Source organism: Paraburkholderia sp. SSBN10T (assembly GCF_056619545.1).
The window spans coordinates 112476-170146 of the sequence record NZ_JBWQQI010000013.1 but is presented as its reverse complement, the minus strand read 5'-3'; the positions used below and the strand labels follow the sequence as shown (position 1 = coordinate 170146).

Here is a 57671-nt window from a genome sequence, read left to right as displayed (position 1 = left end):
CCGAACAAGGGTCGTGTGCTGAACCAGATGGCCAACTTCTGGTTCGACAAGCTGAAGCACATCGTGCCGAATCACCTGACCGGCGTGGCGCCGGAATCGGTGGTGGCGGCGGACGAAGCCGAGCAGGTGAAGGGCCGCGCCGTGGTGGTGAAGCGCCTTGAGCCGATCCTCGTCGAGGCGGTGGTGCGCGGCTATCTGGCCGGCAGCGGCTGGAAAGACTACCAGGCCACGGGCGCCGTGTGCGGCGTCGAACTCCCGCTGGGTCTGCAAAATGCGCAGAAGCTGCCCGAGCCGATCTTCACGCCGGCAGCCAAGGCCGAAATGGGCCACCACGACGAGAACATCACCTACAACGAGATGGAGCGCCGCATCGGCACCGAACTGTCGGCCACGATTCGCGACATCTCGATCAAGCTGTACAAGGAAGCGGCGGATTACGCTGCGACGCGAGGCATCATCATTGCCGACACCAAGTTCGAATTCGGTCTCGACAATCACGGCAAGCTGTACCTGATGGACGAAGCGCTGACGGCCGATTCGTCGCGCTTCTGGCCGGCCAACGAGTACCAGGTGGGCACCAATCCGCCGTCGTTCGACAAGCAGTTCGTACGCGACTGGCTCGAAACCCAGCCGTGGAAGAAAGAGCCGCCGGCGCCGAAGCTGCCGGACGAAGTCGTGACCAAAACGGCTGCGAAGTATCAGGAAGCGCTCGAGCGCCTGACCGGGCAGACGCTCGCTTAACGCCGCGCGAGCAAAGGAAGTCTACAGATGAGCCAAGTCCAGACTGCCGAGGCGGTACAGACAGCACACAAGCATGCTGCGCCGCTCGTCGGCGTGCTGATGGGGTCCAGTTCCGACTGGGAAGTCATGAAGCACGCCGTTGCGATCCTGCAGGAATTCGGCGTACCGTATGAAGCGAAGGTCGTCTCCGCGCACCGGATGCCCGACGAGATGTTCGCGTATGCCGAAGGCGCGCGCGAGCGCGGCCTGCGCGCGATCATCGCGGGCGCCGGCGGCGCCGCGCATCTGCCCGGCATGCTGGCCGCCAAGACCACGGTGCCGGTGCTGGGCGTGCCGGTGGCGAGCAAGTATCTGAAGGGTGTCGATTCGCTGCATTCGATCGTGCAGATGCCCAAGGGCGTGCCGGTCGCGACGTTTGCCATCGGCGAAGCGGGCGCGGCCAATGCGGCGCTGTTCGCGGTATCCATCCTGAGCGTGACTTCGACCGAATACGCGAACCAGCTCGCTGCGTTCCGCGTGCGGCAGAACGAAGCGGCGCACGCGATGGTGTTGCCCGCGCTGTAAGCGCGTCTTCGATCGATGACGCGATGACGGCTTGAATGAGCCTGCATTAGCCTGATCAGGCCCGATGCCCGTTGCCTGACTGACCCCCGGTGCGGCGCGCAGCGATGCGCGCCGGCCGTGACCGACCACTGAGATGAACCCAGACAACACACCGGTTTCACCGATTATGCCAGGCGCATGGCTTGGCATGGTAGGTGGCGGCCAGCTCGGCCGCATGTTCTGCTTTGCCGCCCAGGCGATGGGCTATCGCGTCGCCGTACTCGATCCGGACGAAACCAGTCCGGCCGGCGCCGTAGCCGACCGTCACCTGCGCGCCGCGTATGACGACGAAGCGTCGCTGACCGAACTCTCACGCCTGTGCGCGGCGGTGTCGACCGAATTCGAGAACGTGCCTGCCGCGAGCCTCGATTTTCTCGCCCGCACCACCTTCGTGAGCCCGGCCGGCCGCTGTGTGGCCGTGGCGCAGGACCGCGTCGCCGAGAAGCGGTTTATCGCCGAATCGGGCGTTCCGGTCGCGCCGCATGTGGTGATCGAATCGTCGGATGCGCTCGCCGCCATCGACGACGCCACCCTCGATGCCGTGCTCCCCGGCATTCTGAAAACTGCTCGCCTCGGCTATGACGGCAAGGGCCAGGTCAGCGTGCGCAACGCCGGCGAAGTGCGTGAGGCGCATGCTTCGCTTGGCGGCGTGCCGTGCGTGCTGGAAAAGCGCTTGCCGCTGAAGTTCGAAGTGTCGGCGCTGATTGCGCGCGGCGCGAACGGCAGCTCGGCGGTCTATCCGCTGGCCCAGAACACTCATCGCGACGGCGTGCTGTCGCATACCATCGTGCCGGCGCCGGATGCCAGCCCGGCGTTGGTCGCCCAGGCGCAGCGGGCCGCGCTGCAGATTGCTGAGAAGCTCGGTTATATCGGCGTGCTGTGCGTCGAGTTCTTCATTCTGGAAGACGGTTCGATGGTCGCCAACGAGATGGCGCCGCGGCCGCACAATTCCGGCCACTATACCGTCGATGCCTGCGCGACCAGCCAGTTCGAACAGCAGGTTCGGGCGATGACCGCCATGCCGCTCGGCGACACGCGCCAGCACTCGCCGGCGGTGATGCTGAACATCCTCGGCGACGTCTGGTTCCCGGACGGCGGTAAGCGCGCTGCGGTCACGCCGCCCTGGCACGAGGTAGCGGCAATGCCGGCCGCGCGGCTGCATCTGTACGGCAAGGAAGAAGCGCGGCCCGGCCGTAAGATGGGGCACGTGAACTTCACCGCCGCGACACTCGACGAAGCCCGCACTGCTGCGCGCGACTGCGCCCGTCTGCTGCATATCCTGAAGGGCTGACGCGCTCGCCATCATGCCGGATCAAGCCAAACCTGCTGACAATGGCGCGCCGGGCTCGCCGGGCGCCGCGCCGGTGAGCGCCGCGCAAATCGAGCACGCCGCCGCGCTGCTCGACGCGGGCGAGCTGGTCGCGTTTCCGACCGAAACCGTCTACGGCCTCGGCGGCGACGCCCAGAGCCCGAGCGCGGTGGCGCGCATCTATGCGGCCAAAGGGCGGCCGGCCAATCATCCGGTGATCGTGCACCTCGCGCCGCACGGCGATCCGGGGTATTGGGTCGAGCATCTGCCGCCAGAAGCGCTGCGGCTCATCGATGCGTTCTGGCCTGGTCCGCTCACGCTGATTCTCAAGCGCGCCGCGCATATCCACGCTGCGGTCAGCGGCGGGCAGGACTCGGTCGGTTTGCGCTGCCCATCGCATCCCGTGGCGCAGGCTTTGCTCGACGCATTCAGCGCGCTGCGTGGTGGTCATGGCGGGGTGGCGGCTCCGTCGGCCAACCGTTTCGGTCATGTCAGCCCGACCACGGCGCAACACGTGCGTGACGAATTTGGCGACGCGATTCATGTGCTCGACGGCGGTTCGTCGGATGTTGGCATCGAGTCGACCATCCTCGATCTGTCGCGCGGTTTTCCGGCGCTGCTGCGCCCTGGACGCGTGACGCCGCAGGATATCGCCGAAGTGCTGGGCGAGGCGCCGCGTCTGCCCGATGGCTCGGATGCGACGGCGCCGCGGGCCTCGGGCACGCTCAAGGCGCACTACGCGCCGCGCACGCCGCTCGCGCTGCTGCCGTTCGAAGCGCTGGAGCCTTTGCTGGCGGCGCGCGAGCCGAACGAGCGCGTGGCGCTGGTGGCACGGGTGTCGCGCGCCGGCCGCTGGGCCGATGCCGACGGCGTGCACTTCATGGCCGCACCTGAAGATCCCCATGTGTACGCGCGTGAACTCTATAGTTTGCTGCGCGCACTCGACCGGGCCAACGTGACGCGCATCCTGATCGAGAAGCTGCCGGATACGATCGAATGGATCGCGGTGAACGACCGGCTCGGCCGCGCGGCTGCGGCGTTCGAGGCGCAGGGGTAGCTTTCGGCTCGGGTCGTGCCGATGCCAACAATTGGTATAGAGATGCCAATTGTTGGCATGAATTCGCTCAGCATGAGTGCCTGACAGGATGCCAATAACTGGCATAATCATGCCAATAATTGGCATTTCTAAGGCATGGGGCGCTCATGGGTATCGCCGATTTCATGTTCACGCCGCGCGAACAGCGGGTGCTATCGCTCGTTCTGTCGGCGCCCGAGCGCAGTTTTAACCTCGCGGAACTGATGACCCGATCAGGCGCGGGCAGTGGCGCCGGGCAACACACGGTGCGCCGGCTATGGGAAGCGGGCGTGCTGCGTGAGTCGCGGGTGGGCAACCAGCGCTTATTCCAGGCTAATACCGAATTTCCGCTTTACCCTGAGTTGCGCAGCATCTGCGTGAAGTCGTTCGGTCTGGCAGCTACTCTGCGAGAGGCGTTGGCTCCACTTATCGACGAAATCGACGAGGCATTCGTCTTCGGTTCAGTGGCGCGAGGCACAGATACGGCCGGTAGTGACATCGATCTTATGGTCGTCGGTCGAGTGAGCCTGATTCGCTTGCTGGACCACCTGGCTCCGCTTGACGCGCAGCTTGGGCGTGCGGTTCATGTCAACCTTCACCATCCGGCCGAATGGACGGTGCTCTGCAGGGACGATACTGTTGTGCGGGCCATAGTCGAATCGCCCACCATAAGGATCGTTCCCGATGACACCTCCCGATCTCCCGGATGAGTATCAGAATCTTGTCAAAATCGGCGCGTTCTATATCTAACCGTCCCCCCGCAACCCCTCTCCAGCCCGCATCCAGCAAAGAAAAATCCCGGCTGAACCCAGCCGGGATTTGCATAAACCACCACCAAGCTCACGGCAGATCCCCAGGATCCGCCGCCTCACCCAATCACTTGCCCAAGCCCGTCGCCGCGATCTGCTGCTCGACGAACTGCGCGAACAGTGCGTGCGAGTGCGTGCTCGGATGGACCGTGTCGGCGAAGATATAGGTCTGGTCGGCGCCCGCCACCGTATAGGTCTGCGGCGAGCAGAACAGTGACGAGCCGAACTGGGCGCCGTACGCGGCCGCGGTCAGGCCGTTGGTTGCGGCCGGATTGGCGGTGGCGTACGCAGTCGCGTTGGCGACCATCGACGTCAGGTTACACGCCGTACCGGTATTCGACACCGTGAAGCCGAGCGACTGGTAGTTCGGCAGCAAGACGGTGTCGAGCCAGCTGAACGCATCGGCGACGATCACCGTGTGGGCCGCGATCTGCGTCGCGAGCAACTGCTCGACGATCCCGTTATAGGCGGCGCTGATGCCGGTCAGCAACGCGGCCGAGCCGGCCGTTTGAGCGTTCGCGGCGACGCCGAGGGGCGTCTGGCCGATGTCGGGTACGGTCATCAGCACCACGTGCGTCGCGCCCTTGCTGATGATGGTCTGGATTTGCGCCGCGAGTGCGGCGGCGGCCTGCGCGACCTGGGTGCTATTCGTTTGCAGGTAGCTGGCGATGAACTCCACCTGGCCCGCCTGCGTGTTCGGCAGTGTGCCGGCCTGGACGAGCAGCGGGTATTGCGTCTGCAGTGCGGTTGCAAGCGCCGTCAGATTGGCGGTGGTCGAGAACTGGAAGATGTCGTTCGCGCCGCCGTTCACCAGCACGAGCTGGTTCGAGTTGAAGCTCCCGTGTGCGCTAAGGTAGTTTGCCACCTGGGTCACCACCGGCACCGTGGTGGCCGCCGCGCTGTTCGGCGCCCAACCTTCGCCTTCGGCGTTGACGACGTCCGAGCCGCCCTGCGCATAACCGTAGCCGCCGTTGGCCACCAGCGGCTGGCCGAAGCCGCCGAGGTACGCCGCGGTCAACGTGCCGCCGTAGTATTCGGCGATCTTTTGCGTCCACACTTCGCCCGGGTTGGTCGTGAAGCGCCCGCCGCCGAAGTCCGCCGAGATGACCGGCGAATAGGTGCCCACATCCGAGAGGCTGTCGCCGAACGACACGACCTGCAGGTTCACCCCGCCCGCCGGTGTGCTGCTGCTCGAACTGCCGTTACTGCTGCCGCCACCGCCGCAGGCTGCCAGCATGGCGAAGGCTGCACTGGCGAGCGCGACTTGCGTCAAGCGCACCAGACCTCGATTTTTGGTTCCCTGTTGTTTCATGTTGATTTCATCTCCTCGTATGTGTGGCCTCTTTGCCATGTGATGCAGGCGGGCGCCCGCCGCGTCGGCGGCGTGACGACAGCTTACATAATCTTTCCCGGTCTGCGCGGTGTTTGAAACGCGGCCGGGTGGTTTGCCGATGCCTCGGCAGGTTCGTCGGTGCTTCGGTCCGCGCGCGGGTCCGGACCGGGCCCGCCAGCCTTGGCGGCCAGCGCGGCGTGATACGCCGCGGCCCATGCCGGCGGCGCGAACAGCGCGCGCAGCTTGTTGCGCCATCCCTGCACGCGCAGGAAATCGGCGCCCATCGACGCCCATTCGTGAAACGTCGCCCTGAGCGGGTTATAGGTGTGGAGCGGCTCGACGATGCCGTAGAGCGGCGCATCGTGTGCCTCCTCGTCCACGTAGCTGCCGAACAGGCGATCCCAGATCACCAGCACGCCGGCGTAGTTACGGTCGATATAGCGGTCGTTGCGTGCGTGATGAACGCGATGGATCGACGGCGTGTTCAGCACGTATTCGAGCCAGCCGAGCTTGCCGATGGCTTGGGTGTGGACGAAAAACTGGAAGCCGAGATTGATCAGCACGATCGCGACGATCTGCTTCGGCGGAAAGCCGAGTACGGCGAGCGGAATCCAGAATACCCACATGCCGGCGACCGGATACATCAGGCTCTGGCGGAAGGCGGTTGAAAAATTCATCCGCTCCGACGAGTGATGCACCACGTGCGCGGCCCACAACCAGCGCACGCGATGGCTGCAGCGGTGAAACACGTAGTAGAGCAGGTCCTGCGCGACGAACAGTACGACGAACGATATCCATCCGGCCTGCCAGGTGTAGACCCGGAAGTGCTCGAAGCAATACGCATAAACGGGGATGATGGCGAGCCACGCGAGCTTGTCGGCGGCCTGCTGCATCAGCGCGAGTGCGGCGTTGCAAAGCGTGTCGCGCCAACTGTAGAGGCTTGCTTGCGGGCGCGTGCGCTGCAGGTGCCACGCCTCCCAGCCAATACATGCGAGGAAGACGGGTGCCATGGCGAGCAGCAGCAATTCGGCATCGAATTGCATGGACGTCTTCCTCCCTGGTCCCTGACCGCTGCGCATGCCGCAGCGGGCGTTGTCGTTATCGTTTGATTGTGCGACGCCGCCATCGGTGGCGCGCGGCTCATGCGCGCCTCTTTGAATTTGCGGTGCGCTTCAAACACTGCCCGCAAGCGTACACGCTCTACGGCTTGCCGCGCATGGCTTCACTAGAAGGAATCCTCAATGCTGGCTGCGCTTGTGCGGGTTTTTCCTGGGCTTGGCGCGCGGTTCGGCGACGACTTCCTGCATCGGTTGCGACGGTCCCTGGTAGACCCATTCGAGCAGCGCATCGTGCGCGGCGCGCGCCGCCTCCGAGTGCGGATCGTTAATGATGCTGACGACGATGTAACTGACGCCGTCGGCGGAGGCCACGTAGCCGGCGATCGCACGCACGTCGCGCAGCGTGCCGGTCTTGATGTGCGCATTGCCGCCGACCGGCTGCGAGGTCAGCCGGTTGCGCATCGTGCCGTCGACGCCCGCCACCGGCAGCGAATCGACGAACACCTGGGCGACCGGACTCGCGTTGGCCGCCTGCAACAGGTCGGCCAGCGAGAGCGCCGTGATGTGCTCGTCGCGCGACAGGCCCGAGCCGTTGTCGAGCGACAGGTACTCCATGTTCAGGCCGCTTCTCTGCAGGAACGCTTCGATCGCGTCGGCGGATTTCTCCGGCGTCGCCGGCGGCTTGCGCACGACCGCGCCGATCGTCAGGAACAGGTTGCGCGCCATCGTGTTGTTGCTGAACTTGTTGATGTCGCGAACGATATCGGACAGCACCGGCCCCTGGTGGGTGGCGATCAGGCGCGCATCGACCGGTACCGGGCCTTCGCGCGTGGCGCCCGTGAAGGTGCCGCCGTTCTGTTCCCACAAGGCGAGGAATCCGCCCGCGAAGAACGCCGAGTGATCGAGCACCGCGACGTTGAGCGTGCGCGGCCCGCAGCGCTCCGGATAGTCGCCGGTGAACGAGGCGGTCACCGTGCCGTTCGGCTGCGGCGTCACCGCCGGCGTGGGCAGCTCGCCGCGGCACGGGCCGCCGGTTGCGCGCACCTGGTTGTCGATCTGCAGTTGCGCGAGCGCGGGCACCACGTCGACGGCGACGCTGCCGTCAGGCGCGGGCGTCAGCGTGAACGACAGCGACTTGAAAGCGTACAGCAGCGGATCGGGGCCGACGTTGTAGGGGGCGGTGGCGTCGTCGTCGAACGGCGGCAGGTCGCGCGTCGACGGATCGAAATAGCGCTTGTCGAGCACCAGTGCGCCGTCGATGCCGTTGATGCCGGCCTTGCGGATCTTCTGCACGAGGTCGATCAGTTCTTCCGGCACCAGCTTCGGGTCGCCGGTGCCCTGGATGTACAGATTGCCGTGCAGGATGCCGTTGGCGTCGAGATTGCCGTCCGCATAGGCGCTGGTGCGCCAGCGATAGTCGGGACCGAGGATCGACAGTCCCGAGTAGGTGGTGACGAGTTTCATCGTCGAGGCCGGCATCATCGGCTTGCCGGCGTTGAGCGCGACGATCGGCGTGTGATCGCCGACTTTTTCCACCACCACGCTGATGTCGGACAAGGGCACATGCGCGCGCGCGAGCCCGGCCATGACCGACGGCGGCAGCACCGTGCTGACGTTGACCGAAGGGTGCTTGGCCTTGATGCGGGCTTGCGCCGGCGCGGCGCAGGCGAGGGCGGCGCACGCCAGCAGCAAAGCCGCGGCGCTCATCGGAGCACGCCGCACTGTGCGTCTCGCGGCGGCGTCCGGCGTGGTGCGGCGGCGTATCGGGGCAGCGGGTGTAGGCGGTGCGAAAGGTGTTAAAGATGCAGACGGTGCAGCGGCGGCAACTGGGACGGACGAAGCGGCGCACGGCGCGAGGCGGCGGACCAGGGAAGACAGAAGGGCGTGCGTCATGAACGGGCGAAAAAACCAAAGAGTCACGGCTGAAGCACGGCGCGCGGCGCGCTGCGCTCATGTAGGGCATGCAAGGGGCGCGACGGCCGCGCGCAGCGAACCTTCCTCGTCCGGCGCGACCCCTTGTGCGAGGCGCCATGTGGCCCCTTGGTCCGGGCCACATGGCGCGCTGCGCAAAAGCGCTCATTGTAGAGACATGCCGCGGCGGTGCGGTGAAATTGCAGCGCACCTGCAGCAATCGGCCGGCACCCGGACGCACGCGTGCGAGCCGGGCGCTAGAATGCGGCATCATGAATGTTTCGGAATCGTAGAGTTATGCGCATATTGCTAGTCGAAGACGACCGCATGATTGCCGAGGGCGTGCGCAAGGCGCTGCGTGGCGAAGGCTTTGCGGTCGACTGGGTGGAAGACGGCGAAGCGGCGCTCAGCGCGGCCGGCGGCGAACCTTACGATCTGGTGCTGCTCGACCTGGGCTTGCCCAAGCGCGACGGCCTCGACGTGCTGCGCACGCTGCGCGCACGCGGCCATACGCTGCCGGTGCTGATCGTCACGGCGCGCGACGCGGTCGCCGAGCGCGTCAAGGGGCTCGACGCCGGCGCCGACGATTACCTCGTCAAACCTTTCGATCTCGACGAACTCGGCGCCCGCATGCGCGCGTTGATTCGCCGCCAGTCCGGCCGCAGCGACTCGACCATCCGCCACGGCACGCTGACGCTCGACCCCGCCTCGCACCAGGTGACGCTGGCCGGCGCGCCGGTCGCGTTGTCCGCGCGTGAATTCGCGCTGCTCGAGGCGCTGATCGCACGGCCGGGCGCCGTGCTCTCGAAGAGCCAGCTCGAAGAAAAAATGTACGGCTGGGGCGAGGAAATCGGCAGCAACACCGTCGAGGTGTATATCCACGCGCTGCGCAAGAAGCTCGGCGCCGACCTGATCCGCAATGTGCGGGGCCTCGGCTACATGATCGCCAAGGACGCCTGAGCCGATGCGTTCCATTCGCCGTCAATTGCTGTTCTGGCTGCTCGCCATCGTGTTGCTGGGCGTCGGCATCGCCGGCTGGCTCATCTACCGGCAGGCGCTCGCCGAAGCCAACGAACTGTTCGATTACCAGTTGCAGGAGATCGCCGAAGCCTTGCCGTCCGAGCCGTTTTCGCAGGTGCTCGGCTCACGCGACACCGGCGACGAAGGCATCGTGCTGCAGATCTGGAATCGCAACGGCGTGCTGATGTACTACTCGCATCCGCGTGCGCCGCTCGCGCCGCGCGCCGAGCTGGGTTTTTCGACCGAGCGCACCGACCGCGGCGACTGGCGCGTGTACGGCGCGATCGTCGGCGACAACGTCGTGCAGCTCGCGCAGCCGGTTTCGGTGCGCAACCGGCTCGCCGCCAACGTGGCGCTACGCACCTTGTGGCCGTTGCTCGTGTTGCTGCCGCTGCTCGGGCTGGCAGTCTGGATGGTGGTCGGGCGCGGACTCAGACCGTTGCGCCGGGTGACCGGCGCGCTCGAAACACGCCATCCGGAGGCACTCGATCCGCTGCCCGACAGTCGCCTGCCGCTCGAAGTGCAGCCGCTGGTGCGCGCGCTCAACGGCCTGCTGCAGCGGCTCGCGAGTGCGCTCGATACGCAGAAGGCGTTCGTCGCCGACGCGGCGCACGAACTGCGCACGCCGCTTGCCGCGGTGCAGATCCAGACGCAACTGGTCGCCCGCGCGACCGACGACGCGACGCGCCGCGAAGCGCTGGCCGATCTGCAGGCCGGCGTGACGCGCGCCACGCGTCTTGCCGAGCAATTGCTGGCGCTGGCGCGCTCCGAACCGGACGGCCACACGCAGACCAAGTCAATCGATCTGCATGCGCTCCTTGACGACTGTGTGATGGCTTACGCGCCGCTCGCGCAGCAGCGCGGGGTCGATCTCGGTGTCGAGGCGAGCGAGGCCGCCACCGTGATCGGCAATGCCGATGCGCTGCGTGTGATGTTCAACAATCTGGTGGACAACGCAACCAAATACACGCCGCCCGGCGGCAGGGTAGACGTGAGCCTGCTGGTCGAAGCAGGGCATCCGGTGGTGCGCATCGCCGACAGCGGGCCGGGCATTCCGTCGGGCGAGCGTGAGCGCGTGTTCGACCGCTTCTACCGCGTTGGGGCGGGCGTCGACCGCGCCCGCACGGACGTCTCGGGCAGCGGGCTGGGACTCGCCATCGTGCGCCGCATCGCACTTCAGCACGGCGCGAGCGTGGCGCTTGGCGATGCGCCGGCGGGCGGTCTGGAAGTCAGCGTGCGGTTCTGAGCGCCCCCAGATCTGCCGCTTACTCGTTAGGCTCCCCGAGGGGTCACGAAAACTTGGGGCGGCCCGGCGTTTCCCTGAGAGCCGCTCGCTGCGCGCCGGCCCCCGGAGGCAGGGGAAAGCATGCAGTTTTGCCGGAGTTCCCTTGTTTAAGACTCTTTTAAGAGACAGGCCGTACGCTTCATCCCATCCTTAAAGCCTTTCTCCCTGTCTGGAGTACACGATGAATGCGAAAACCCTGTCCCGCAGCGCCGTTGCCGTCGCGGTTGCCGTCGCGTTGTCCGCCGGCTATGTGGCGGGCCATCGCGATGTGCCGGCGCCGCAGGTGATCACGCCGGCGCAGGCCGCGATGATGCCCGCTGAGGCCGCCGCCAAAACCGGCATTCCCGATTTCTCGGGCCTCGTCGAAACCTATGGCCCAGCGGTGGTCAACATCAGCGCCAAGCACGTGGTCAAGCAGGCCGCGCTGCGCGGTGGCGGCGACAACGGCGGCAACGCCCAGCAACTGCCGATCGATCCGAGCGATCCGTTCTATCAGTTCTACCGCCACTTCTTCGGCAACATGCCGGGCATGCAGGGCGGCGACGGCGGCGATCAGTCCGACCAGCCGAGCGCAAGCCTCGGTTCGGGCTTCATCGTCAGCAACGACGGCTACATCCTGACGAACGCGCACGTGGTGGACGGCGCCAACGTGGTCACCGTCAAGCTCACCGACAAGCGCGAATTCCGCGCCAAGGTGGTCGGCGCGGACAAGCAGTCGGACGTCGCGGTGCTGAAGATCGACGCGACCAACCTGCCGACCGTCAAGATCGGCGATCCGAACCAGAGCAAGGTCGGCCAGTGGGTCGTGGCGATCGGCTCTCCGTACGGTTTCGACAACACCGTGACCTCGGGCATCATCAGCGCGAAGTCACGCTCGCTGCCTAACGAGAACTACACGCCGTTCATCCAGACCGACGTGCCGGTCAACCCCGGCAACTCGGGCGGCCCGCTGTTCAATCTGCAGGGCGAGGTGATCGGCATCAACTCGATGATCTACTCGCAGACCGGCGGTTTCCAGGGCCTGTCGTTCGCGATTCCGATCAACGAAGCGATCAAGGTCAAGGACGACCTGGTCAAGACCGGCCACGTGAGCCGCGGGCGCCTCGGCGTCGCGGTGCAGGGCATGAACCAGACGCTCGCCAATTCGTTCGGCATGTCGACGCCTAACGGTGCGCTGGTGAGCTCGGTCGATCCGGGCGGTCCGGCCGCCAAGGCCGGCCTGCAGCCCGGCGACGTGATCACCGCCTTGAACGGCTCGCCGGTGGCGGATTCGACCGACCTGCCTTCGCAGGTGGCGGGTCTCGCGCCTGGCAGCACGGCGACCGTGACGGTGTGGCGCGACAAGACCAGCAAAGACATCAAGGTGACCATCGGCTCGATGTCGGACAGCAAGGTCGCGTCGAACGACAATGCGCCGGCTCAGGTTCAGGGGCGTCTGGGCGTCGCGGTGCGGCCGCTCACGCCGGAGGAAAAGAGCAACGCCTCGGTCTCGCACGGCTTGCTGGTGCAGCAGTCGGGCGGTGCAGCCGAGAACGCCGGGATTCAGCCGGGTGACGTGATTCTGGCCGTCAACGGCCGCGCGGTGTCGAGCGTCGACCAGTTGAAGCAGATGATCGCGCAGGCGGGCAACAGCATCGCCCTCCTGATCCAGCGCGATAACGCACAGATTTTCGTGCCGGTCGATCTCGGTTGACGTAAAACTTGCCGGTCCGTTTGCATAAACTGCCGATGGACCGGCGTCTTGTATTCGCAGCGCGCCCGCTTTTTGGGCGCGTTTTGTTTTCAAGGCGGTCTCATGCGCCAGGCAGCGTCGCAGCTGGCGGTCTGGGTGGTCAGCGGCGGTTGGGATCGTCGCGGGTAACCGGCAGACACAGGCGGGCACGACAGTTGCGGGTGTTGCCGGTATTCCACCAGAACTCTCACAAGGAGCGATGCGATGAAAATCCAGGGCAACCCGCGCCGGCTCGCTGCGGCTGCGCTCACCGCCGCGTTGACGCTAGGCCTCGCAGGCGGCGCCTGGGCGCAGCAGCCGGGCGTGACCGGCGGCAGCACCAGCGAAGACAGCAGCGCCGGCAACACCAACGGCGGCGGCATGCCGCAGATCCAGCAACAGGGGGATGTGGCCTTCGTATCGGGCGGCGTCGGCAGCGACGAATCGCACGCGCTGCAGAGCGCGGAAAATCACTGGCCGCTGGCGCTGCGCTTTACCGGTCCCGGCTCGGATTTCCTTGCCGACGTGCACGTGCAGATCGTCGACGCGCACGGCGCCGATGTGCTGCAGGCCACCTCGCGTGGTCCGTACATGCTGGTGAAGCTGCGTCCGGGCCGCTACACGGTGCACGCGCGCTACAAGAGCGACGAGCAGCAAAAAGCGGTGACGGTGCCGGCCGAGGGCAGCGCGAAGTCGGCTTTCTACTGGAATACGCAATAATCGGATGAATTTGCCGGCTGCGCGAAGGTCGCGCACTCGGCTGAAGATTGGCCGATAATGAAGCCACGGATTTCCCGTGGCTTTTTTCTTTCCTGAGCTGTTATTTGAGCTGCCGCATGAACCGCCTGGTTTCATCGCGCACGGAGCTGTGACATGAGCCATGCCGCAACGCCTGAAGAAAGGCCCGCCGCAACCCGCGCCGCGGGCGCAGCCGCGCATGGCGGCGCTGCGTCCGGTGAGGTATCGTGTAGCGGCCATCGCATTGAGATTGCCGTCAACCGTCACCGTGTCAGGGTGATTCATCGGGGCGTCACGATGGCCGATACGCAGGCCGCGCTCACGCTCACGGAGACCGGTCTTCCCGAGGTGTTTTATTTTCCGCGCGGCGATGTCAATATGGCGCGGCTCGAACGCTCCAACGATACGTCGCATTGCCCGTTCAAGGGCGACGCGTCGTACTTCCATCTGCGCACCGAAGACGGCCTGGTCGAGAACGCCGTCTGGTGCTATGAGAACCCCCTCGACGGGGTCCGGCAGATCAAGGGATATCTGGCGTTTTACGCATCGCGCGTCGATCGCATCGATCAGACTTCCTGATCTCGCGAGCACGTGCGTTCATCGGGGAGGCAGCCATGGAACTGAACGACGCGTTACGGATTGCACTTGCACCGTCCGATGTCTGGGACGCGCTGCAGGACATCGCGTTGCTGCGCGCGAGTCTCGACAATTGCGAGTCGTTTAGCCGCCTCTCCCGCGGCGAGTACGCGCTGACGCTGACGGTGCCGCTCGGGCCGTTGCGCGCTCGCTACGAGGTGCGCGCCCATGTTGCCAGCAAGCATGCAGAACAGTCTGACGCGACGACGCATCGCGCGCTCAATTTCAAGGCGCGCGCCGAGGGCGTTGGATCGCTGCGGGGACAGATCGACGTGACGCTGCGTCCGGACGAGGCGAGCCCCGGCCAGGGGCCGAGCACGCGGATCGATTATTCGGTGTGGGCCACGCTGGCGGGGCCGCTCGCCGAATTGCCGGCGCGCCAACTCGAGAACGCGCTGCACGAACTGGCCGACGATTTCTTCACCGAGTTCTGCGCCGTCGTCCAGGCCAAACATGGCCAGGGGCCGAACCAGGCGCGCGGCGCGCACAGCCGGCGGCAACATGTGTTTCTGCGGCCGATCAACCTGGGCGGGATGGCGCGGCGGGTTCGCTCCCACGATCATGCGGCAGCCTTGACCGGGCGCGCGACCAGCACGCTATTCGGGGCGCGCTCGCATAGCGTGTCGCAACGGGAGCCGACGCCGCATGCCATGCCGAATTGGGCGTGGGCTGCGATGATCTTCGTGGTCGCGCTGGTGCTGTACGCGGCGCATTGGTTCAGTCAGAGCTGAAAGCAGGGTGTAGGTCCCTCACGCCTTCATACGCCGCGAAACTCCCGTCGCCACGCCGACGGCGAGGTGCGAAACGCCTCCTGAAAATGTTGCCGCAGCGATGCCGTCGAGCCGAAGCCGGCAATCGCCGCAATCGCTTCGACCGATTGATCGCCGCTTTCCAGCAATTGCTGCGCGCGGGCGAGGCGCTGCGCAAGCAGCCATGCGCCCACCGTGGCGCCCGTCGCCAGCCTGAAGCGGCGCGTGAAAGTGCGGCGGCTCATCAATGCGCGCTCAGCCAGCGAGTCGAGCGTGTGCGGCACGGCGAGATTCGCCGCGACCCATTCGAGCAGGCCTGAAAGCCGGTCGCCGCGCGGATTCGGCGCAACCGGCTGCTGGATGTACTGGGCCTGGCCGCCCTGACGGTGCGGCGGCACCACCAGCCGGCGCGCGACGTAGTTGGCGGCCTGTGCGCCGCAGATGCCGCGCAGGACGTGAAGGCAGCAGTCGAGTCCCGCTGCCGTGCCTGCTGAAGTGAGCACGTTGCCGTCGTCGATATAGAGCACGTCGGGATCGAGCCGCACGCGCGGAAAGCGGCGCGCGAAGTCGTCGGCCCACGCCCAATGCGTGGTCGCCCGGCGCTCGTCGAGGATTCCCGCGGCGGCCAGCACGAACGCGCCGAGGCACAGGCCCACCAGTTGCGCGCCGCGCGCGTGCGCCCGGCGCAGCGCTTCGAGCAGCGCGGCGGGCGGGGTTTCATCCGGATCGCGCCAGCTCGGCACGATGATGGTGTGCGCATCCTCGATCGCCTCCAGGCCGTGCGTCGCGGCTATCGAGAACCCGGCCGTCGTCGACAGCGCTCCCGCTTCGAGGGCGCAAACCCGGAAGTCGAACCGTGGCACGCCGCCGTCGTTGCGGTTTTCGCCGAACACCACGCACGGCACCGAGAGGTGAAATGGACTGATGCCGTCGAACGCGATGGCCGCGACGATGTGCTGGGCGTTTCGATCGGTCATCGCAGGCGCTTCACGCAAAATCGAGATTGGCCCGATTCTAGCGAAGCTTGTCATCCGGGTCACTGTCGCCGTGATGCGCAAACGCGAACAATGCCGTCATCGCCGCTGCGCCGCAGAGACGCTCCCCTCGAAGTACCGACGCGCGACGAATCCGCCCATTTAACGAAGGAACCTTGCCATGTCAACGCCGCGCCGCGCCCTGCTGGTCATCGACGTACAAAACGAATATGTCACCGGCGACCTGCCGATCGAATATCCGGAGGTGCAGACTTCGCTCGCCAACATCGGCCTCGCAATCGACGCCGCCCGCGCAGCCGGCGTGCCGGTCGTCGTCGTGCAGAACTTCGCGCCGGCGGGCTCGCCGATTTTCGCCCGCGGCACGCCGGGCGCTGAATTGCATCCGGTGGTCGCCTCGCGTGAGCACGATCATTACGTCAGCAAGGCGCTGCCGAGCGCGTTTGCCGGCACCGATCTGGCCGAGTGGCTCGCCGCGCAGCAAATCGATACGCTGACGGTGGTCGGCTATATGACCCACAACTGCGACGCCTCGACGATCAATCACGCGCTGCATGCGGGGCTCACGGTCGAGTTTCTGGAGGATGCGACCGGTTCTCTGTCGTATGAGAACGCGGCGGGGTTTGCCGGCGCCGAGGAGATTCACCGCGTGTTCAGCGTGGTGCTGCACTCGCGCTTCGCCGCGGTGGCCAGCACCCGGACGTGGATCGCCGCGGTGCAAAACGGCGTGGCGTTGGAACGCGGCAATATCTATGCGTCCAACCAGAAGTCTCGCGCGCGGCTGACTAATTAATGCTTGAGCCGGGCGTGAATCAGCTTTGAAGCAGGTTTGCGTCGGCTCCGGGTCAGGATGATTGCCGGGCGCCGGCGCTTGCGGCGCTGTCCCCGGTACGCAACGCGGGACTGAGGCGCAGGGCGTCGAACAGGCCCTCCACGAGCTTGCACGCGTGCACGGCGATATCGGCGGAGTCGGGCAGGAACAGCATGTCGCGCAGCGCCCCGCCGACGAACGCATGCAGCATCGTGGCCGCCAGCTTGGTGTCGAGATTGGCGGGCATCTGGCCTTTGGAGACCGCGTTGCGCAAGCCGATTTCGATTTTCCCGAGCGCCTCGCGCATGTTGCTCTGGTAGCGGACCATCACCGGGCCCATCTCTTCGACGAACTCGCACTTTAGAAACAGGATGTCGAACACGCGGCGGCGCTGCGGATCGAGTGCGGTGTCGCGCAGGCACAGCGTGCAGATGTCGATCAGCCGCCCGAGCGGATCGGGCTCGTCAGGGTTGATCGAAGCCGCTTTCAGTTCGTCGAGCGGCAGCAGCACACGATCGAACATCTCGGTGAACAGGTCGCCCTTGTTGGCGAAATGCCAGTAGATCGCGCCGCGTGTGACACCCGCGGCCTGGGCGATATCGGCCAGCGACGTGCGCGACACGCCTTTCTCGAAAAAGACCCTTTCTGCGGCATCGAGGATGCCCGCGCGTGTCTCCAGCGCCTCTTCTTTGGTCCTTCTGACCATATTCGTCTGACCTGCCTGATTGCGGGGTAACTGGGCACTTTTAAACGCGGCCCGTCACAATCCCTCTGATTGTTGCGTGTTTCGCGAACAATTATTGCCTAGTCGGGCCTGTAAGGATAGTAAAACGCACTTATACATTCATACGCGAATGTATATATAATAGCACCCCATCGATCGGATAGCCCAAGCCGTGACGACCGGTTAATATCCGTCACTGTTGTCTTTCAAAACGCTTTGCGTCGTGTCAGAAAAGCGGCGCCGTGCGGCATTTCCCGGGTTGGCGTATTGCTGCCGGGGTGTCCATCCCGCTCGCTGTGCCGGGAACTGGGCTACCGGTCACGCGTCGCGAGACGCATGTGTGCGCTGTCGTCCCCGGGGTAGGGATGCGTGCACTTTTTCATTCTCTCAGCCTTGACAGAGGTCGCTCCATGCGCGTCGAACGGGTTCCATTTCGCTTAATCAGTGCCGCGACGGCTGCCGTATTGCTGGCCGCGTGCGGACCAAAACAATCGGCCCCGCCGCAACAAACCCCTGAAGTCGGCATCGTCACTGTCCAGCCGACCTCCGTGCCTGTCGTCACCGAACTGCCGGGCCGCACCAATGCCTTCCTCGTGGCGCAAGTGCGCGCGCGGGTAGACGGCATCGTGCTGCGCCGCGAATTCACGGAAGGCAGCCAGGTGAAGGCCGGCCAGCGTCTGTACAAGATCGATCCGGCGCCGTACATCGCCCAGTTGAACAGCGCCAAGGCGACGCTCGCCAAGGCTCAGGCCAACCTCGTGTCGGTGACGGCGCAGGCCAACCGCTACAAGGTGCTGGTCGCGGCCAACGCCGTCAGCAAGCAGGACTACGACAACGCGGTCGCCTCGGAAGGCCAGGCCGCAGCGGATGTCGCCTCGGGCAAGGCCGCGGTGGATACCGCGCAGATCAACCTCGGCTACACGGACGTCGTCTCGCCGGTGAGCGGCCAGGTCGGCATCTCGCAGGTGACGCCGGGCGCCTATGTGCAGGCAAGCGCGGCCACGCTGATGTCGACGGTGCAGCAACTGGATCCGATGTATGTCGACCTGACGCAATCGAGCCTCGACGGCCTCAAGCTGCGCCGTGAAGTCCAGGAAGGGCGTCTGAAGACGAGCGGCCCGGACGCGGCCAAGGTCACGCTGCTCCTCGAAGACGGCCGCACCTATTCGGAAAAGGGCAAGCTGCAGTTCAGCGACGTCACGGTCGATCAGAGCACCGGTTCGGTGACCGTGCGCGCGCTGTTCCAGAACAAGGACGGCGTGCTGCTGCCGGGCATGTTCGTGCGTGCGCGCATCGAAGAAGGCGTGAACGACAAGGCCATCGTCGTGCCGCAGATCGGCATTACGCATGACCAGAAGGGCACGCCGATCGCGCTCGTCGTCGGTCCGGACAACAAGGTCGCGGTGCGCCAGCTCGTCACCTCGAGCACGTACGGTTCGAACTGGGTGGTCGATAGCGGCCTGAACCCGGGCGATCGCGTGATCGTGCAGGGCACCGACAAGGTACGTCCGGGCATGGAAGTCAAGACTGTCGAAGCCCAACTGCCTGCTTCCCCCGCCTCCGATGCCGCCGCTCAAGGCGCACCGGCCGCCAGCGCTGCTCAGACGGCACAAGCCTCTGCTGCATCGGGCGCGCAATAACAGGGAGCCTGTTTCATGGCAAAGTTCTTTATTGATCGCCCGATTTTTGCATGGGTGATCGCCATCATCCTGATGCTCGCGGGTGTCGCGTCGATCTTCACGTTGCCGATCGCGCAATATCCGACCATCGCCCCGCCGGCTGTGCAGATCAGCGCAACCTACCCGGGCGCATCGGCGAAGACGGTGGAAAACACCGTCACGCAGGTGATCGAGCAGCAGATGAGTGGTCTCGACCACTTGCTGTACATCTCGTCCACCTCGGACGATTCGGGTACGGCCACCATCACGCTGACGTTTGCAGCCGGCACCAATCCTGACATTGCGCAGGTGCAGGTGCAGAACAAGCTGCAGCTCGCCACGCCGCTCCTGCCGCAAGCCGTGCAGCAGCTCGGTACGAAGGTCACCAAATCGAGCAGCAGCTTCCTGCTCGTGCTGGCCTTCAACTCCGAAGACGGCAGCATGAACAAGTACGACCTGGCGAACTACGTCGCCTCGAACATCGAAGACCCGGTGAGCCGGATCGACGGTGTGGGTACGGTCACGCTGTTCGGCTCGCAGTACGCCATGCGGATCTGGCTCGACGCGAACAAGCTCACCAACTTCGGCCTCACGCCGGTTGATGTGCAGACCGCGCTCACCGCGCAGAACGTGCAGGTGGCGGGCGGTTCGCTCGGCGGTACGCCGGCGGTGCCTGGCCAGGCGCTGCAGGCCACCATCAGCGAAGCGACGCTGCTGCAGACGCCGGAGCAGTTCGGCAACATCCTGCTGAAGGTGAACCAGGACGGCTCGCGTGTGCTGCTGAAAGATGTGGCGCGCATCGAGCTCGGCGGCGAAAACTACAACTTCGACACCAAGTACAACGGTGTGCCGACGGCCGGTTTCGGGATTCAGCTCGCCACCGGTGCGAACGCACTGGCGACGGCGAAGGCTGTCCGCACGAAGATCGATGAACTGTCGAAGTACTTCCCGCACGGTCTCGTCGTGAAGTACCCGTATGACACGACGCCGTTCGTGCGTCTGTCGATCGAGGAAGTGGTCAAGACGCTGCTCGAAGGTATCGTGCTGGTGTTCCTGGTCATGTACCTGTTCCTGCAGAACCTGCGCGCGACGTTGATTCCGACGATCGCGGTGCCGGTGGTGCTGCTGGGTACGTTCGCGATCATGAGCGCGGTGGGCTTCTCGATCAACGTGCTGTCGATGTTCGGGCTGGTGCTCGCGATCGGCCTGCTGGTGGACGATGCGATCGTGGTGGTGGAGAACGTCGAGCGCGTGATGGCCGAGGAAGGGCTATCGCCGCGCGACGCGACCCGCAAGGCCATGGATCAGATCACCGGCGCGCTGGTCGGCGTGGCGCTCGTGCTGTCGGCGGTGTTCGTGCCGGTGGCGTTCTCGGGCGGCTCGGTGGGCGCGATTTACCGGCAGTTCTCGCTGACCATCGTGTCGGCGATGGTGCTGTCCGTGATGGTCGCTCTGGTTTTGACGCCGGCGCTGTGCGCAACGATTCTGAAGCCGATTCCGCAGGGCCATCACGAAGAGAAGAAGGGCTTCTTCGGCTGGTTCAACCGGACCTTCGAGAAGAGCCGCGACAAGTACCACTCCGGCGTGCACCACGTGATCAAGCGCTCGGGCCGCTGGCTCATCATCTACCTGGTGGTGATCGTGGCCGTGGGCATGCTGTTCGTGCGCTTGCCGAAGTCGTTCCTGCCGGATGAAGACCAGGGCACGATGTTCGTGCTGGTGCAGACGCCGTCGGGCTCGACCCAGGAAACCACGGCGCATGCGCTGAAGGACATTTCCGACTACCTGCTCGACAAGGAAAAGGGCATCGTCGAATCGGTCTTCACGGTGAACGGTTTCAGCTTCGCCGGCCGTGGCCAGAACGCGGGTCTCGTGTTCGTGCGGATGAAGGACTACTCCGTGCGGCAGCACTCGGACCAGAAGGTCCAGGCGCTGGTGGGCCGGTTGTTCATGCACTTCGCGGGCTACAAGAACGCGCTCGTCTATCCGGTCAACCCGCCGTCGATTCCTGAACTGGGTACCGCAGCCGGCTTCGACTTCGAACTCGAAGACCGCGCCGGGGTCGGCCACGCGAAGCTGATGGAAGCGCGCAACATGCTGCTCGGCATGGCCTCGAAAGATCCGATGCTGGCGCAGGTGCGTCCGAACGGCCTGAACGACACGCCGCAGTTCAACGTGTCGATCGACCACGAGAAGGCTTCGGCGCTGGGTGTGTCGCTCGCCACGATCGACCAGACGTTCTCGATCGCCTGGGCATCGGCCTACGTGAACAACTTCCTCGATACCGACAGCCGGATCAAGAAGGTGTACCTGCAGGCCGACGCGCCGTTCCGGATGAGCCCGGAAGACCTGAACCTCTGGTACGTGCGCAACGGCGCGGGCACGATGGTGCCGTTCTCGTCGTTCGCCAGCGGTACGTGGACCTACGGCTCGCCGAAGCTGGAGCGCTACAACGGTATTTCGGCGGTGGAAATCCAGGGTGCGGCGTCGCCGGGCAAGAGTACGGGCCAGGCCATGCAGGCAATCGAAGCGATTGCGGCCAAGCTGCCGGCGGGTATCGGTTACGAGTGGACGGGTCTGTCGTTCCAGGAAATCCAGTCCGGTTCGCAAGCGCCTATCCTGTACGGCATCTCGATCCTCGTCGTGTTCCTGTGTCTCGCGGCGTTGTATGAAAGCTGGTCGATCCCGTTCTCGGTGATCATGGTGGTGCCGCTCGGCGTGCTGGGCGCATTGCTGGCCGCAACGCTGCGTGGCCTCGAGAACGACGTGTTCTTCCAGGTGGGCTTGTTGACCACGGTGGGGTTGTCGGCGAAGAACGCGATTCTGATCGTGGAATTCGCCCGCGAACTGCAGCAGGGTGAAGGCATGGGACCGGTCGAGGCGGCGCTGGAAGCGGCACGTCTGCGGTTGCGGCCGATCCTGATGACCTCGCTCGCGTTCATTCTCGGCGTGATGCCGCTGGCTATCAGTAACGGCGCCGGCTCGGCGAGCCAGCACGCGATCGGTACCGGCGTGATCGGCGGGATGCTGACGGCAACCTTCCTCGCGATCTTCATGATCCCGATGTTCTTCGTCGTGGTTCGTGCGAAGTTCGGCGGCGAGAAGGAAGATCCGGATGCGGCGCTCGAACACTATAACCAGCACCATCCTCATGACCCGCAGCAGGGTGGCAACGGCTCGGGCAAGGAAGGACATTGAGATGCAAAAACACTCTTTGATTGCAGTGGCGGTCGCACTCCTCGCTACGGCTTGCACGATGGAGCCGAGGTACGAGCGGCCGGCCGCGCCGGTGTCGGGCACGTTCCCGACGGAAGGCGTCTACTCGACGCAGCCCGGCGCGGCGAGCGGCGGCGCGCGTAGCGCGAACGGCCAGGCCGCGGCCGATATCGGCTGGCGCGATTTCTTCGTCGATCCGCGCCTGCAGCGGCTGATCGAGATTGCGCTGAAGAACAACCGCGATCTGCGCGTGTCGGTGCTGAATATTCAGCAGTCGCAGGCGCAGTATCAGGTGACGCGGGCCGGACTTTTCCCGACCATCAACGCAGTGGGTTCGCAGACCAAATCGCGTACGCCGAAGGATCTGTCGTTCTTCGACCAGACGATCTCGAACCAGTATTCGGTTGGGCTCAGCGGTTCGTGGGAGCTGGACTTCTTCGGCCGGATCCGCAGCCTGAAGGACCAGGCGCTGGACCAGTACCTGGCTACGGCGCAGGCTCGTAAGGCGGCGGAGATCTCGCTGGTGTCGCAGGTGGCGGATCAGTATCTGACCGTGCTGTCGTACGACGATCTGCTGAAGGTGACCGAGGGCACGCTGAAAACGGCCCAGGAATCGTACCGGATCACCAAGCTGCAGTTCGACAACGGCACGGGCTCGGAACTCGACCTGCGGCAGGCGCAAACGGTCGTCGAGCAGGCCAACGCGAATTATCAGGCTGAAGCGCGCTTGCGTGCCCAGGCGGTCAACGCGCTGGTGCTGCTGGTGGGCGAGCCGTTGCCTGACGATCTGCCGCCGGGGCTGCCGCTCGGCGATCAGAATCTCCTGACGGATATTCCGGCCGGCCTGCCCTCCGATCTGCTGACGCGGCGTCCGGACATCATGGAAGCCGAGGAGAACCTGCTGGCGGCCAACGCGAACATCGGTGCGGCGCGTGCAGCGTTCTTCCCGAAGATCTCGCTGACCGGCAACTTCGGCACGCTGAGCCCGACGCTGGGCGGGTTGTTCAAGCCGGGCTCGGCGTCGTGGGGTTTCTCGCCGACGATCACCTTGCCGATCTTCACGGGCGGCGAGAACAAGGCCAACCTCGATCTCGCGCACGTGCAGAAGAACATCCAGATCGCGACGTACGAAAAGGCGATTCAGACGGCGTTCCGCGAAGTGGCGGACGGACTCGCGGCGCGCGGCACGTACGACGAACAGATCGCGGCGCTCGAGCGCGATACCTTCGCGGAACAGCGCCGGCTCGATCTGTCGGACCTGCGTTATCGCAACGGTGTGGACAGCTACCTGTCGGTGCTGACTGCGCAAACCGATCTGTATTCGGCGCAGCAGGCGCTGATTTCGGCACGCGTGGCGCGGCTCACGAACCTGGTCGATCTGTACCAGTCGCTCGGCGGCGGCTGGATCGAACACAACGGCGACCAACCGCGTCCGGCCGATGCTCCGGTCGACTACAGCGCGGCGAGCACGCCGGCAGCAGCGTCTGCGAGTTCGGCAAACTAGGCGCTGCGCAGGCAAGGGCGGGTTCTTGTTCTGAACCCGCCGCTCGCGCAGCAAAGAAAAACGCCACGGCATGCTGTGGCGTTTTTTATTGCGACTACGCTTTGCTGTGATGCGGGTTGCGGCTCGCGGCTGCTGCGTTCACCTGAAGCAGGACATTGCCGTCACCCGCGCCCGCGCTGCTCAATGCAAGTCGGCAGCACGCAGCATCTCATCGCCCGCCGCAGGTTCGTCCTGACCGCCCCGTCCGTCGAAATCATGCCCAGCGCGGCGGATTTCGCGCTTCGCCGCGCGCTCGCCCTTTACGCCATTAAAAACCAGGTTCAGCACCACCGCGGACACCGAGGCCAGCAAAATCCCGCTGTGCAGCAGCGGCGAGAGCGCCGGCGGCAGTTTGGCGAAAAACTGCGGCGAGACCACCGGCACCAGGCCGAGGCCGATACTGACCGCCACAATGAACAGGTTGTGGTGATTCTTCACAAAGTCGACCTTCGAGAGCACCTTGATGCCGTTCGCTGCCACCATGCCGAACATCACGATACCGGCGCCGCCGAGCACGAACGCCGGCACCGAGGCGACCACCTGGGCCATCTTCGGAAACAGCCCGAGCAGCACGAGAATCACGCCGCCCATGGCGCATACGAAGCGGCTCTTCACACCCGTGACGCCGATCAGCCCGACGTTCTGCGAAAACGACGTATGCGGGAACGAATTGAAGATGCCGCCGATCAGCGTGCCCAGACCGTCGACGCGCAGGCCGCGCACGAGGGTCTTCTGGTCCACCGGACGCTCCACCATGTCGCCGACCGCGAGGAACATGCCGGTCGATTCGATGAAGGTGACGAACATCACCGTGACCATTGTTGCAATGGCGAGCGGATCGAAGTGCGGCAGGCCGAAGTGGAACGGCATCACGATGCCGACCCACGGCGCCGCGGTCACGCCGTCCATGTTGACGCGGCCGAGCAGCGCGGCGATCACGAAGCCGGCGACGATGCCGAGCAACACCGAGATGTTGGCCATGAAGCCCTTGCCGAACTTGTTGATCAGCAGGATCAGCGTGAGCACGACGAGCGACAGGCTCAGGTAGACCGGATTACCGTAGTCGGGATTGCCGACCCCGCCGGCCGCCCAGTTGATGCCGACTTCCATCAGCGACAGCCCGATCACCGAGATCACGACGCCGACCACCACCGGCGGGAAGAAGCGCAACAGCTTGCCGATGGCGGGTGCGAGCAGGATGCCTACGACCCCGGCCGCAATGGTCGAGCCGAAGATGTCGAGAATGCCGAGACTCGGGTTGGTGCCGATCGCCACCATCGGGCCGACTGCGGCGAACGTGCAGCCCATGATGACGGGCAGGCGGATGCCGAAGATCCACAGGCCGAGCGTCTGGATCAGCGTGGCGATGCCGCACGAGAAGAGGTCGGCGCTGATCAGGAAGGCAATCTGATCCTTGGGCAGCTTGAGCGCGCTGCCGATGATGAGCGGCACCGCGACCGCGCCGGCATACATGACGAGGACGTGCTGAATGCCGAGCGTGAGCAACTGGCCCGCGGGCAGTCGCTCGTCGCACGGGTGAACCGTGTTCGATTGCATTTTGTCTCTCTCCACCATCTCGTTTTGGGATGGCTCCAAGGTATGCGGAGAGAAAGCGAGCAACAAGACCGCTGGGGCCTATTCCGGGCTTCGCGACGTTCATATGCGCGAGGCCGCCTTGAAAGCCGATCGAAATGCGCAGGCTGGGCAAACCGGCTGTGAGCCCCATGCTGCGGTGCGAGGTTGCGGTAGCGCCGGTGGCTTCCTCGAAACCGATATGTGTGAGAATCGATGAGGTGTATTCGATACGATGCATAGTGCCGTTTTGACGCCGCTTCCAGAGTGGCGGGGTTAACCCGCGATTGGCCTGTTCCTCTTCTTCACCTCGATACTTTTTTGCCCATGAACTTTCTCGGCATCGACCTTGGCACCGGTTCACTCAAACTGGCAATCGTCGACGACAACGGCCGTGAGCTGGCCACGGCCAGCGTCGCTTACGCAATCGAGACGCCGCATCCCGGCTGGGCGGAGATGTCCGTAGAGACCTGGTGGCGCGCGCTCTGCGAAGCGGCTGCGCGACTGCCCGCCGAGGCGCGGGCCGGTGTCGAGGGCATCGGTTTTTCCGGACAAATGCACGGTGTGGTGCTGACCGATGCCGAGGGCCGCGCCGTGCGTCCGGCCATGCTATGGCCCGATACGCGCGCGCTCGCGCTGCTCGGGCAATGGCCCGCGCCGCAGCCCAATCCGGTCGCGCCTGGGATGGCAGGTCCGTTGCTGCGCTGGATCGTGCTGCATGAGCCGCAAACGGCGCAGGCCACGCGCTGGGCGCTGCAACCGAAGGACTGGTTGCGCGTCGCGTTGGGCGGCGCCGTCGTGACCGATCCGTCGGATGCCTGCGCGACCGCGCTGGCCGATCCGGCCGGCGTGTGGGATCGCGCGCAACTGGACCGGCTCGGCTTGCCGCATGAGTGGTTCGCGCCGCTCGCGCCGTCGTATTCGGCGGGCGGCACCCTGTCGGCGCAGGCCGCAGCCGCGCTCGGGTTGCGTGCGGGCATCGTGCTTGCAACCGGCGCGGGCGATACCCCGTGCGCCGCGCTTGGCAGCGGCCTTGCTCGAGCGGGCGACGCGTTGCTCACCACCGGCACCGGCGGCCAGATCGTCGTGCTCGCGAGCGAGGCGCCGGCGCCTGCGCAAGGGCTGCATCGTTATCGCGCGGCGAGCGATCACTGGTACCGGATGGCGGCCATGCAGAACGTCGGCGTCGCGCTGGAAACCGTGCGCGGCTGGCTCTCTTACGAATGGGCCGAGGCGTACCGCGACGCGTTCGATGTTGCCGGCGCGCCGGTGGTTCAGGGCCTCACGTTTCTGCCGTACCTGACGGGCGAGCGCACTCCGTGGCTCAACCCGGCTGCGCGCGGCGGCTGGCTCGGTCTCGCGCTTGGCCATACGCGCGGCACGCTGATGCGGGCCGCTTTCGAAGGCGTCGCCTTTTCGTTGCGCGCGGGGCTCGACGCGATCCGCGCGAGCGGCGCCACGGTCGCGGCGCTGCGGCTCGCCGGCGGCGGCTCGGTGGATGCGCGCTGGCGTCAGTTGCTCGCGGATGCATTGAACGTCGAACTGTTTGCGCTCGATTGTCCGAATGCCGCGGGGCGCGGCGCGGCGATCCTCGGCGGACTGGCGCGCGGCCACTGGCATGCAGCCGATCTCGCGGCGCTGGCGCCGGCTACGGCGCGCGTCGCGGGTCCGCAAAACGATACTGCGCTCACTGCGCGTTACGAGCGTTTCATCGACCTGTATGGACGTGTCGAGGACTGGTTCGATCCGTCCCGTGACGCATGAGCCGATGTCGCCCAGGGGCAACGCGGTGGCCAGTGCTCGCATACACGCAGTGCAAATTTCGGCGATCATAGGCGCCGGTCGCGGCATAAGGTTGCCGACGGGGCGCGCACGGTTGCGAGCCTCGCATCATCAGATTGATTCACGGAACTGATTCACGGAACTGATTCACGGAACTACAGGAGCATTCACCATGAAGACGAAAGCAGCCATCGCATGGAAAGCGGGCGCACCGCTGACGATCGAGGAAGTCGATCTGGAAGGCCCGCGCGCCGGCGAGGTGCTGATCGAAGTGAAGGCCACGGGTATCTGCCACACCGACTACTACACCTTGTCGGGCGCGGACCCGGAAGGGCTCTTCCCGGCGATCCTCGGTCATGAAGGCGCCGGCGTGATCGTCGATGTGGGTCCGGGTGTCGGCACGCTGAAGAAGGGCGATCACGTGATTCCGCTCTATACGCCGGAATGCCGCCAATGCAAGTTCTGCCTCTCGCGCAAGACCAACCTGTGCCAGGCGATCCGCTCGACACAAGGCCGTGGCCTGATGCCCGATGCGACCTCGCGTTTCTCGCTCGACGGCAAGCCGCTGTTCCACTACATGGGGACCTCGACGTTCTCGAACTACATCGTTGTGCCGGAGATCGCCGTGGCGAAGGTGCGGGAAGACGCGCCGTTCGACAAGATCTGCTATATCGGCTGCGGCGTGACGACGGGCGTCGGCGCCGTGGTGTATTCGGCGAAGGTCGAGGCCGGTGCGAACGTGGTGGTGTTCGGACTGGGCGGCATCGGCCTGAACGTGATCCAGGGCGCGAAGATGGTGGGCGCGGACAAGATCATCGGTGTCGATCTGAACCCGGGGCGCATCGAGCTGGCGAAGAAATTCGGCATGACGCACTTCATCAACCCGAATGAAGTGGAGAACGTGGTCGACCATATCGTGCAACTGACCGACGGCGGCGCCGACTACTCGTTCGAATGCATCGGCAATACCAAGGTGATGCGTCAGGCGCTGGAGTGCACGCACAAGGGCTGGGGCCAGTCGTTCATCATCGGCGTGGCGGCGGCGGGCGAAGAAATCAGCACGCGTCCGTTCCAGCTCGTGACGGGTCGCGAGTGGAAGGGCTCGGCGTTCGGCGGCGCACGCGGGCGCACCGATGTGCCGAAGATCGTCGACTGGTACATGGAAGGCAAGATCAACATCGACGATCTGATCACCCACCGTCTGCCGCTCGAACGCATCAACGAAGGCTTCGACCTGATGAAGAAGGGCGAGTCGATCCGCTCGGTCGTGCTGTACTGATGCCGGCTTCACGTTGCAATCAAGGGAGCGCGCGATGCTCGAACTTCTAGCCTCGCACGCCTGCTACGGCGGCGTGCAACGCTTCTACAAGCACGACTCGAAGGTGACCGGACTGCCGATGCGGTTCTCGGTCTATTTGCCGCCGCAAGCGGTGCAAGCCGTTCCCGGCGCGCATAAGGTGCCGGCGCTGTTCTATCTGGCCGGTCTCACGTGTACCGAGGAGACCTTCCCGATCAAGGCAGGCGCGCAGCGCTTCGCCGCGCAGCATGGTCTCGCGCTGATCGCGCCGGACACCAGCCCGCGCGGTGCGGGCATCCCCGGCGAAAGCGCGGCGTGGGACTTCGGTGTCGGCGCGGGGTTCTATGTCGATGCGACCGAGGAGCCATGGTCGAAGCACTTCCGGATGTACTCGTACGTGCGCGACGAACTGCGTGAGACGGTGCTGGCCAGTCTGCCGGTGGACGGCGAGCGGCTCGGCATCTTCGGACATTCGATGGGCGGCCACGGCGCGCTGATGCTGGCGCTGCGCAATCCGCAGATTTACCGCTCGGTGTCGGCGTTCGCGCCGATCGCCGCGCCCTCGCGCTGTGCGTGGGGCGAGAAGGCCTTCAGCGGATATCTGGGCAAGGATCGCGCGGCGTGGCAGGCGTACGATTCGAGCGAACTGGTGGCGCGTGCGTCGCACAAGTTCGCCGAGGGGATTCTGATCGATCAGGGTTTGTCGGATCAGTTTCTTGCCGAGCAGTTGCACCCGGATGTGTTCGAAGCGGCTTGCCGTGCGGCAGGACAGCCGTTGACCTTGCGCCGGCATGAGGGCTACGACCACGGGTATTTCTTCATCTCGACTTTCATCGAGGATCATCTCGCGCATCACGCGAAGGTGTTGCTGGCTTGATGCATCGAGGGGGGAGGCGGCACGGGCGCAGGCTGACGCGTGCCGCCTTCACATCACACTGCTATCTCCGCCCCAGCAAACTCCCGCCATATACCAGCGCCGCGAGCGCGGTGATCCAGAAGCTGGTCGGCCAATCCGTATAGAACGCGAGCGTGAGCCCGAGCCACGCCTGCACCAGCGCGAGGAGAGCCGCGAGCACGAGCCCGGTGGAGAGTCTCGTGGTCAGGTTCTGCGCCGCGGCCGCCGGCCCCACCATCAAGGTGAACACCAGCAGCACGCCGACGATCTGCGTGCATGCCGCCACCGCCAGCGCGGCGATTGCGAGGAACAGCACCGACACGAGTCGCAGCGACACGCCTTTGGCCTCGGCGAGCTCCGGCTGCAGCGAGGCGAACAGCAGCGGGCGCATGATCGCCGCCAGCGCCAGCAAGCTCAGCAGGCCGAGGCCCGCGAGCACGCCGAGCGTGGACGCGTTCACGCCGAGCACATTGCCGAACAGCAACGCCGTGACCTGGGTCGCGTAAGCGGTAAAGAAGTGCAGAAACAGCAGCCCGAAGCCGAGCGCGAGCGAGAGGATTACGCCGATCGCCACGTCGCGGCCGGCGAGCTTTTCACCGAGCGCGCCCATGCCGACGCCCGCTGCGAGCGTGAAGCCGATCATCCCCCAGATCGGCGAGATGCCGATCAGCACGGCGCCGGTCGCCCCGGTAAAGCCGACGTGCGAGAGCGCGTGGCCCGCAAAGGTCTGTCCGCGCATCACCAGAAAGTAGCCGACAATCCCCGCCAGCACCGCGACGATCCCCGACGCCGCGAACGCGTTGACCATGAAATCGTATTCAAACATCGTTTGTGTGTCCGTCGCGTGAGGCCTGATGATGGTCGAGGGTATGGCCGTGGTCGTGGCTATGACCACGGCCGTGCGGGTGCCCATGGTCCGGCGCGCCGCCATGATCGTGGCCGTCGTCTTCGTGTTCGTGATCGTGCTTTTCGACTTCGACGTCGCCCGACATCACGAAGATGCGGCCGTTGACGCGCATCACGTCGATGGCCGAGCCGTAGAGCCGCGACAGCACCGGCTTCGTGATGACTTCGTCGACCGTGCCGAGCGCCGCCACGCCGCTGCCGAGATACAGCACGCGGTCGAGCGCATGCAGCAGCGGATTGAGTTCATGCGCCGAAAACAGCACCGCGATGCCGAGTTCCTGCTGCACATTACGCACCAGTTCGACCACGCTCTTCTGATGATGCGGGTCGAGACTGATCAGCGGTTCGTCGAGCAACAGCAGTTTGGGATTGCCGAGCAGGCACTGCGCGAGCAGCAGGCGCTGGCGCTCGCCACCGGACAGTTCCGACAAGGGCCGCGCCGCCAGCGCGCGGCCGCCCACCAGATCCAGCACGCGTTCGACGTCCGCCCGGGTCTTCGCATCGGCGTGCGGCAGGCCCCAGCGGTGGCCGTCGGCCGCCATCGCGACAAAATCGCGGCCGCGCACGCGGCGCCCGGCGAGCGCGGCGCGCGTCTGCGGCATGTAGCCGATCGACGCATTGCCGCGCACCACCGGCTGTCCGAGCACGCGGATCGTGCCGCTCGCGGCCGGCACGAGGCCGAGCACGGCGCGCATCAGCGTGGTTTTGCCCGCGCCGTTTGGCCCGAGCACGCCGATAAATTCCCCTTGATTCACCTGCAGACTGGTGTCGCGCAGGATGACACGGCCGCCCAGTTCCAGCGTCACGTTCTCGAGTTCGAGAACGGGCGCGGCTTGGGACGGCGTGCGGCCAGTCAGATTCATTGCGTGGTTCCGTTGGTTGCTGCGTTACTTGCCCGTTGCCGCCGCCGCACCCGTGTCGCCCGCGGCCAGCGCCGCGCCGAGCGCGTCCAGTTGCGAGAGCATCCACGCCTGGTAGTTCTTGCCGGCCGGTTCCGTCTCGGTGACGCTCATGGTCGGCACGTGCGATTGCTGCGCGAGTTTCAACATGCGTTTGGTCAGGGCCTCGGTTGCCTGGCTGTTATAGATGAGCACGCGCACGCGCTTTTCGCGCAGGTCGCGTTCGAACGCGGCGATATCCGATGCGCTCGCTTCCGTGTCGTTCATCGTCGCCAGCTGGAAGCGCAGATTGCGCATCGACAGGCCGACCGCGTCCGACATATAGCCGAACACCGGTTCCGTCGCCGTCACCGGCACGCCGGCATAGCGGCCATGCAGCTCGGCTACCTTGGCGTCGATCGGCTTGAGCGAATCGAGAAACTTCGCGAGGTTCGCATCGTACGCCGACTTGTTCGCCGGGTCAGCCGTTTCGAGCGCGGCGCTCACAGCGCGCGCTACCGCGGGCATGGTTGCCGGGTCGTACCAGAGGTGCGGATTGTCGCCGCCTTTCTTGCCGGTCAGGTCGGCCGCGACAATGATAGTGCGCTTTGTGTTGTTCTTCGAGGCGTTCAGCAGCTTCGCCATCCACGGGTCGTAATCGGCGCCGTTGTAGACCACGAGGTTCGCATGCTGCAGCGCGCGGGCGGTCTTCGGGCTGGCTTCGAACAGGTGCGGATCTTCATCCGGGTTGCTCAGGATACTGGTGACGTCCACATGCTCGCCGCCCAACTGATGCACCACGTCGCCATAGAAGTTTTCTGCGGCGACCACCTGGATCTTCGCATTCTGCGCGAAAGCGGCCTGGCCGAGGGCCAGCACGGCGGCGCCGGCCACCAGATACTTCGACAGGCCGAGCGCGCGGCGCGCTGCGTGCTGCTTCAAGCTGAGTTTTTTCATCGGTATCCCTGCTGCGTAAGCTAAGTGTTGGGTGCGAGGCGCCTGCGGCCGAGCCGGAAGCGCGTCGCGTCGAGACTGGGATGCAATAATATAACGTATCAACTGAATTTGTCAGTGGCTGCGGTTAGCGGCGAGCGTGCCGCTAACCGCAGCCGCCGCATGCCAAGGCCTTGCCGGACGCGCTGCGGTGGCTGTTCGGCAGGGCCGCGGCGTGAATGGGCGCGTCCTGCCGCGCTGCACCATCGAAATCTCGTTAACCGCCTTGACATGACCGGACGCGTATCCGATCATTCGATCACTAACAGAGCAATTGTTCGCGTAACGAGCGTTCGCTCACCATGCGGTAAGACTCGAAACGAACCGGAGACATGCAGTGGCAGCGCGATTGCAAGGGAAGGTAGCGATTCTCACGGGTGCGGCCAGCGGTATTGGTGAAGCCGTGGCTCGCCGGTATCTCGACGAAGGCGCGCGCTGCGTGCTGGTCGACGTGAAGCCGGCGGACAGTTTTGCCCTGTCGCTGCGCGAAACCGCGGGCGACCGGGTCCTGACTGTGAGCGCCGACGTCACGCGCCGCGACGATATCCAGCGGATTGTCGCGAGTACCCTCGAACGGTTCGGCCAGATCGACATCCTCTTCAATAACGCGGCGCTGTTCGACATGCGGCCGCTGCTCGACGAATCCTGGGACGTGTTCGACCGGCTCTTCGCGGTCAATGTAAAAGGCATGTTCTTCCTGATGCAGGCCGTGGCGCAGCGCATGGTCGAACAGGGCTACGGCGGCAAGATCATCAATATGTCGTCGCAGGCCGGCCGGCGCGGCGAGGCTCTCGTCTCGCACTACTGCGCAACCAAGGCTGCCGTACTAAGCTATACACAATCTGCGGCGCTCGCCTTGGCGCCGCACAAGATCAACGTCAACGGGATTGCCCCCGGGGTCGTGGATACGCCGATGTGGGATCAGGTCGACGCGCTGTTCGCCCGCTATGAGAACCGCCAGCCGGGCGAGAAGAAGCGTCTGGTCGGCGAGGCGGTGCCGCTCGGCCGTATGGGCCTGCCCGAAGACCTGACCGGCGCGGCGCTGTTCCTGGCTTCCGCCGATGCCGATTACATCACCGCGCAAACCCTGAACGTCGACGGCGGTAACTGGATGAGCTAACGGACGCGCTGTAACAAGTTCGCCGCCCCCTCTGCACGAGAACGCAGTAAAACATAACGTACTAGAAAGGAGACAAGTGATGAAAGCAGCCATGAAACCCGCGCTCAAGGCGCTCAGCGCCGCCGCTGTTGCGTGCGCGGCACTGAACGCGTCCGCCGCGACAGTGACGATCGCCACCTTGAACAACCCGGACATGATCGAGCTGAAGAAGCTGTCGCCGGCGTTCGAGCAGGCCAATCCGGACATCAAGCTCAACTGGGTGATTCTCGAAGAAAACGTGCTGCGTCAGCGCGCCACCACCGACATCACGACCGGCAGCGGCCAGTTCGACGTGATGACGATCGGCGCCTACGAGACGCCGCAATGGGGCAAGCGCGGCTGGCTCACGCCGATCACGAACCTGCCCGCCAGCTACGATCTGAACGACGTCGTGAAGACGGCCCGCGACGGCCTGTCCTATAACGGCTCGCTGTACGCGCTGCCGTTCTACGTCGAAAGCTCGATGACCTACTACCGCAAGGACCTGTTTGCGGCGAAGGGTCTGACGATGCCGGATCAGCCGACCTATGACCAGATCCAGCAGTTCGCCGACAAGCTCACCGACAAGGCCAACGGCGTCTACGGCATCTGCCTGCGCGGCAAGGCCGGCTGGGGCGAAAACATGGCGTATGCGACGACGGTCGTGAACACCTTCGGCGGCCGCTGGTTCAACGAGAAGTGGGAGCCGCAACTGACCTCGCCGGAGTGGAAGAAGGCCATCACCTTCTACGTCAACCTGCTGCAAAAAGACGGCCCTCCGGGAGCGAGCTCGAACGGCTTCAACGAGAACCTGACGCTGATGTCCTCGGGCAAGTGCGGGATGTGGATCGATGCGACCGTGGCCGCCGGCATGCTGTACAACAAGCAGCAATCGCAGATCGCCGACAAGGTCGGCTTCGCGGCGGCCCCGACCGAAGTCACGCCGCGTGGCGCGCACTGGCTGTGGGCCTGGGCGCTGGCGATTCCGAAGTCGTCGAAGCAGGCGGATGCGGCGAAGAAGTTCATCGCCTGGGCGACCTCGAAGGAATACATCGAGATGGTCGCGAAGGACGAAGGCTGGGCCTCGGCGCCTCCGGGAACCCGTCAGTCGACCTACGCGCGTCCCGAGTACAAGGCGGCTGCACCGTTTGCCGACTTCGTGCTGAAGGCGATCGAAACGGCTGATCCGAACCATCCGACCGCGCAGCCGGTGCCGTACACGGGCGTGCAGTTCGTCGGCATTCCTGAGTTCCAGTCGTTCGGCACGGTAGTGGGTCAGAGCATCTCGGGTGCGCTGGCCGGCCAGATGACGGTCGATCAGGCTCTGACTGCCGGCCAGGCCACCGCCGATCGCGCCGTGCGTCAGGCGGGTTATCTGAAGTGACGTGAAACACGCCGGCTGACGCCAGTCAGCCGGCCCTTGCAGCACAGCGGGCCGTCACGGCTGAGCCGTTACGCCTGAGCCATACGCCGGTCGCACCTGCTGCGCCGCGACCGGCGGCGCCCCGGGTCGAACCTCAGCCGCGCCGTGTCCTGCGTATTACCAAACAGGTGGTCACATCATGCGTCCTCTGCGCCTTCCTCTCATGCATGCCCATCCCCAGACTGAAAAAGAGCGCGAATCGCGCAAGGCCGCGTCGGCACGCTGGCTGGTGACACCCTCCACGGCCGTGCTGGTGCTGTGGATGGCGATTCCGCTGGCGATGACGATCTGGTTTTCGTTCACGCATTACAACCTGCTGAACCCCGACGAAAAGGGTTTTGCCGGTATCGACAACTACAAGTACCTCGCTACCGATCCGTCGTTCGGCCCGTCGATCGGCCATACGCTCGAACTGATCGTCGCCACGCTGGTGATCACGGTGGTGGGCGGCGTGCTGATGTCGGTGCTGTTCGACCGCAAGTTCTACGGCCAGGGCATCGCACGGCTGCTGGCGATTGCGCCGTTCTTCGTGATGCCGACCGTGAGCGCGCTGATCTGGAAGAACATGATCCTGCATCCGGTGTACGGCCTGATCGCGCAGGGCATGCGCGCCGTCGGACTGCGCCCGATCGACTGGTTCGCCGACTATCCGCTCACCGCGATCATCATGATCGTCTCGTGGCAATGGCTGCCGTTCGCCTTCCTGATCCTGTTCACCGCAATCCAGTCGCTCGACCAGGAGCAGAAGGAAGCGGCCAAGATCGACGGCGCGGGCGCTTTCTCGATGTTCTTCTACATCACGCTGCCGCACCTGAGACGGGCCATTGCGGTCGTGGTGATGATGGAAACCATTTTCCTGCTGTCGATCTTCGCGGAAATCTACACGACCACCGGCGGCGGCCCCGGCACGGCGACCACCACGCTGTCGTACCTGATCTACGCGCTCGGCCTGCAACAGTTCGATGTCGGGCTTGCCTCGGCCGGCGGGATTCTCGCCGTGGTGCTGGCCAATATCGTGTCGTTCTTCCTCGTGCGGATGCTCGCGAAGAACCTCAAAGGGGAGTACGAAAAATGAGCCACGTTGTCGCTTCACCCGTCTCGACGACGGTGTCATCGAAGAACGCGCCGTGGGCCGTCTTCAAGCGCGCCGTACCCGGCGTGCTGGCCTGGCTGATCGCGCTGCTGCTGTTTTTCCCGATCTTCTGGATGACGATCACAGCATTCAAGACCGAGCAGCAGGCTTATGCGTCGTCGCTGTTTTTCATCCCGACGCTCGACAGTTTTCGTGAGGTCTTTGCGCGCAGCAACTACTTCTCGTTCGCCGGCAATTCGATCATGATCTCGGCGGGCGTGACGGTGGTGTGCCTGCTGCTCGCCGTGCCGTGCGCCTATGCGATGGCGTTCTTTCCGACGCGCCGCACGCAGAGTTTGCTGCTGTGGATGCTGTCGACCAAGATGATGCCGTCGGTCGGCGTACTGGTGCCGATCTATCTGCTGTGGAAAAACACCGGGATGCTCGATACCGTCTCGGGGCTGATCATCATCTATACGCTGATCAATCTGCCGATTGCCGTGTGGATGACCTTCACGTACTTCGCCGAAATTCCGCGCGACATTCTCGAAGCCGGGCGCATCGACGGCGCGGCGACCTGGCAGGAAATCGTCTACCTGCTGATGCCGATGTCGCTGCCGGGTCTCGCGTCGACCGCGCTGCTGCTGGTGATCCTGTCGTGGAACGAGGCGTTCTGGAGCATCAACCTGTCCAGTTCGAATGCGGCGCCGTTGACGGTGTTTATCGCGTCCTATTCGAGTCCTGAAGGTCTGTTCTGGGCGAAGCTTTCCGCGGCGTCGCTGCTGGCGGTGGCGCCGATCCTGATCGTCGGCTGGCTGTCGCAGAAGCAACTGGTGCGTGGGCTGACGTTCGGGGCGGTTAAATGACCGTCAACTCCGCGACAGGCAATGCCGCGACCGAAGCCAGACTGGCGCTGATCTGCGATTGCGACGGTGTCCTGATCGACAGTGAAGCCGTGGCGGCGCGCATGCTGGTGCACGAACTGCAGGCGCGCTGGCCGGATACCGACGTCGAGCCGGTGGTGCTGCCGCTGCTCGGGCTGCGCATCGAGCGGGTGCTCGAAAACGCCGCCGCGCAACTTGGCAGGAGTTTGAGCGCCGCCGACATGGAGGCGATTCGTCACGCGGTCGAAGCCGCGGCGATGCAGGCGCCCGCAGTGGCCGGCATTGCCGAGGCGCTCGCGCAGATTCCGCTGATCAAGGCGTGTGCGAGCAACAGCTTCAAGCAGTACGTGCAGACGGTGCTGGCACGCACGGGGCTTGAGCCGTTCTTCGGCGGGCGGCTTTATTGCGCGGATTCGGTCGCGCTGCCGAAGCCGGCCCCCGATGTGTATCTGGCGGCGGCGCAAGATTTCGGCATCGCGAGCGCGGCCTGCCTGGTGGTGGAGGACAGCGTCACCGGCGTGACGGCGGCGAGCGCGGCGGGCATGACGGTGCTTGCCTTTATCGGCGGCGGCCATGCGAGCGATGCGCAGATCGGCGCGTTGCGCGCGGCGGGCGCGAGCCACGTCTTCGACGATATGACGCAACTGCCCGCGCTGGCGGCGCAATGGACGCTGCGGGTGACGGCGGATTCGCATTGAGGGAGGCGCTTGCGCTGGCGGCGCGAACGGAAGGCCGTCAGTCAGCAGACGCAGTCGACTGGTTTAACGTAGTACGAGCAACACACGGAGACACATCATGGCAAGCTTAACGCTGCGCAACATCAGAAAAGCCTACGACGACAACGAAGTGATGCGCGACATCAATCTCGACATCGCGGACGGTGAATTCGTGGTGTTCGTCGGCCCGAGCGGCTGCGGCAAATCCACGTTGATGCGCATGATCGCGGGCCTCGAAGACATTACCAGCGGCGATCTGAATATCGACGGCACGCGCGTGAACGATATCCCGCCGGCCAAGCGCGGCATCGCGATGGTGTTCCAGTCGTACGCGCTGTACCCGCACATGACGCTGTACGACAACATGGCGTTCGGCCTCAAGCTCGCCGGCACCAAGAAGCCGGAGATCGACGCGGCGGTGCGCAATGCGGCGAAGATCCTGCATATCGACCACCTGCTCGATCGCAAGCCGAAGCAGTTGTCGGGCGGTCAGCGGCAACGGGTGGCGATTGGCCGCGCGATTACGCGCAAGCCGAAGGTGTTCCTGTTCGACGAACCGCTGTCGAACCTCGACGCCGCGCTGCGCGTGAAAATGCGGCTGGAATTCGCCCGTCTGCACGACGAACTGAAGACCACCATGATCTACGTGACGCACGATCAGGTCGAAGCCATGACGCTGGCCGACAAGATCGTGGTGCTGTCGGCGGGTAACGTCGAGCAGGTCGGCAGTCCGACGATGCTGTATCACGCGCCGGCTAACCGCTTCGTGGCGGGCTTTATCGGCTCGCCGAAGATGAACTTCATGGAAGGCGTGGTGCAGTCGGTCGCGCGCGACGGCGTCACGGTACGCTATGAAACCGGCGAGACCCAGCGCGTGGCGGTGGAGCCGGGTGCGGTGAAGCAGGGTGACAAGGTGACGGTCGGGATTCGTCCGGAGCATCTGCACGTCGGCATGTCGGACGACGGCATCTCGGCACGCACGATGGCGGTGGAGTCGCTCGGCGACGCGGCGTATCTGTACGCGGAATCGAGCGTGTCGCCGGAGGGGCTGATTGCGCGGATTCCGCCGCTCGAACGCCATACGAAGGGCGAGACCCAGAAGCTCGGGGCGACGCCTGAGCATTGCCATCTGTTCGATGCTAACGGCAAGGCGTTTCAGCGCAAGATCGTCGAGGTGCTGGCGGCCTGACGCACGGCGCGGCACGATGGACGCGGCGCGCGCTGCGTCCTTTTCAGGCATGCCGCGCAAAGGGGCCCAGATGCGTGGCGTGGCCCGCAGCATTGCCGTTTGCCGATTATGGCCCCGGCTTATGGATTGCCGGCGCTCAATGCGCGCGGTTCCATGAAGGTGTGGCGGAAGTATTCACGCACGGCATGCATCGCCGGGCTCAATTCTGCGTTTCTGCGCCAGGCGAGACCTACGCTCATCGGCGGCACCGCATCGCGCAACTGCATCGTCTCGATCCGCCGTCCCTCCAGCGACCACGGGCGATACACCATGTCGGACAGGATCGCCACACCGCTGCCGTTTGCCACCATGCTGCGCACCGCCTCGACAGACGAAGTGCGCAACTTCACGTTCGGCCGGTAAGGCGTCTCGTTCCAGTAGCGCAACGCCGTATAGGCCGCCTCGTCTACCGTCAGCATGACGAAGGGTTCTGCCGCAACGTCGGCGAGCGTGACGCTTTCGCGCTTCAGCAATGGATGGTGCGCGCAGAGCCAAAGCCTGCGTACCGAATGGATGACCGGCTCGAGCGTCAACTCCGGATTCGCGACGTTCGACGTGAGCAGCACCGCCATATCGTAGCGGCCCGCAATCAAACCTTCCTCGATCGATTCGCGATTCAGTTCGTGCAGTTGAATCGTCAGCCGCGGATACAGCGTGTTCAGGCGCTGCAGATGATGCGGCAAAAAATAGCCCAGTACGGTATAGCTCGCGGCGATCGCGAGGGTTCCGGTGAGCGTGCTTTCCAGGTTCGGAATCCGCATCGCTTCATCGACCGACGACAGGATCGTGTACGCCTGGTTGAGGAAGCGCCGGCCGGTAGTGGTCAGCGTGACGCCGGCGGCGGTGCGCAGGAACAACTGCGTGCCCAGGCTGTCTTCGAGCTCCTTGATCGCGTTGGTGACGGCGGACTGCGAAATCGTCAGTTGAATCGCTGCTTGCGAGATCTGCCCGAGCTCCGCCGTGGCGACGAAATACTTGAGCTGCCTTAGGGTCAAGGACATTCCGCCCGCCTGAAAAAATGATAATTCACCGAGCAGTATCTTATCTTCGCCAAAAATCGATACCTGCTCCTTTTGCTATGCCAGGCGGGATGGCCTGCGAGACAGGTTTGTGCGGGTTCAACCGGCGAACGAGACATCTGAAAAACAGATAACGTCCCATATAAAAATAGAACTATTTTGGCGGGCAACGGGCAGTTAATGTTTCTCTGAACCGGCCCGGTGCGTTGTGGTGGCGCACCGGGGCTGCTGACCCAGGGAGACATTCAGCATGAAGAAGCACAGCGTCGATTTGAATTCCGACATGGGCGAAGGTTTTGGCGCATGGCAGATCGGCGACGGTGTCGATGAGGAGATCATGCCGCTCATCAGTTCCGCCAACATCGCCACCGGTTTTCACGCAGGCGACCCCAACATCATGGCGCGCACCGTGCAGCTCGCCAAGCAGGCGGGTGTCGGGGTCGGGGCGCACCCCGGGTTTCGCGATCTGGCGGGATTCGGGCGGCGCACGATCACCGAGGCGCCGCAGGCGCTCGTCAACGACATCGTTTTCCAGCTCGGCGCGCTGCGCGAGTTCGCGCGGCTCTACAACATCAGCGTGCAGCATGTGAAGCCTCATGGCGCGCTCTACATGCTGGCGGCGCGCGACGAAGACCTGTCGCGCCTGCTGATCGAAACGCTGCAGAGGCTCGATCCCAAGCTCCTGCTGTACTGCATGGAAGCGTCGGTCACCTACCGGATTGCGCGCGAACTCGGTCAGCCGGTGATTCGCGAGTTCTACGCGGACCGTGATTACGACAGGAGCGGCTCGATCGTCTTTACGCGCCGGGTCGGGCGGCTCGATCCGGACCAGGTGGCGGCGAAGGTGCTGAGGGCCTGTGTCGAAGGGCGGGTGGCGACGGTCGACGGCGACGACATTGCGATCGAGTTCGATTCGGTGTGCATCCATAGCGATACGCCCGGCGCGCTCAGGCTGGTGGAGTCGACGCGCGCGCTGCTGACGCGCCACGACATCCGCGTGGCCGCGCCGCTGCCTGCGCTGGCGCACTGAGACCCATCGGACCGGCATCGGCACCAAACCAGACACGAGGAGCAAACAACAGATGGCACAACATGACATCGTCAGTCCCTTGCCGGGCACCTTTTACCGGCGCGCGTCGCCGGACGCGGCGCCGTACGTCGAAGTGGGCGCGTCAATCGAAGACGGTGCGGTGGTCGGACTGGTGGAGGTGATGAAGCAGTTCAGCGACGTCGAGGCGACCGTCGCGGGACAGGTCACCGAGATTCTTGTCGAAGACGGCGAACCGGTGGATGCCGGACAGGTTCTGATGCGAATCGAGGCTTAACGTGATGAGCGCAACCCACCCGACGGATGCCGACGCGTCCACGACAACCTTCTACCAGCCGCAGCGCATCCGCACGGTGCTGGTGGCGAATCGCGGCGAGATCGCGGTTCGCGTGATTCGCGCGGCGCATGAGCTTGGCATGCGCGCGGTCGCCGCCGTCAGCGATGCCGACCGCGACAGCCTGGCGGCGCGCATGGCCGACGAAGCGGTGCCTGTCGGCCCGGCGCACGCAGCAAAGAGCTATCTGAATCCGGCAGCCATTCTTGCCGCGGCAAAGCAATGCGGGGCGGACGCGATTCATCCCGGCTACGGCTTCCTCTCCGAAAACGCCGCCTTTGCGGGCGCGGTCGAAGCGGCCGGGCTGATTTTCGTGGGACCTTCGTCGAATGTGATCGCGACCATGGGCGATAAGGCCCGCGCGCGCGAAACGGCACAGCGCGCCGAGGTGCCGACGGTGCCCGGCAGCAACGGCATTGTCCTGTCGCTCGGCGAGGCGCGCGAGATTGCAGCGCGCATCGGCTATCCGGTGATGATCAAGGCGGCGGCCGGTGGCGGCGGACGCGGCATCCGCGTCGCCTACGACGCGCAGCAACTCGATGCCGAACTGCCGCACGCGCAACGCGAGGCGCAGGCCGCGTTCGGCGATGGCGGCGTGTATCTCGAACGCTTCATTGCCAGGGCGCGGCATATCGAAGTGCAGGTGCTCGGCGACGGTCGGGACGTCGTGCATCTGTTCGAGCGCGAGTGCTCGCTGCAGCGGCGCCGTCAGAAGATTCTCGAAGAGGCGCCTTCGCCGTCGCTGACCCCTGCCTTGCGTGAGGCGCTGTGCGCGTCCGCGACGCGGCTGGCACGGCACGTCGGCTATCGCAGCGCGGGAACACTGGAATATCTGTTCGACGACACGCGCGGCGAGTTTTACTTCATCGAAATGAACACACGCATTCAGGTCGAGCATCCGGTCACGGAGGCGATCACGGGCGTCGACCTGGTTCGCGAAACGCTGCGCATTGCCGACGGCGAGCCGTTGCGGTTTCGCCAGAGCGACATTGCGATGCGTGGTGCGGCGCTCGAATGCCGGATCAACGCAGAAGATCCCGAGCAGGACTTCCGCCCGAACCCGGGCCGCATCGACGCACTCGTGTGGCCGACCGGCCCGGGTGTGCGCATCGACTCGATGCTGTATCAGGGCTACACCGTGCCACCGTTTTACGATTCGCTGCTCGCCAAGCTGATCGTGTCCGACGAGAGCCGGCCCGCGGCTCTCGCGCGGCTCGAACGAGCGTTGCGCGAGTTGCAGATTGGCGGCGTGAAGACGACCGCATTGCTGCATCGCGCCCTGCTGGCCGATGAGGACGTGCGTGCCGGCCGCTATCACACCAACTTTCTCGAAGCGTGGATGGCCGGCTGGCGCGCACAGCGATCCGTGGAGGCAGCATGACGATCCGATACACGTTCGGCGGCGATGAGTTCATTTTCGTCGAGATCAGCGAGGACATGTCGCTCGAGGCCTTTTTCAAGGGCACGGCGATCACCCGAGAACTGCAACGCCGCAAAGTGGCTGGCGTGACGGAGATCTGTCCGGCGAATGCGTCCTACCAGGTGCGCTACGATCCGGATGTCATCGCGCCGGAGGTGCTCCTTGCGGTACTGCAGGCCATCGAGGCCGAGGTCGGCGACGCCGATCTGAACATCGCGACGCGTATCGTCGAAGTTCCGGTGCTCTACGGGGACCCGTGGACCCACGAAACGCTGATGCGCTTTCGTGAACGCCACCAGGACCCGGACTCGACCGATCTGCAATACGCCGCGCGCATCAACGGCTACGAAGACGTCGACGCTTTCATCGCTGCGCACGCCGGTTCGCCGTGGTTCGTGTCGATGGTCGGCTTCGTGGCGGGTTTGCCGTTCATGTTCCAGATGGTCGAGCGCAAGCGCCAGTTGCAGGTGCCCAAATACCTGCGGCCGCGTACCGATACGCCGAAGCTGACCGTCGGCCACGGCGGCTGCTTCGGCTGCATCTACTCGGTGCGCGGGGCAGGCGGCTACCAGATGTTCGGTGTGACGCCCGCGCCGATTTTCGATCCGGCCCAGCGTCTCGACTACCTGCGCGATTTCATGGTGTTCTTCCGGCCCGGCGATATCGTGAAGTTCAAGCCGATCGACCGCGCTGCCTACGACAAGGCCGTCGCCGAAGTCGAAGCCGGCACGTTTTCGCTGCGCGTCCGTCCGGTGGATTTCTCGCTAGGCGCTTTCATGCGTGACCCTGACGCATACAACCGTTCACTGGTGGAGGTGCTCGATGCCGACTGATCCGCTCAAGGCCATCGAGGTGATCAAACCCGGTCTGGCGACTTCGGTACAGGATGCCGGCCGGCAGGGCTACTACCACGTCGGCATTCCGCCTTCCGGCGCGCTCGATCAATACGCGCTGCGCGCGGCCAACCTGCTGGTCGGCAATCCTGAAGAGGCGGCGGCGTTGGAGTGCACCTTGCTGGGACCGCAACTGCTGTTCAACGTGGATACGCTGATTGCGGTGACCGGCGCCGAGATGACGCCGAAGATCGACGGCATCGTGCAAGCGTGCAACGTGGCGTTGCGCATCAAGGCCGGCAGCACGCTGACGTTCGACTACGTGAAAGGCGGCGCCCGGGCCTGCCTCGCGGTGGCCGGCGGGATCGACGTGCCGGAGGTGCTCGGCAGCCGCTCGACGTACGCACTGGGCGCGATCGGCGGGCATCAGGGACGGCGCCTGCACAAGGGCGACGTCCTGAGCGTTGGCCGTGTCAGAGGTCCGGCCCGCGAAGGCACGGCACTTCCCGACGCGTTGCGTGTTGCGCTCACGCGCGAGGTTGAATTGCGCGTGCTGCCAGGTCTCTATCACCATCGCCTGACGGATGAATCGGCCAGCACGTTTTTCGAAGACACCTGGGCGGTCGCGCCTGAAGCGGACCGCATCGGTTACCGCTACAAGCAGGGCCGGCCGCTCCAGTTCCGCGAACGCGAGCAACCGTTCGGCGCCGGCGCGGATCCGTCGAACATTGTCGACGCCTGCTACCCGATCGGCTCGATTCAGGTGCCGGGCGGTCTCGAGCCGATCATCCTCCATCGCGATGCGGTGTCGGGTGGCGGCTACGCGACGATCGGCACGGTGATCAGCGCGGACATGGATCGGATCGGGCAAATGCAGCCGAACCATCTTGCGCGCTTCGTACCGGTCACGATGACACAGGCGCTCGCTGCGCGGCGGGACGCGCAATTGCGGCTGGCGCGTTTGCGCGAGGTGCTGCTGCGCTAGCGCGCGGAACATGCGCTCAAGGGCCGGCCAGGCCGCACGCCGGTCCCTCTTCTTCACTGAACTTCGTTCGCGACTTCCCGCTCACGCGCGGCTTCGTGCCGTGCGGGGGAACCTGCGTTCGCCGGTTTCGCGCAATACCCGTTGTCATTCAGGCGCCGCCCTCTCGCCACACGTTGTGCGCTGGCGCCAGTCCCCAACCTGCAAGTGTATTGAGGAGCACGATCATGGCCAATCTGGCACAGGAAGCAGCCGCAGGCGAACTGGATCTATCGACGCTCGCCATTCCGGAGGGCGCGCGGATGCCCGCGTTTTCGCTCACGATGGCGTGGTGGGCGGTGTGCAGCGCCGTGTTCTACATCGTCGTGGGCGCGACGCTTGCGCTCAACTACGGCGCGCGCAACGCGCTGATCGGGATGGCGTTATCGGTGGTGTCCTACGGTCTCGTGAACGCGGTGATCAGCCGCTACGCGATTCGCACCGGGCTCAGCGTCGCGCTGTTTTCGCGGATGCTGTTCGGCAGCGCGGGCGCCGCGCTGGCTACCTTGATCTTCTTTGCAACGGCGATCTATTACGCGGTATTCGAAGGCTCCGTGATCGCCGTCGCGGCGCACAGCCTGTTTCCGCTACTCGATTACCGGTGGGCGGCGCTGATCGTCGTGTGCTATAGCGTGCCGCTCGTGTTCGGCAGTGTCCAGCACTGGCTCGACAGATTCAATGGCGTTCTGCTGCCGTTCTATCTGCTCGGGCTCGTCGCCGCGGTCGTGCTGACTACGCATGAATACGGCTACAACGCTGCGTGGCTCGACTTCGGACCGAAGGGCGCGGTGCCGGCCGACGGCTGGTGGAGTTGCTTCGTCTACTACATGGGCGTCTGGGTGCTGATGATGTTCACCTTCGACTACGCGCGCTTCGGCCGAAAACAGGACGCCACGTATCACGGCCGCTTCAACTTCGGCATGCCGTTCTATCTGGTGACGTTCCTCCTGAACGGCGCGGTGGGCATTTATCTGGTCAGCTCCACTCCGGCGCTGGGTACGCTTTCCGAAGTGTCGGTCGTGCTTGCGCTGCTGAAACTCATGGGGATCTGGGGCTTGCTGTTCGTGTGGGTGACGCAGTCGCGCATCAATACCGCGAACTACTATCTCGCCGCGATCAACATGCAGGCTTTCTTTCAGAAAGTGGCGGGCCTGCGCGCGCCGAAGTTCGTGTGGGCGCTCGTGGTCGGGGTGGTCGTCTATGGCTTGATGATGGCCGATGTGTTCTCGAAGATCCTGCAGGCGCTCGCCTATCAGGGCATCTTTGTGGTCGCCTGGGTGGGCGTGGCGCTGGCGCACATCCTGTCGACCCGCTATGACGAGTTGCTCGGCGGCGAGATCGAATGCCGCGACTCGCACGTGCCTGCATTCAACCCTGGCGGTTTGACGGCCTGGTTTGCGGGGGCGTTCGCCGGTCTCGTGCTGATGAATGTGCCCGGCCTTGCGCAGTCCTTCTCGGCACCCTCGACCTTTGTGGTGTCATGGCTCGTGTATCGGGGGATGCTGGTGTCCGCCAAGCGGACGTGGTTCGTGCGAGGCTAGGGCGGGGACGGCGCGGCGCATGGCGAGCCGCGCCGGGCCGCGCCGGGCCGCGCTGGGTCGAGCGAGCGCCGCGTAGCGGGTTCAGGCTTCCAGCGCCGCCCGTGCGCACAACTCGTCGGTCACCAGTCCCGACAGCCAGCCGCCCTTGAGCACCGCAATCACCGCTTCGTGTTTGCGCTCGCCGCCGGCGAAGCCGATGGTGGGCCGCCGCGGCGGCGAATCCAGCGCCACGCTGGTGACGCGCTGCCCGGTCGGCGAATCGACGTGCGCACCCGACGCGTCGATCGGCAAGCCGAGCATTTCGGCCACCGCCTTGCGCTGCACCAGTTCCTTTACTTCGGCCGCCGTAATAAAGCCGTCCTCGTGCAGCGGACAATGCGGTCCGACGTTGCCGATCCCGACAAACGCGACATCCGCTTTGCCCGTCAGCGCTTCGACGATCCGGTACAGACGGTGATTGCACCACTGCGCGCGCTCGGCTTCGCTATCGGCGAGCAGCGGTGCGGGCAGCAGAAAATGTCTGCCGCCGGTCTTCTCCGAAATGTGCAGCGCGACGTCATAGCGGTTCGAGGAGCCGTCCTGGGCGATCGCCCCGACCATCGATACCAGGCGGTGCTGCGGACGGTCAAGCTGGGCGATCTGATCGACCGCGGCTTTGAGCGTGCGGCCGCTGCCGACCGCGATCACCATCGGCTTTTCTTCGCTCAGGTAGCGTTCCATCACCTGCGCGCCGGCGACCGCCAGCTTGCGGTCGATTTCCTCGGGCGCGTCGCTGTCGACCGGCACGACCTCGCACATCGACAGCCCATAGCGCTTCGACAACTGCTCGGCGAGCGTGAGGCAATCCGCGAGCTGATGATCGACGCGCACGCGGATCAGGTTCTTCTCGACCGCGAACGCGACCAGCCGCTGCGCCACCGGGCGTGAGACCTGCAGCTTCTCCGCGATCTCGTTCTGGGTATTGCCGGCGACGTAATAGAGCCATGCGGCGCGCGTGGCAAGGTCGAGTTTTTCGTTGGACTTGGGCACGATGGGCTTCTTGTGGTTTGCGCCGAGGATAGCAGCGGCTCAGCCTGCTGATGTCGGCATGAACGTTAAGCCAGCCGCTCGCGCGACGGGTCGAATAGCGGCCGCACATGCCGGTATAGCGCCCGGAAGCCATCGAGGCGCGAGCGCAATGCCGCGTGCCTGGCCGGCTCCGGCGTGAATTCCAGTTCCACGGGCGGCTTGGTGAGCACCAGCGCCGGATCGCCGCCTGCCGCCAGCCAGCCGAGACGGGCCGCGCCGAGTGCGGCGCCGGTTTCGCCGCCGCCGTGCTTGCGCGTGGTGGTGTTCAGCGCGTCGGCGAGCAACTGTGCCCAGTAGTTGCTGCGCGCACCGCCGCCGAGCAGCGACAGCGCGCTCGCTTCGGTGCCGGCCGCGCGCAGGGCATCGAGTCCATCGGTGAGCGCGAAGCTCACGCCTTCGAGCACCGCGTAGCCGAGCAGCGCGCGGTCGGTGGCGTGGTTCATGCCGAAGAACACGCCCTGCGCATACGGATCGTTGTGCGGTGTGCGTTCGCCGGACAGGTACGGCAGGAAGAACGGCGCGCTCGTCAAAGCCTCGGGTGCGAGCGCTTCGACTTCGGCAAGCAGCGTGGGCTCGTCGGTGGAGGTGAGCTTGCAGACCCAGCGCAGGCAGCTCGCTGCCGACAGCACGACGCTCATCTGGTGCCAGCGGTCCGGAATCGCGTGGCAAAACGCATGCACGGCGGAGGCCGGATTGGGCCGGAAGCTGTCGCCGACCACGCACAGCACGCCTGAGGTGCCGAGCGAGACGAAGCCGTCGCCCGGCTGCGTCGCGCCGATGCCGATGGCGCTCGTCGCGTTGTCGCCGCCGCCGGCTGCCACCACCACGCCTTCGCTGAGGCCGAATTCGCGGGCCACGTCGGCGCGCAAGGTGCCGGACGATTCGCTGCCTTCGCAGAGCCGCGGCATCTGCGAGCGGCGCATGTCGCAGGCGGCGAGCAGCGTGTCGGACCAGTCGCGCCTGGCCACGTCGAGCCACAGCGTGCCCGCGGCGTCCGATGGATCGGAGACCTTGTCGCCGGTCAGTTGCAGGCGCAGATAATCCTTTGGCAGCAGCACGCTCGCGGTCTGCCGGAAAATTTCCGGCTCATGGCGCGCGACCCACAGCAGCTTGGGGGCGGTGAAGCCAGGCATGGCGAGGTTGCCGGCAATCCGATGCAGTTCCGGCGCGCGTGCGGTCAGCTCGGCGCATTCCTCGACGCTGCGCATGTCGTTCCACAGGATCGCCGGGCGCAGCACGCGGTCTTGCGCATCGAGCAGCACGGCGCCGTGCATCTGCCCGGACAGGCCGATGCCGCGCACCTGGGCGAACTCGTCGGGATGCTTCGCGCGCAGCGCGAACAGGGCGGCGCGCGTGCCGTCCCACCAGTCGGAGGGATTCTGTTCGGCCCAGCGCTGATGCGGGCGCGAAACGGTAAACGGAGAACCTGCCGTACCGATCACGCGGCCGTTGGACGCGAGCAGCAGGACTTTCACTTCGGACGTGCCGAGGTCGATGCCGAGATACATGGGCGCGGAACCTTCGTCGTTGGGGATGCGCTACTTTAGCCGCACACGGCGGTAGATGCCATGGGCGTTAGACCTGGCTGCGATTGGAGCCGCCCGGACTGACGCGTGGCCGGGCGTGAGGCGCACGCACGGGCGCAGGCGTAGGCGGGGGCGCGGTGGGCGCGCCCCCGGGACCTCATGCGCGCTTCGCCAGCCACGCATCCACGCGGGCCAATGCGCCGCGCAACGCCTTCTCCAGATGGGCCGTCTGCGCCATGCTGCCCCACAGCAGCCGGTCGGCACAGAACGCCTGCAGCGGATCGGGCGCGGTGAAGAAGCCGCGTGCGACCCGTTCGTCCATCACGCCGTCCTGATACGCATACGGCAATTTGCCGGCCTGCCAGCGGTCGAGAAAGCGGAAGAACAGGGCCGGGAGCACCGCGGTGGCGGCCGGCTCGACGCCGCGCCCGAAACATTCGGCGAGCGTCGGCGCAATGAAGCCGGGGATCTTCGAAAAGCCATCCGCCGCGACGCGCTGGTTGGTGTCCTGAATATGGGGATTGCTGAACCGGTCGAGCACGACATCGCGGTAGCGCGCCAGATCGAGCGGGCTTGGCGTGAGGCAGGGGATCACGTCCTGGGTGACGTAATCGAACGCGAACTGGCGGATCTCCGGATCGTGCGTGCCTTCGTGGATGTAGTTCAGCCCGACCAGCGTGCCGGCCCACGCAATACAGCTATGGGTGGCATTCAGGATGCGGATCTTGGCCTCTTCGTACGGCACGACCGAGTCGACCAGTTCCGCGCCGACCTGCTCCCACGCCGGACGTCCGGCGCAGAAACGGTCCTCGATCACCCATTGGATAAACGCTTCGCCCATCACCGGCACCGCGTCGTCGAAGCCGGTGGCGGCCAGCACGCGCTCGCGCACATCGGGAGTGGGCCGTGGCGTGATGCGGTCGACCATCGAGCTCGGCGAGGTCGTGTTGGCGTCGAACCAGGCCGCGAGTGCGTTGGCGTTGCGCCGTTCGAGAAACTCGCTCATCCCCGCATGAAAGCGCTCGCCGTTGCTGCGCAGGTTGTCGCAGCTTTGCAGCGTCACCGGGCCGCCGTTGCGCTGCATGCGCGCTTCGAGGATCGCCGCCAGCGCGCCGTAGATGGTGGTCTGCGCGCCGTTCAGGTCGGCGGCGAGATCGGGGTTGGCCGTGTCGAGCCGGTCGTGCTCGTCGAGGTAATAGCCGCCTTCGGTCACGGTGAACGCGATGATCTTGCAGGCCGGATCGGCGCCGGCTTCGATCAGCCCGTCGAGGCTGTCGGACCACGGCACCACGCGTTCGATCGAGCGCACTGTCTCGTACGCGCGCTCGCCGGCGGGCGTGACGGTCTCGAGCGTATAGACGCCGCCTTGCGCCGCGAGCGCTTCGAGCACGGGATTCATGTCGCCGCGAATATTGCCGACGGTGAGCGACCAGCGCGGTTCGCCTTCCTTGCGTAGCTCGTTCAACCGGTGCAGATACCACGCCTGGTGGGCGCGGTGAAACGATCCTGCGCCAATGTGCAAGATCACGTGGGCGTCCGCGACGCCGCCTTGGCCGCTGTTCATGTGCGTCTCCTATGTCGACCGGAGTTGGCGCTTCAGCGCTTACTCCGGTCCCATGCAAGTGATTGCGCCGGGATTCGAGTTAACGCTTCAGCGCCTACTCCGCTCCCAGACAATATGGTTGTGAAAGTCTTTCGCGCATGGTCTGCACGTGCATTTTCTGATTTGGAGCATTTGCTCTGCATGTGAGCGAATGATCGTACCCGGCGAATCGAAAGTCAAGGCGGCAAACGCGTCAATTTGTGGCGCAGCGCCGCGTGGCGGGGCTTGTATGGGATGGGTGGAGGACGCGGGGCGTTATGCGAGGCGACTTCGCAGGGCTGCTGCATTGCATCAAATTTGACCTGCAAAGCGTCGGGAGTAACCCGAATGCAAAAAAGTATCGGTCCACGGTTTCATTTTTAGTGGTGCGCCGCGGCTTTGCAGGCTAATTTTCGCTATACAAACCGAAGACCCGCGGCGCGCCTGAAACCGGCGTTGCCGCAGAGCCGCTTCAATGGAGGAAGACACGTGCAACCCGATCTCGAACTCGTGGCCGTGCGCCGCGACGAATCGTTCAAGGCGTGGTACCACGGTTATCCGTACCGTACGGTGCGCTGGCATTTCCATCCCGAGTACGAGATCCATCTGATCGTGGCGACCACGGGCAAGATGTTCGTCGGCGATCACATCGGCAGTTTCGCGCCCGGCAATCTGGTGCTGATGGGGCCGAACCTGCCGCACAACTGGGTGAGCGAGGTGCCCGAGGGCGAAACCATCGAGCAGCGCAATCTGGTCGTGCAGTTCGGCCAGGAGTTCGTCGCGCACTGCATGGAGAGCTTTCCGGAGTGGCGTCAGGTGGAAGCCTTGCTGGCGGACTCGCGGCGCGGCGTGTCATTCGGTGCGCAGACCAGTGCGGCGATCCGGCCGCTGTTTCTCGAGCTGCTGAATGCGCGCGGCTTGCGCCGCATCGTGCTGTTCCTGTCGATGCTCGAAGCGCTGGTCAATGCACAGGATACCGAACTGCTGGCGAGCCCGGCCTATCAGGCCGATCCGACCGGTTTCGCCGCGACGCGCATCAACCATGCGCTGTCGTATATCGGCAAGAATCTGTCCACCGAGTTGCGCGAGTCGGATCTCGCGCAACTGGCGGGCCAGAGCGTGAGCGCCTTCTCGCGCTATTTCCGCCGTCATACCGGCATGCCGTTCGTCCAGTACGTGAACCGCATGCGCATCAATCTCGCCTGCCAGTTGCTGATGGACGATGAGTTGAGCGTGACCGACATCTGCTACAAGGTCGGCTTCAACAACCTGTCCAATTTCAACCGGCAGTTCCTGATCGCCAAGGGCATGGCGCCCTCGAAGTTTCGCCGCTACCAGCAGTTGAACGACGCGAGCCGCGACGCCTCCGAAGAAGCGGCCGCCCGCGGCGCCGGCATCGCCAACGCGCCGTCGATCGTACCGGCCGTGCAGACCCACAGCCACACGCGGACCGCCCCGGCCGCCTATCCACCGACGTAACGCTTCACCTCACCCGTGTTTCAACACTCATCGCGTGGCTCGAGACCGCGCGAGGGATGTGCTCATCCTCAAAATCTGGAGACAACCATGACGCAAACCATGCTGAAGCAGGCCTCGTTCCATTCCCTCATGCGCCGTGCACGCCCGTCGGCCATCTGCGCGGCGCTCGCGCTCGGCGTGTCGCTCGCCGCCGCGAGCGCTGCCCAGGCCACGCCGCTCAAGATCGGCATGACGTTTCAGGAACTGAACAATCCGTACTTCGTGACGATGCAAAAGGCCTTGAACGATGCGGCGGCAACCATCGGCGCGGATGTGGTGGTTACCGACGCGCACCACGATGTGAGCAAACAGGTGAGCGACGTCGAGGACATGCTGCAGAAGAAGATCGACATCCTGCTGGTGAACCCGACCGATTCGACCGGCATCCAGTCGGCGGTCGTCTCGGCGAAGAAGGCGGGCGTGGTGGTGGTGGCGGTGGATGCGAACGCGAACGGCCCGGTCGATTCATTCGTCGGTTCGAAGAATTTCGATGCCGGCCAGATGTCGTGCGATTACCTCGCCAAGGCGATTGGCGGCAGCGGTGAAGTGGCGATTCTCGACGGCATTCCGGTGGTGCCGATTCTGGAACGCGTGCGCGGCTGCAAGGCGGCGCTCGCCAAATTTCCGAACGTGAAGATCGCCGACACGCAGAACGGCAAGCAGGAGCGTGCGACCGCGCTCACGGTCACCGAAAACATGATCGAGGCGCATCCGAATCTCAAGGGTCTTTTCAGCGTCAACGACGGCGGCTCGATGGGCGCGCTCTCGGCCATCGAATCGTCGGGCAAGGACATCAAGCTGACCAGCGTGGATGGCGCGCCGGAAGCGATTACGGCGATCCAGAAGCCGAACTCGAAGTTCATCGAGACGTCGGCGCAATTTCCGGCCGACCAGGTGCGCATCGCGTTCGGCGTTGCGCTTGCCAAGAAGTGGGGCGCCAATGTGCCGAAGGCGATTCCAGTCGACGTCAAGCTGATCGACAAGAGCAACGCGAAGGGCTTTAGCTGGTAAGCCGTACGCGAGTGGCGCGCCTTTACGGCGTGCCGCTCGCGCAGCCAAGGAGGACCCGATGGACCCGATACTCAAACTCGAGCGGATCACCAAGAGCTTTCCCGGCGTGAAGGCGCTGCAGGGCATTCACCTGGAGATCGCGCGCGGCGAGATTCATGCGCTGCTTGGCGAGAACGGCGCAGGCAAGTCGACCTTGATGAAGATCTTGTCCGGCATCTATCAGCCCGATGAAGGCACGATCACGCTCGATGGTCAGGAGCGGCACTTCGCCAGCTATCACGACGCGGTGGCCGCCGGCGTGGGCATCGTGTTCCAGGAGTTCAGCCTGATCCCGTATCTGAACGCGGTGGAGAACATGTTTCTTGGCCGCGAGTTGCGCAATGGCCTGGGCATGCTCGACCGGGCGCGGATGCGGCGCGCCGCGGCGGAGATTTTTGCGCGGCTCGGTGTGACGATCGATCTCGCGGTGCAGATCCGCGAATTGTCGGTCGCGCAGCAGCAGTTCGTGGAAATCGGCAAGGCGCTGTCGCTCGATGCGCGCATCCTGATCCTCGACGAGCCGACGGCGACGCTCACGCCCGCCGAAGCCGGACATCTGTTCGCGATCATGCGTGATCTGAAGCAGCAGGGTGTGGCGATGATCTTCATCTCGCATCACCTCGAAGAAATCTTCGAAGTGTGCGACCGCATTACCGTGTTGCGCGATGGGCAATACGTCGGCGTCACGGAGGTGGCGCACACCGATGTGGGGCGGCTCGTCGAGATGATGGTGGGGCGGCGCATCGAAAGCAGCTTTCCACCCAAGCCGTCGCTGCGCACCGATGCGAAAGTCGTGCTCGACGTGAACGCGCTGCAGTTGCATAAGGACGGCCCGGTGAACCGCTTCTCGTTGCGCGAAGGCGAGATTCTGGGTTTCGCGGGACTGGTCGGCTCCGGGCGCACCGAAACCGCGCTGGCGGTGATCGGCGCGGACCCGGCTCACGTCAAGGAGATTCGCATCAACGGCGCCGCGGCCAACCTGTCGGACCCAGCGGACGCTTTGAAAGCGGGCGTCGGCATCCTGCCCGAGAACCGCAAGACCGAAGGGCTCGTGACGGGCTTCTCGATCAAGCAGAACATCTCGATCAACAACCTCGGCAAATACCGCGCGCTGCGGTTCTTTATCGACCGGCGCAGCGAAGCGCGCGCGACCGCCGACATCATGAAGCGCGTCGGCGTCAAGGCGCCGGGCATGCATACCGAGGTGGCGACGCTCTCCGGCGGCAATCAGCAGAAGGTGGTGATTGCACGCTGGCTCAATCATCACACCCACATCCTGATCTTCGACGAACCGACGCGCGGTATCGACGTCGGCGCCAAAGCGGAGATCTACCTGCTGATGCGCGAGCTCACCGCGCGCGGCTACTCGATCATCATGATCTCGTCGGAACTGCCGGAGGTCGTCGGCATGTGCGACCGCGTGGCGGTGTTTCGTCAGGGCCGCATCGAAGCGATTCTCGCAGGCGACGAGATCGACTCGAACGCCGTGATGACTTACGCCACAGCAGGCTCTTCTCGTGGAGCAACCCATGAACACGCCTAATCCTTCTTCATCGCCCAAGGCATCCGCCGTCAGCGGCAATTCAGCCGGTGCGCCGGTTCGTCTTTCGTGGGCCGGCCTCAAACGTTCGACGATGTTTTATCCGTTCGTCGGCCTGCTGGTGGTGTGCCTCGTCATGGTGTTCGCGAGCAACAGCTTTCTGTCGGCGGCGAACATCGAGAACGTGCTGCGCCAGGTGTCGATCAACGCGATCATCGCAGTCGGCATGACCTGCGTGATCCTGACGGGCGGCATCGACCTGTCGGTCGGCTCCGTGATGGCGCTATCGGGCACGCTCGCGGCCGGGTTGATGGTGGCGGGGATGAATGCAGTGGCGGCGCTGGTGGTCGGTATTGCTGTGGGTCTCGGCTTCGGTGCGGCGAACGGTTTTTTCGTCGCTTATGCCGGCATGCCGCCCATCATCGTCACGCTCGCGACCATGGGGATCGCCCGCGGTCTCGCGCTGATCTACACGGGTGGCTATCCGATCGACGGCCTGCCCGACTGGGTCGGCTTCTTCGGCAGCGGCAAGGTGCTGGGCGTGCAGGCGCCGGTCGTCATCATGCTGGCGATCTACGCCATTGCGTGGGTGCTGCTCGAACGCATGCCGTTCGGGCGCTACGTTTACGCGATCGGCGGCAACGAACAGGCCACGCGCCTCTCCGGCGTGCGCGTGGCTCGCGTGAAGCTGATCGTCTACATGCTGGCAGGGCTGACCTCCGCGTTTGCGTCCATCGTCCTGACCGCGCGCCTGATGAGCGGCCAGCCGAACGCCGGCATCGGCTTCGAACTCGACGCGATTGCCGCGGTGGTGATGGGCGGCACGTCGATTTCCGGCGGACGCGGCTCGATTATCGGCACGCTGATCGGTGCGCTGTTGCTCGGTGTGCTGAACAACGGACTGAACATGGTGGGCGTGAACCCGTATGTGCAGAACGTGATCAAGGGCGGAATCATCCTGCTCGCGATCTATATCAGCCGCGATCGCCGCACGTGAACTGCCGCTTCGAACGATTGATTTTCCTTTCTCGCAGGACAATGCAATGACGACTCAAGACAACGCACAAAACATGACGGCCATCGTCTGTCATGCACCTGAAGACTACCGCGTCGAACAGGTGGCCAAACCAAAGGCGCGGGCACGCGAACTGGTGATTCGCATCGCTGCGTGCGGCATCTGCGCGAGCGACTGCAAGTGCCACTCCGGCGCGAAGATGTTCTGGGGCGGCCCGAGCCCGTGGGTGAAGGCGCCGGTGATTCCGGGGCACGAGTTCTTCGGCTTCGTCGAGGAACTGGGCGAAGGCGCGGCCGAACATTTCGACGTGAAGCTCGGCGAGCGCGTGATTGCCGAACAGATCGTTCCGTGCGGCAAATGCCGCTATTGCAAGGCCGGCCAGTACTGGATGTGCGAAGTGCATAACATCTTCGGCTTTCAGCGCGAAGTCGCCGACGGCGGCATGGCCGAGTACATGCGCATTCCGCCGACTGCGATCGTGCACAAGATTCCCGACGGCATTTCGCTGGAAGATGCAGCGATCATCGAGCCGCTCGCCTGTGCGATTCATACGGTCAACCGCGGCGACGTGCAGCTTGACGACGTGGTCGTAATCGCGGGTGCTGGACCGCTCGGCTTGATGATGACGCAGGTCGCGCATCTGAAAACACCGAAGAAGCTGGTGGTGATCGACCTGGTGGAAGAGCGTCTCGCGCTGGCCCGCGAATATGGCGCGGACGTGACCATCAACCCGCAGCAGGACGATGCGCTGGCGATTGTCCAGTCGCTGACGCAGGGCTACGGCTGCGATGTCTACATCGAAACGACCGGCGTGCCGGCAGGCGTCACGCAGGGCATGGACCTGATCCGCAAGCTCGGACGCTTCGTCGAGTTTTCAGTGTTCGGCAGCGAGACTACAATGGACTGGTCGGTGATCGGCGATCGCAAGGAGCTCGATGTACGCGGCGCGCATCTGGGGCCGTACTGTTACCCGATCGCTATCGATCTGCTGGCGCGCGGGCTGGTGACGTCGAAGGGCATCGTCACTCACGGTTTTTCGCTGGAAGAGTGGGACGAGGCGATCAAGACCGCGAACTCGCTCGATTCGATCAAGGTGCTGATGAAGCCAAGGACCTGATCCTGCGCTCGGGCGCAACGCGCTTATGAGCGCACGCAAAAAGCGGCACAAGAACGGAGACTGTATGGATTACGTTATCGGCGTCGACATCGGCACCCAGAGCACCAAGGCGCTAGTCGTCGATCAGCACGGCACGATCGTGGCGCACCACGCGAGCAGTTATCAGCCGGATACGCCGAAACCGCTGTGGGCCGAACAATGGCCTTCAGTGTGGCTCAAGGCGGTGGTGGACTGTATCTCGCGCTGTGTCGAAAAGGCCAAAGTGGCTGGCGTGTCCGCCGCGTCGATCAAGGCCGTCTGCGTGAGCAGCCTGTATGGCGGCTCGGGCATTCCGGTCGACAGCGAAATGCGCCCGCTTTATCCATGCCTGATCTGGATGGACCGCCGCGCCACCGACCAGGTCGAATGGGTGCGCGGGAACGTCGACCTCGATCGCCTGTATGCGATTACCGGCAACGGCGTGGACAGCTATTACGGCTATACGAAGATGCTCTGGCTGCGCGAACACGAGCCGGACGTGTGGTCGAAAACGCGCTATTTTCTGCCGCCCAATGCGTATCTGATCTATCTGCTCACCGGCGAAGTGGCGGTGGATCACAGTTCGGCCGGCAACATCGGCGGTGTCTACGATATTGCCCGGCGCGACTGGTCGGACGAAGCGCTCGACATGCTCGGCATTCCGGCAACCATGATGCCGGAGCGGCTCGTTGACTCGTCCGAAGTGGTGGGCGGCTTGCTGTCGCAATGGACCGATCAGCTTGGATTGAAGGCCGGCACGGCGATCGTCGCGGGCGGTGTCGATGCCGCCATGGCGACGTTTGCAGCAGGCGTCACACGCGCCGGCCAGCATGTTGCGATGATCGGCACCAGCATGTGCTGGGGCTATATCAACCAGAGCGTCGATGCGCGCCATGGCTTGATCAGCATGCCTCACGTGTTCAACGGCCAGCACGATATCTATATCTTCGGCGGTGCGATTACGGCGGGCGCATCGGTCACGTGGTATCGCGAGCAGTTCTGCCATGCCGAAACCGAAGCCGCGCGTTCCTTGCCGCATGGCGATCCGCATCGACTGCTCGAAGAGGCCGCGGCGAAAATTCCTGCGGGCTCCGATGGCGTGCTGTTTCTGCCGTATCTGATGGGCGAGCGCAGCCCCGTGTGGGATGCGAAGGCGAGCGGCGCGTTTGTCGGCTTGAGCCTGTTTCATACGCGTGCACATTTGTATCGCGCGGTGCTGGAAGGCGTGTCGTTTGCGCTCAAGCACAATATCGAAGCGGGACGTAAAGGCGCGCAATCGCTCGACGACAAGCTGATCGTCGTGGGCGGCGCGGCG

At 64.8% G+C, this 57671-nt stretch carries 49 protein-coding genes (2 of these 49 cut by a window edge); 36 read left to right on the top strand and 13 right to left on the bottom strand.

Translation table 11 applies throughout. The annotated features are described in order from the left end of the window. From AC1ECK_RS20830 to AC1ECK_RS20810, 5 genes are all read left to right on the top strand, one after another. Positions 1 to 741: the 3' portion of a phosphoribosylaminoimidazolesuccinocarboxamide synthase gene (locus AC1ECK_RS20830; protein WP_480322244.1), read on the top strand. 150 nt of this gene lie to the left of the window's left edge; only the last 741 of its 891 coding nucleotides appear in the window; the start codon falls outside the window, past its left edge; its stop codon occupies positions 739 to 741. A gap of 27 nt (positions 742 to 768) precedes the next feature. Continuing rightward, a complete protein-coding gene (gene purE, locus AC1ECK_RS20825) occupies positions 769 to 1305 on the top strand; it encodes a 5-(carboxyamino)imidazole ribonucleotide mutase (protein WP_480322242.1) in 537 nt (178 codons plus the stop codon). A gap of 133 nt (positions 1306 to 1438) precedes the next feature. Beyond that, positions 1439 to 2635 (top strand): 5-(carboxyamino)imidazole ribonucleotide synthase, encoded by a 1197-nt coding sequence (locus AC1ECK_RS20820; RefSeq protein ID WP_480322240.1) that lies wholly within the window; start codon positions 1439 to 1441, stop codon positions 2633 to 2635. A 13-nt stretch (positions 2636 to 2648) separates the two neighbouring features. After that, positions 2649 to 3710 carry an L-threonylcarbamoyladenylate synthase gene (locus AC1ECK_RS20815; RefSeq protein WP_480322238.1) on the top strand — a complete coding sequence of 354 codons (1062 nt, stop codon included), beginning with the start codon at positions 2649 to 2651 and terminating at the stop codon, positions 3708 to 3710. A gap of 146 nt (positions 3711 to 3856) precedes the next feature. Then, positions 3857 to 4438, top strand: a complete 582-nt coding sequence (locus AC1ECK_RS20810) for a nucleotidyltransferase domain-containing protein (protein ID WP_480322236.1) — start codon at positions 3857 to 3859, stop codon at positions 4436 to 4438. 166 nt (positions 4439 to 4604) lie between these two features. Here AC1ECK_RS20810 and AC1ECK_RS20805 read toward each other — a convergent pair whose 3' ends face one another. The 3 genes from AC1ECK_RS20805 to dacB all read right to left on the bottom strand — a co-directional run bounded on the left by AC1ECK_RS20805 (position 4605) and on the right by dacB (position 8635). After that, entirely contained in the window at positions 4605 to 5849 is a 1245-nt protein-coding gene (locus tag AC1ECK_RS20805; RefSeq protein WP_480322234.1) for an SGNH/GDSL hydrolase family protein, read from the bottom strand. 83 nt (positions 5850 to 5932) lie between these two features. Then, entirely contained in the window at positions 5933 to 6913 is a 981-nt protein-coding gene (locus AC1ECK_RS20800; protein ID WP_480322232.1) for a sterol desaturase family protein, read from the bottom strand. Positions 6914 to 7108: 195 nt separating this feature from the next. Continuing rightward, entirely contained in the window at positions 7109 to 8635 is a 1527-nt protein-coding gene (gene dacB / locus AC1ECK_RS20795; RefSeq protein WP_480322230.1) for a D-alanyl-D-alanine carboxypeptidase/D-alanyl-D-alanine endopeptidase, read from the bottom strand. A 501-nt stretch (positions 8636 to 9136) separates the two neighbouring features. Between dacB and AC1ECK_RS20790 the strand changes: the two genes are divergently transcribed. The 6 genes from AC1ECK_RS20790 (at position 9137) to AC1ECK_RS20765 (ending at position 14960) form a co-directional block, all read left to right on the top strand. Continuing rightward, the gene (locus tag AC1ECK_RS20790; protein ID WP_480322228.1) at positions 9137 to 9799 is read left to right on the top strand and encodes a response regulator; all 663 of its coding nucleotides are present in this window, start codon (positions 9137 to 9139) and stop codon (positions 9797 to 9799) included. Positions 9800 to 9803: 4 nt separating this feature from the next. Then, positions 9804 to 11105 carry an ATP-binding protein gene (locus tag AC1ECK_RS20785; protein ID WP_480322226.1) on the top strand — a complete coding sequence of 434 codons (1302 nt, stop codon included), beginning with the start codon at positions 9804 to 9806 and terminating at the stop codon, positions 11103 to 11105. A gap of 220 nt (positions 11106 to 11325) precedes the next feature. Then, complete coding sequence (locus AC1ECK_RS20780) at positions 11326 to 12837, top strand: DegQ family serine endoprotease (RefSeq protein WP_480322224.1); 1512 nt, start codon at positions 11326 to 11328, stop codon at positions 12835 to 12837. A gap of 243 nt (positions 12838 to 13080) precedes the next feature. Next, positions 13081 to 13575 (top strand): carboxypeptidase regulatory-like domain-containing protein, encoded by a 495-nt coding sequence (locus tag AC1ECK_RS20775; protein WP_480322222.1) that lies wholly within the window; start codon positions 13081 to 13083, stop codon positions 13573 to 13575. 153 nt (positions 13576 to 13728) lie between these two features. Beyond that, a complete protein-coding gene (locus tag AC1ECK_RS20770; protein ID WP_480322220.1) occupies positions 13729 to 14172 on the top strand; it encodes a DUF427 domain-containing protein in 444 nt (147 codons plus the stop codon). A gap of 35 nt (positions 14173 to 14207) precedes the next feature. Beyond that, positions 14208 to 14960 (top strand): SRPBCC family protein, encoded by a 753-nt coding sequence (locus AC1ECK_RS20765; RefSeq protein ID WP_480322218.1) that lies wholly within the window; start codon positions 14208 to 14210, stop codon positions 14958 to 14960. Positions 14961 to 14986: 26 nt separating this feature from the next. Here the strand turns inward: AC1ECK_RS20765 and AC1ECK_RS20760 are convergent, their stop codons facing one another. Continuing rightward, complete coding sequence (locus AC1ECK_RS20760; RefSeq protein ID WP_480322216.1) at positions 14987 to 15955, bottom strand: helix-turn-helix domain-containing protein; 969 nt, start codon at positions 15953 to 15955, stop codon at positions 14987 to 14989. Between the two features lie 178 nt (positions 15956 to 16133). On the opposite strand from AC1ECK_RS20760, the gene AC1ECK_RS20755 reads away from it, so the two are divergent. Further along, positions 16134 to 16763, top strand: a complete 630-nt coding sequence (locus AC1ECK_RS20755; protein ID WP_480322214.1) for a cysteine hydrolase family protein — start codon at positions 16134 to 16136, stop codon at positions 16761 to 16763. 52 nt (positions 16764 to 16815) lie between these two features. On the opposite strand, the gene AC1ECK_RS20750 is transcribed toward AC1ECK_RS20755, so the two are convergent. After that, complete coding sequence (locus AC1ECK_RS20750; protein ID WP_480322212.1) at positions 16816 to 17487, bottom strand: TetR family transcriptional regulator; 672 nt, start codon at positions 17485 to 17487, stop codon at positions 16816 to 16818. Between the two features lie 428 nt (positions 17488 to 17915). Here AC1ECK_RS20750 and AC1ECK_RS20745 point away from each other — a divergent pair, with 428 nt between their 5' ends. Genes AC1ECK_RS20745 through AC1ECK_RS20735 form a run of 3 tightly spaced genes read left to right on the top strand, consistent with a single transcriptional unit; the run spans position 17916 to position 23883 of the window. Beyond that, entirely contained in the window at positions 17916 to 19145 is a 1230-nt protein-coding gene (locus AC1ECK_RS20745) for an efflux RND transporter periplasmic adaptor subunit (RefSeq protein ID WP_480322210.1), read from the top strand. Positions 19146 to 19160: 15 nt separating this feature from the next. After that, positions 19161 to 22361, top strand: coding sequence for an efflux RND transporter permease subunit (locus AC1ECK_RS20740; protein ID WP_480322208.1), 3201 nt, complete (start codon positions 19161 to 19163; stop codon positions 22359 to 22361). Position 22362: 1 nt separating this feature from the next. Next, positions 22363 to 23883 (top strand): efflux transporter outer membrane subunit, encoded by a 1521-nt coding sequence (locus tag AC1ECK_RS20735; RefSeq protein WP_480322206.1) that lies wholly within the window; start codon positions 22363 to 22365, stop codon positions 23881 to 23883. A gap of 180 nt (positions 23884 to 24063) precedes the next feature. On the opposite strand, the gene AC1ECK_RS20730 is transcribed toward AC1ECK_RS20735, so the two are convergent. Continuing rightward, positions 24064 to 25479 (bottom strand): nucleobase:cation symporter-2 family protein, encoded by a 1416-nt coding sequence (locus AC1ECK_RS20730; RefSeq protein WP_480322204.1) that lies wholly within the window; start codon positions 25477 to 25479, stop codon positions 24064 to 24066. 342 nt (positions 25480 to 25821) lie between these two features. On the opposite strand from AC1ECK_RS20730, the gene AC1ECK_RS20725 reads away from it, so the two are divergent. The 3 genes from AC1ECK_RS20725 (at position 25822) to fghA (ending at position 29450) form a co-directional block, all read left to right on the top strand. Beyond that, a complete protein-coding gene (locus AC1ECK_RS20725; RefSeq protein WP_480322202.1) occupies positions 25822 to 27258 on the top strand; it encodes a xylulokinase in 1437 nt (478 codons plus the stop codon). Between the two features lie 190 nt (positions 27259 to 27448). Continuing rightward, positions 27449 to 28555: an S-(hydroxymethyl)glutathione dehydrogenase/class III alcohol dehydrogenase gene (locus AC1ECK_RS20720; protein ID WP_480322200.1), complete on the top strand. Its 1107-nt coding sequence runs from the start codon at positions 27449 to 27451 to the stop codon at positions 28553 to 28555. 34 nt (positions 28556 to 28589) lie between these two features. Continuing rightward, complete coding sequence (fghA, locus tag AC1ECK_RS20715; protein ID WP_480322198.1) at positions 28590 to 29450, top strand: S-formylglutathione hydrolase; 861 nt, start codon at positions 28590 to 28592, stop codon at positions 29448 to 29450. A gap of 61 nt (positions 29451 to 29511) precedes the next feature. Here fghA and AC1ECK_RS20710 read toward each other — a convergent pair whose 3' ends face one another. The 3 genes from AC1ECK_RS20710 to AC1ECK_RS20700 are packed head-to-tail and all read right to left on the bottom strand — an operon-like array spanning position 29512 to position 32209. Then, complete coding sequence (locus tag AC1ECK_RS20710; RefSeq protein WP_480322196.1) at positions 29512 to 30294, bottom strand: metal ABC transporter permease; 783 nt, start codon at positions 30292 to 30294, stop codon at positions 29512 to 29514. Continuing rightward, positions 30287 to 31237: an ABC transporter ATP-binding protein gene (locus AC1ECK_RS20705; protein ID WP_480322194.1), complete on the bottom strand. Its 951-nt coding sequence runs from the start codon at positions 31235 to 31237 to the stop codon at positions 30287 to 30289. The genes AC1ECK_RS20710 and AC1ECK_RS20705 overlap by 8 nt, the downstream gene beginning before the upstream one ends. A gap of 24 nt (positions 31238 to 31261) precedes the next feature. Further along, positions 31262 to 32209, bottom strand: a complete 948-nt coding sequence (locus AC1ECK_RS20700) for a metal ABC transporter solute-binding protein (RefSeq protein ID WP_480322192.1) — start codon at positions 32207 to 32209, stop codon at positions 31262 to 31264. 373 nt (positions 32210 to 32582) lie between these two features. Here AC1ECK_RS20700 and AC1ECK_RS20695 point away from each other — a divergent pair, with 373 nt between their 5' ends. The 6 genes from AC1ECK_RS20695 (at position 32583) to AC1ECK_RS20670 (ending at position 38667) form a co-directional block, all read left to right on the top strand. Further along, entirely contained in the window at positions 32583 to 33365 is a 783-nt protein-coding gene (locus AC1ECK_RS20695) for an L-iditol 2-dehydrogenase (RefSeq protein WP_480322190.1), read from the top strand. Positions 33366 to 33444: 79 nt separating this feature from the next. Further along, a complete protein-coding gene (locus tag AC1ECK_RS20690) occupies positions 33445 to 34767 on the top strand; it encodes an ABC transporter substrate-binding protein (RefSeq protein WP_480322188.1) in 1323 nt (440 codons plus the stop codon). A 178-nt stretch (positions 34768 to 34945) separates the two neighbouring features. Continuing rightward, on the top strand, positions 34946 to 35881 hold the full coding sequence (locus tag AC1ECK_RS20685; protein WP_480322186.1) for a carbohydrate ABC transporter permease: 936 nt from the start codon (positions 34946 to 34948) through the stop codon (positions 35879 to 35881). Then, complete coding sequence (locus tag AC1ECK_RS20680) at positions 35878 to 36744, top strand: carbohydrate ABC transporter permease (protein ID WP_480322184.1); 867 nt, start codon at positions 35878 to 35880, stop codon at positions 36742 to 36744. The genes AC1ECK_RS20685 and AC1ECK_RS20680 overlap by 4 nt, the downstream gene beginning before the upstream one ends. Further along, entirely contained in the window at positions 36741 to 37460 is a 720-nt protein-coding gene (locus tag AC1ECK_RS20675; RefSeq protein WP_480322182.1) for an HAD family hydrolase, read from the top strand. Before AC1ECK_RS20680 ends, AC1ECK_RS20675 begins: the two co-directional genes overlap by 4 nt. A gap of 97 nt (positions 37461 to 37557) precedes the next feature. Continuing rightward, on the top strand, positions 37558 to 38667 hold the full coding sequence (locus AC1ECK_RS20670; protein WP_480322180.1) for an ABC transporter ATP-binding protein: 1110 nt from the start codon (positions 37558 to 37560) through the stop codon (positions 38665 to 38667). 119 nt (positions 38668 to 38786) lie between these two features. Here the strand turns inward: AC1ECK_RS20670 and AC1ECK_RS20665 are convergent, their stop codons facing one another. After that, positions 38787 to 39707: a LysR family transcriptional regulator gene (locus tag AC1ECK_RS20665; protein ID WP_480322178.1), complete on the bottom strand. Its 921-nt coding sequence runs from the start codon at positions 39705 to 39707 to the stop codon at positions 38787 to 38789. 268 nt (positions 39708 to 39975) lie between these two features. Between AC1ECK_RS20665 and AC1ECK_RS20660 the strand changes: the two genes are divergently transcribed. From AC1ECK_RS20660 to AC1ECK_RS20635, 6 genes are all read left to right on the top strand, one after another. Next, positions 39976 to 40755 carry a 5-oxoprolinase subunit PxpA gene (locus AC1ECK_RS20660; RefSeq protein WP_480322176.1) on the top strand — a complete coding sequence of 260 codons (780 nt, stop codon included), beginning with the start codon at positions 39976 to 39978 and terminating at the stop codon, positions 40753 to 40755. 52 nt (positions 40756 to 40807) lie between these two features. Beyond that, on the top strand, positions 40808 to 41050 hold the full coding sequence (locus AC1ECK_RS20655; protein ID WP_480322174.1) for an acetyl-CoA carboxylase: 243 nt from the start codon (positions 40808 to 40810) through the stop codon (positions 41048 to 41050). Positions 41051 to 41054: 4 nt separating this feature from the next. Continuing rightward, positions 41055 to 42488, top strand: coding sequence for an acetyl-CoA carboxylase biotin carboxylase subunit (locus tag AC1ECK_RS20650; RefSeq protein ID WP_480322172.1), 1434 nt, complete (start codon positions 41055 to 41057; stop codon positions 42486 to 42488). Further along, entirely contained in the window at positions 42485 to 43360 is an 876-nt protein-coding gene (locus tag AC1ECK_RS20645) for a 5-oxoprolinase subunit B family protein (RefSeq protein WP_480322170.1), read from the top strand. Before AC1ECK_RS20650 ends, AC1ECK_RS20645 begins: the two co-directional genes overlap by 4 nt. Continuing rightward, positions 43350 to 44345: a 5-oxoprolinase subunit C family protein gene (locus AC1ECK_RS20640; protein WP_480322168.1), complete on the top strand. Its 996-nt coding sequence runs from the start codon at positions 43350 to 43352 to the stop codon at positions 44343 to 44345. Before AC1ECK_RS20645 ends, AC1ECK_RS20640 begins: the two co-directional genes overlap by 11 nt. Before the next feature lie 224 nt (positions 44346 to 44569). Next, the gene (locus AC1ECK_RS20635; protein ID WP_480322166.1) at positions 44570 to 45922 is read left to right on the top strand and encodes a purine-cytosine permease family protein; all 1353 of its coding nucleotides are present in this window, start codon (positions 44570 to 44572) and stop codon (positions 45920 to 45922) included. 81 nt (positions 45923 to 46003) lie between these two features. On the opposite strand, the gene AC1ECK_RS20630 is transcribed toward AC1ECK_RS20635, so the two are convergent. The 3 genes from AC1ECK_RS20630 to dalD form a co-directional block, all read right to left on the bottom strand. Beyond that, positions 46004 to 46951: a sugar-binding transcriptional regulator gene (locus AC1ECK_RS20630; protein ID WP_480322164.1), complete on the bottom strand. Its 948-nt coding sequence runs from the start codon at positions 46949 to 46951 to the stop codon at positions 46004 to 46006. 65 nt (positions 46952 to 47016) lie between these two features. Further along, positions 47017 to 48498 (bottom strand): xylulokinase, encoded by a 1482-nt coding sequence (gene xylB, locus AC1ECK_RS20625; RefSeq protein ID WP_480322162.1) that lies wholly within the window; start codon positions 48496 to 48498, stop codon positions 47017 to 47019. Positions 48499 to 48673: 175 nt separating this feature from the next. After that, entirely contained in the window at positions 48674 to 50080 is a 1407-nt protein-coding gene (dalD, locus tag AC1ECK_RS20620) for a D-arabinitol 4-dehydrogenase (RefSeq protein ID WP_480322160.1), read from the bottom strand. Positions 50081 to 50587: 507 nt separating this feature from the next. Between dalD and AC1ECK_RS20615 the strand changes: the two genes are divergently transcribed. From AC1ECK_RS20615 to AC1ECK_RS20590, 6 genes are all read left to right on the top strand, one after another. Then, entirely contained in the window at positions 50588 to 51577 is a 990-nt protein-coding gene (locus AC1ECK_RS20615; RefSeq protein ID WP_480322158.1) for an AraC family transcriptional regulator, read from the top strand. Positions 51578 to 51664: 87 nt separating this feature from the next. Beyond that, a complete protein-coding gene (locus AC1ECK_RS20610; protein WP_480322156.1) occupies positions 51665 to 52627 on the top strand; it encodes a substrate-binding domain-containing protein in 963 nt (320 codons plus the stop codon). A 58-nt stretch (positions 52628 to 52685) separates the two neighbouring features. Continuing rightward, positions 52686 to 54209: a sugar ABC transporter ATP-binding protein gene (locus tag AC1ECK_RS20605; protein ID WP_480322154.1), complete on the top strand. Its 1524-nt coding sequence runs from the start codon at positions 52686 to 52688 to the stop codon at positions 54207 to 54209. Continuing rightward, positions 54196 to 55203 (top strand): ABC transporter permease, encoded by a 1008-nt coding sequence (locus AC1ECK_RS20600; RefSeq protein WP_480322152.1) that lies wholly within the window; start codon positions 54196 to 54198, stop codon positions 55201 to 55203. Before AC1ECK_RS20605 ends, AC1ECK_RS20600 begins: the two co-directional genes overlap by 14 nt. 46 nt (positions 55204 to 55249) lie before the next feature. Continuing rightward, entirely contained in the window at positions 55250 to 56338 is a 1089-nt protein-coding gene (locus tag AC1ECK_RS20595) for an alcohol dehydrogenase catalytic domain-containing protein (protein ID WP_480322150.1), read from the top strand. A gap of 64 nt (positions 56339 to 56402) precedes the next feature. After that, positions 56403 to 57671, top strand: the 5' portion of a protein-coding gene (locus tag AC1ECK_RS20590; protein ID WP_480322148.1) for an FGGY-family carbohydrate kinase. 276 nt of this gene lie beyond the right edge of the window; 1269 of the gene's 1545 nt are visible here — the first part of the coding sequence; the start codon lies at positions 56403 to 56405; its stop codon lies off the right edge, out of view.

Coding starts and splice junctions, on each gene's coding strand:
- AC1ECK_RS20765 (WP_480322218.1), top strand. CDS start 14,208: ATGGAACTGAACGACGCGTTACGGATTGCACTTGCACCGTCCGATGTC.
- AC1ECK_RS20755 (WP_480322214.1), top strand. CDS start 16,134: ATGTCAACGCCGCGCCGCGCCCTGCTGGTCATCGACGTACAAAACGAA.
- AC1ECK_RS20810 (WP_480322236.1), top strand. CDS start 3,857: ATGGGTATCGCCGATTTCATGTTCACGCCGCGCGAACAGCGGGTGCTA.
- AC1ECK_RS20750 (WP_480322212.1), bottom strand. CDS start 17,487: ATGGTCAGAAGGACCAAAGAAGAGGCGCTGGAGACACGCGCGGGCATC.
- AC1ECK_RS20655 (WP_480322174.1), top strand. CDS start 40,808: ATGGCACAACATGACATCGTCAGTCCCTTGCCGGGCACCTTTTACCGG.
- AC1ECK_RS20705 (WP_480322194.1), bottom strand. CDS start 31,237: ATGAATCTGACTGGCCGCACGCCGTCCCAAGCCGCGCCCGTTCTCGAA.
- AC1ECK_RS20680 (WP_480322184.1), top strand. CDS start 35,878: ATGAGCCACGTTGTCGCTTCACCCGTCTCGACGACGGTGTCATCGAAG.
- dalD (WP_480322160.1), bottom strand. CDS start 50,080: ATGAACAGCGGCCAAGGCGGCGTCGCGGACGCCCACGTGATCTTGCAC.
- AC1ECK_RS20645 (WP_480322170.1), top strand. CDS start 42,485: ATGACGATCCGATACACGTTCGGCGGCGATGAGTTCATTTTCGTCGAG.
- fghA (WP_480322198.1), top strand. CDS start 28,590: ATGCTCGAACTTCTAGCCTCGCACGCCTGCTACGGCGGCGTGCAACGC.
- xylB (WP_480322162.1), bottom strand. CDS start 48,498: ATGTATCTCGGCATCGACCTCGGCACGTCCGAAGTGAAAGTCCTGCTG.
- AC1ECK_RS20800 (WP_480322232.1), bottom strand. CDS start 6,913: ATGCAATTCGATGCCGAATTGCTGCTGCTCGCCATGGCACCCGTCTTC.
- AC1ECK_RS20605 (WP_480322154.1), top strand. CDS start 52,686: ATGGACCCGATACTCAAACTCGAGCGGATCACCAAGAGCTTTCCCGGC.
- AC1ECK_RS20710 (WP_480322196.1), bottom strand. CDS start 30,294: ATGTTTGAATACGATTTCATGGTCAACGCGTTCGCGGCGTCGGGGATC.
- AC1ECK_RS20700 (WP_480322192.1), bottom strand. CDS start 32,209: ATGAAAAAACTCAGCTTGAAGCAGCACGCAGCGCGCCGCGCGCTCGGC.
- purE (WP_480322242.1), top strand. CDS start 769: ATGAGCCAAGTCCAGACTGCCGAGGCGGTACAGACAGCACACAAGCAT.
- AC1ECK_RS20760 (WP_480322216.1), bottom strand. CDS start 15,955: ATGACCGATCGAAACGCCCAGCACATCGTCGCGGCCATCGCGTTCGAC.
- AC1ECK_RS20820 (WP_480322240.1), top strand. CDS start 1,439: ATGAACCCAGACAACACACCGGTTTCACCGATTATGCCAGGCGCATGG.
- AC1ECK_RS20640 (WP_480322168.1), top strand. CDS start 43,350: ATGCCGACTGATCCGCTCAAGGCCATCGAGGTGATCAAACCCGGTCTG.
- AC1ECK_RS20635 (WP_480322166.1), top strand. CDS start 44,570: ATGGCCAATCTGGCACAGGAAGCAGCCGCAGGCGAACTGGATCTATCG.
- AC1ECK_RS20780 (WP_480322224.1), top strand. CDS start 11,326: ATGAATGCGAAAACCCTGTCCCGCAGCGCCGTTGCCGTCGCGGTTGCC.
- AC1ECK_RS20730 (WP_480322204.1), bottom strand. CDS start 25,479: ATGCAATCGAACACGGTTCACCCGTGCGACGAGCGACTGCCCGCGGGC.
- AC1ECK_RS20595 (WP_480322150.1), top strand. CDS start 55,250: ATGACGACTCAAGACAACGCACAAAACATGACGGCCATCGTCTGTCAT.
- AC1ECK_RS20740 (WP_480322208.1), top strand. CDS start 19,161: ATGGCAAAGTTCTTTATTGATCGCCCGATTTTTGCATGGGTGATCGCC.
- AC1ECK_RS20790 (WP_480322228.1), top strand. CDS start 9,137: ATGCGCATATTGCTAGTCGAAGACGACCGCATGATTGCCGAGGGCGTG.
- AC1ECK_RS20670 (WP_480322180.1), top strand. CDS start 37,558: ATGGCAAGCTTAACGCTGCGCAACATCAGAAAAGCCTACGACGACAAC.
- AC1ECK_RS20770 (WP_480322220.1), top strand. CDS start 13,729: ATGAGCCATGCCGCAACGCCTGAAGAAAGGCCCGCCGCAACCCGCGCC.
- dacB (WP_480322230.1), bottom strand. CDS start 8,635: ATGAGCGCCGCGGCTTTGCTGCTGGCGTGCGCCGCCCTCGCCTGCGCC.
- AC1ECK_RS20610 (WP_480322156.1), top strand. CDS start 51,665: ATGACGCAAACCATGCTGAAGCAGGCCTCGTTCCATTCCCTCATGCGC.
- AC1ECK_RS20665 (WP_480322178.1), bottom strand. CDS start 39,707: ATGTCCTTGACCCTAAGGCAGCTCAAGTATTTCGTCGCCACGGCGGAG.
- AC1ECK_RS20690 (WP_480322188.1), top strand. CDS start 33,445: ATGAAAGCAGCCATGAAACCCGCGCTCAAGGCGCTCAGCGCCGCCGCT.
- AC1ECK_RS20735 (WP_480322206.1), top strand. CDS start 22,363: ATGCAAAAACACTCTTTGATTGCAGTGGCGGTCGCACTCCTCGCTACG.
- AC1ECK_RS20775 (WP_480322222.1), top strand. CDS start 13,081: ATGAAAATCCAGGGCAACCCGCGCCGGCTCGCTGCGGCTGCGCTCACC.
- AC1ECK_RS20660 (WP_480322176.1), top strand. CDS start 39,976: ATGAAGAAGCACAGCGTCGATTTGAATTCCGACATGGGCGAAGGTTTT.
- AC1ECK_RS20720 (WP_480322200.1), top strand. CDS start 27,449: ATGAAGACGAAAGCAGCCATCGCATGGAAAGCGGGCGCACCGCTGACG.
- AC1ECK_RS20805 (WP_480322234.1), bottom strand. CDS start 5,849: ATGAAACAACAGGGAACCAAAAATCGAGGTCTGGTGCGCTTGACGCAA.
- AC1ECK_RS20675 (WP_480322182.1), top strand. CDS start 36,741: ATGACCGTCAACTCCGCGACAGGCAATGCCGCGACCGAAGCCAGACTG.
- AC1ECK_RS20685 (WP_480322186.1), top strand. CDS start 34,946: ATGCGTCCTCTGCGCCTTCCTCTCATGCATGCCCATCCCCAGACTGAA.
- AC1ECK_RS20745 (WP_480322210.1), top strand. CDS start 17,916: ATGCGCGTCGAACGGGTTCCATTTCGCTTAATCAGTGCCGCGACGGCT.
- AC1ECK_RS20815 (WP_480322238.1), top strand. CDS start 2,649: ATGCCGGATCAAGCCAAACCTGCTGACAATGGCGCGCCGGGCTCGCCG.
- AC1ECK_RS20725 (WP_480322202.1), top strand. CDS start 25,822: ATGAACTTTCTCGGCATCGACCTTGGCACCGGTTCACTCAAACTGGCA.
- AC1ECK_RS20600 (WP_480322152.1), top strand. CDS start 54,196: ATGAACACGCCTAATCCTTCTTCATCGCCCAAGGCATCCGCCGTCAGC.
- AC1ECK_RS20650 (WP_480322172.1), top strand. CDS start 41,055: ATGAGCGCAACCCACCCGACGGATGCCGACGCGTCCACGACAACCTTC.
- AC1ECK_RS20785 (WP_480322226.1), top strand. CDS start 9,804: ATGCGTTCCATTCGCCGTCAATTGCTGTTCTGGCTGCTCGCCATCGTG.